Source organism: Pontibacillus chungwhensis BH030062, assembly GCF_000770675.1.
Lineage (GTDB): Bacteria > Bacillota > Bacilli > Bacillales > BH030062 > Pontibacillus > Pontibacillus chungwhensis.
This window is the reverse complement of record NZ_AVBG01000003.1, coordinates 114,846-172,516: the sequence shown is the minus strand read 5'-3', so window position 1 is coordinate 172,516 and position 57,671 is coordinate 114,846. Positions and strand designations below refer to the sequence as shown.

Sequence of the window (57,671 nt, the reverse complement as noted above, 5' to 3'; positions counted from 1 at the left end):
GCATCGCCTAGAGGCGTTGTCGTGCTATTTAATAGGCTACGCACTTCTTGATTCGTAAGAGAACTATCCTCAGCTAAGATGAGTGCTGCAGCTCCGGCTACGTGAGGAGACGCCATAGACGTTCCGTTATAAGAGCCGTATGTGTTACCTGGAAGTGTGCTAAGGATATCAGCACCTGGTGCCATAACTTCTAATTCCTCTCCAACTGATGAGAATGAAGCACGGTTTAGGCTTTCATCTACAGCACCAACAGCAACAACTGATGTATATTTGGCAGGGTAGCCAATTGTGTTCTTTTTGCCTTTAGATCCTTCGTTACCAGCTGCAGCAATTAACAAAACACCTTGCTGGTAAGCGTTATCCATTGCTTGTTGTAATGTAGTCGAGCCGCGGCTTCCGCCTAAACTCATATTGACAACATCGATATTATTGTCAATTGCCCATTCTACACCTTTTGCGATACCGCTGTAAGAACCGCTACCGCTACTGCTTAATACTTTAACAGCGTAAAGATCAGCTGCTGGAGCTACACCTAGTACTCCAAGAGTATTATTAACGCCAGCAATTGTTCCAGCTACATGGGTACCATGACCATTTTCATCATTGAATGGGTCAGGCTCACCATCTACGAAACTCGCACCACCTGCCACCTGTAAATCTTCGTGACTAGCGCTGATTCCGCTGTCTAAAACTGCTACTTTAATACCGTTACCAGAATTGCCGCTTGCTTGAACATCATCAGCGTTAATCGCTGGGATGCCCCATGGAGTTGTTTGGCCGTATGCTTGTACACTTGCATCTTCTTCAATGTATGCAACGTTTGGATTCTTTTGAAGAGCTTCTACAGCTTTTTGAGGAAGCTTGGCTTGCACGACATTCATGTACTTGAATTGGTGCTTAACTTTTCCACCTAATTGTTTGATATCAGATACTTCTTGGTTATCTACTCCTGTCTTAAAACCTATTAAGTAATCTAGAGGTTTCTCTGATGGTTGCGCCGAAGTTGCGATCGGTCCAATAGATAAAGATAAGATGAACGTGAAACTAAGTATAGCGATTAAAAAACGTTTCAATAGAATCCCTCCTTAAGTAGTTGATTCTATTGTAATACGAAGGTGGGGTGAAAATCTTTGAGACATGCGAGTGTGATAGATCAAGAGGATGCGAGGGAAATAAGAAGTGTTCTCGAAAATTAGGTGAAAAGGCACATGGTTATAAGTAGATATAGGGGGTTTTTCGCAAGTAGAAGAGAAAAAGGGGGATAGAACGGATGTTTGTACGATCAGTTTGAGAAAAGTGAATAAGTAATAGCTAAGTGACAAGCTGTCCATTTATTAGTATATCACATTCAAAAAGAAAATATTGGATAAAATGATAGAAGTTTATATATAGATGACTTGAGTCCCAAGATTTATTCACCTATAATAAGAGTAACGAAAAAAGCATAAGTAAGAAGACCACAAGGGGAGCCTTATGGCTGAGATTGAACAATTTGTTCTGACCCTCTGAACCTGTTAGTTAGTGCTAGCGTAGGGATGTGGCTTTATTGATGGCGCAATGCAAATGGACTATCCATCTTAAAGCTCTCCCTTGCATTGCTTTTTTTGTGTGTAAATTTATCTTTAGGAGGAGAGTAAAGATGAAACGTAGTCCAATTCTTTTTTTAGTTGAAGTTGCCATGTTTGCTTCATTAGGTGCGGTGCTTAGTCTACCCTTTTTAACGATACCGTTATGGGTACAAGGGGGATCCGTCGCTTTTGCTATGGTACCGATTTTCTTTATGGCTTATCGTTGGGGGTTAAAAGGAGGCTTAACGACAGGTCTCTTAGTAGGTGTATTTAACTCCCTGATTAATCCATTTATCGTTCATCCTGTGCAGTATGTCATGGACTATCCTCTTGCATATGCTGTAGTCGGAGTGGCCGGGATCTTCTCAAAACCAGCTTTAAAAGCTGTCCGTGAAGGGCATGCAAAGTCTTTTGCGATTTATATCATTTTGGGTACGCTTATTGGTAGTGGCCTTCGCTTCATGAGTCACTTTGTAGGTGGCATTGTATTCTTCTCTTCATTTGCACCAGAAGGTACACCTGTTTGGGTTTATTCATTGACCTATAACATCGGCTATATGCTCCCATCTTTCATTATCAGTGCTGTAATATTGAATATCATCTTATACAAACAGTCAAAGTTACTCCATTTCGGAGGATCTCAATCTATTAAATCAGCCTAAACATTATTAATATAATTGTTAATTAATTGCGTGTCGCAGAGGAGAATTCACCTGCGACACGTTTTTTGTTTAAATATAGAGTTTGAAAGCGGTTTGATTGAGGAAGAACTAGCCTTGAAAGGACTTCAGTTACGAGCATAGGAAATAAGAGGAATCTTATCTATTATTAGGTGAAAATATATTTAAAGAAATATATTTAGAGAAAAGCTTATAAATAATTCATAGAAAAAGGTTCATAAGTCCATAAACAGGGTAAAGATGTATGTGGAATATATCTTAAAGGGGGAAATAAACAAATGAGTCAAAACCAAACACTAACGGCGCAAACATTTCTCTCTAAACTTCTTACTCAGTACGCAACATTACATGAAAAAGCGATAGGTGATCGTGCCGAAGAATATATAAAACAACTAGGAATACGGACTGGAGAATGGATGGAAGGACATTATGTAGATGCTAAATCTACACGGTCTGTCGATCAATATGTCAATGTAATCCTTGCCATTAAGAATGATATCGGAGGGCATTTTGAAATAGAAGAGGTTACGCCTGAACGAATTGTTGTTAAAGGAACTCAATGTCCATTTGGGAATATGGTGAAAGATGCTCCTCACTTGTGTCAGATGACATCTAGTGTGATGGGCGGAATCGCTTCAAGGCATTTTGGGTACTCAAAAGTCAAGCTCGATAAACGGATTGCTGTTGGAGACGATCACTGCCGGGTCGTAATTCACTTGAACCAGAATGAAGAGAGCGAAGGAGAAGAGTACCATAATTTACCCGTCACTCCGGAAAATGGAGATCCATTCCAGTGGGAAGAGGAAACGATCAAAATGTTAGGAGAAGAGTTACGTAAGAGTGACGAGATGATTACAGACCTCGTTTCAGAAATAGAAGATCTTCGTTCGCAAATTCGCATGCAAGAAAGAAAGAGCAAAAGAGACTTCCGATAAGGAGGTCTCTTCTATTGACTAATCTTTAAGCATATTTGTAATGGACTCATAGCACAAGTCTTTGTACATCTTATGCAGACTATGATCTCCGCTCATTACCCATTGTATAATACACCCATCAATTAGGCTCCTGATCGCTTTAGGTCCCTTTTCAGTGTCTACATTAAGAAACTTTCCTTCACTTTTCCCTTTAGAAATAATAGATTGCCCAATAGCAAAACAATTGTTATAAAAACGTTGATTGATTTCTTGGAATCGGGGGGTCTTAGGAACGTAAGAGAGAAAATCCAGATATACTTTGTAAAACCGGTCATTCTCCCTCGGGCCAACGAATACAGCGTTCACATAGGCAGATAACATATCATCAGCTGTGTCAGCAGCTTGTACCGCATTTGCTTCTTTTTGATATATTTTATTGGTAAGCCATTCTAACAGGTGAGCAAAAACATCCTCCTTATTTTTAAAATAGTAATTGGTTACGCCTTTGCTTACGCCGGCATAATTCGAGATGTCCTGAAGTGTAACTGAACTATACCCTTTATCTGCTATTGCTTCAAAAGTTGCTTGAAGTAATTGTTCTTTTCGTTGTTGCTCTCTTTTCTTCATGTCAGCCTCCGAATTGTCTATAGTATCTCTATTGTATAAAAATTATACCGGTGGGACAAATTAATTGACATTTTTAATTTGACCAGTCAGAATAAAAAAAGAACCAAAGTTAAGACTACACCATAAAGAGGAGGAATTAGAATATGACATTCCGCGCTTTATTAGCTACGAAAGAACAAGATCAAGTTACAATGAATGTAATAGAACGACAAGAATCAGAGCTTCCAGAAGGTGATGTGACCATTCAGGTAGCCTATTCGAGTGTAAACTATAAAGATGGATTAGCTACAAATCCTAAAGCGAAAGTGGTACAAGATTATCCAATCGTCCCTGGAATTGACCTTGCAGGTACAGTTACGTCTTCTAATGACGAACGCTATCAAGAAGGGGATGAGGTAATCGTAACAAGTTATGGTCTAGGTGTTTCTCATGATGGTGGTTTTAGTGAATACGCGCGTGTTCCCGGTGCTTGGGTTGTACCTTTACCGGAAGGTCTAACTCTTCGTGAAGCCATGACATTTGGTACAGCCGGGTTCACAGCAGCATTATCTGTTCACCGTTTAGAACAAAATGGATTAACTCCTGCAGATGGTCCTGTACTTGTTAGTGGAGCTACTGGTGGTGTAGGTAGTATGGCTGTGGCTATGCTTTCAAAAAAAGGGTACCATGTGGTTGCCTCTACAGGTAAAGAATCTGAGCATGACTATTTACGTTCAATTGGAGCTACAGATATTATATCTCGTGAAGAGGTAACACCTGAAAAAGTGCGCCCTCTCCAATCGCAAAAATGGGCAGCAGCCATAGACCCAGTTGGAGGCAAACCATTAGCAAGTGTGTTAGCTTCCATTCAATACGGTGGTTCTGTAGCAGTAAGTGGATTAACAGCAGGTGTGGAGGTTCCTACAACCGTTATGCCATTCATTCTGCGAGGCGTTGATCTATTAGGAATTGATTCTGTTTATTGTCCGATGGATATGCGTAAACAAGTGTGGGATCGTCTTGCAACAGACTTAAAACCAGATCAGATGAACGAAATAGAGAATGAAATTACTTTAGATGAACTTCCTCAAACGCTAACTGATATATTACAGAGTAAAATAAAAGGTCGTACAATTGTGAAAATGTAACGTTAAAAGAAGCCCTTCTGTAACAGAAGGGCTTCTTTTGTGTCTTTACATAGTATAATGTAGTGGGAAGTACTGTTTTTTGCTTGAAAAGTCAATAATTGTTCCTGTAGCTATAAAAAGTATGGTTGAATGGTAGGAAGAAAAGTCGTCCGCGAGGTAAAAAGGCCTTAGAATAGGAAAAGACTGTATAACATAAAAAATTACATTATAGTAGTTTATTCATTGAGTTACATAAATGGAATAAGGAGTTTGAGGTGATGAAGTTTAAGCAACATAAGACTTATCCTTTGACAAGGTGGGTCTGGCAAAACTTTTTGAAAGTAGCTTTGATCCCTTTGCTAGTAGTGGAACTAGCGTTTGTTGGGATCTACTTTGTAGCAAGCGAATGGTCAAAAAGTGAAATGACCGACATGATAAAAAGTGAGGCAGAAGAAGATATGAGAGAAACTGCTTCAAGGGAAGCTGAGATTATCTCTAATCAAGTTCGGCCCATTTCAAATGCAACGAAGTTATTTCAAGAAGAAATTAAAGAAACCTTTCAACAACCCACCACATTGGACGATAACGATCAAATAGATTTTAATAGGCTGAAGGAAACGGAAGAAGGGGTCCTGTATACTGATCATGATCAGCAGGACGGTGGTGCTGCGATTTTTTATAGTACAAGGAAGGGGCAAGAGCGTGAGAAGGTGGCTCAGTTACTTAGGAGCCAAGAGTTAATGGAGAACATTTATAACTCACAGCCATTAGCTTCCTCCATTTACTTTAATACCTCGGATTCTCTTAATATTATTTATCCATTTGTAGATGGAATGGAAGTTGAATTTGAATCAGACCTCGATATTACGAAATTTGGCTTTTATTATAGAGCTGACGCAGACCATAATCAGACTCGAGAACAATTATGGACACCTGCTTACTGGGATCCTGCGGGGAATGGATGGATTTTCTCTTCAATTGCACCTGTGTACAGCGGGAACCAACTTGAGGGAGTCGTAGGAATAGATATATCCATCGGTACAATTGGAGATAAAATCGAAGACCTCGAACTTCCTTGGCAAGGAGTGGGGGTGCTTGTACAAGATGATGCTGAGATTTTAGCCTTATCTGAGGATGGGGAGGAATTATTAGAGTTAGAAGCACTTGAGGATCAGGAACGTGATGGTTCAAATACTGGAGACATCTATAAGCCAAATACATTCAATATGTTAAAACATCCTTATGCAAAGCCTCTTGCAACGGTTTTAGTTGGGCAGGAAAATGGGTTGAAGACTTTAGAATGGGAAGGTGAGAAGAAATTTGCAGCTTGGTCGACCGTCGAAGGGACAGGTTGGCGCTTTTTAATTTTTGTAGATGAGTCTGCTATCTTTAAAGACGTCTACACGATGAATGAAAAGTTAGTGAAAATTGGTGCGCTAATGATTGTAGGTTTAATTTTATTCTATATCTTTTTCTTCATCGTTTTGTATAGGAATTCTCGGAAAGTTAGTCAAACCATCTCCAAGCCTCTTGTAGAGATGAATCAAATGGTTAAGGAAATAGGGGAAGGGAACTATTTCCAGAGGAGGCGAGCCTTTGATATTGACGAGTTAGATGAAACGTCTAAAAGCATAATTGAAATGGGGCAAAATTTAGGCCTTTCTAATAAAGCTTTAAAAGAAGCACAAGATGAGATTCGTTCTAAGGAAGGAGATCTTCGAGCGCTTGTTATGTCTATTGATGATGTCATTATGCAGTTGGACCGAAAGGGTACCTATCTCAACGTATGGACAAACGATGAAGGAAAGCTCTCTAAGCCAAAAAACGAACTTCTGCAAACAACGATCGATAAAGTTTTCTCTGAAGAAGAAGCTAATCTATTCATGGAAACAATCGAGTACGTAAACGAAACAGGAACAGCAGAGAATATTGAATATGTTATTGAGACATTAACAGGAACTAGGTGGTTCCAGGGCAGGATTGCTCCGATTATTGACTCGTCTGGCGAATTTCAACATTTTGTGTTAACAGCTCGAGATATAACCTCATTAAAGGAAATGGAGAAATCTCTCCGGGATGCAAAAGAAGAAGCCGAGCGTGCAAGTCAAGCTAAATCGGACTTCTTATCAAGTATGAGTCATGAATTGAGAACGCCAATGAATGCGATATTAGGATTTGCTCAGCTTTTACAATATGACAGTGATCATCAGTTGAGCCCTACTCAAGATGAGAGTGTTGACGAAATTATAAAAGCAGGCAATCATTTGTTAACCATTATCAATGATATCTTAGATTTAGCTCGAGTAGAGTCAGGAAAGATGTCGATCTCCATTGAGCCAGTCGAGGTTTCACCTGTGATTAATGAAGTTGTTAGCATCACGCAGCCACTTGCTAAAAAGCGTGATATTAAACTCATCGTAGAAGATCGTGCTTGTCATAACCAATTTGTGTTTGCTGATCGAACAAGACTAAAACAGGTTCTTCTAAATTTAATGTCTAACGCAGTAAAGTATAATCGTGAAGGTGGAGAAATTACATTCACTTGTCATGTTCAAAATGATAAGGTTTCGTTCTCCGTTAAAGATACAGGCATTGGGATTGTTGAGGAAGAAATGGACAGTATTTTCGAGCCGTTCACTCGCGTTCCAAGTAATGATATCGTAGAAGGGACTGGGATCGGATTAACGTTATCGAAGCAGCTAGTGTCCTTAATGAATGGTTCAATATCTTTAACAAGTGAATCAGGTAAAGGTAGTACCTTTTGGATTGAACTTCCGCTTGTGGATACACCTGATAGCTTATCAGGTCAATGGTACGATAAGCGAGATAGCGCTCCTATACAGTTTGCAGAGAAGAAAAAAGTGCTGTATATAGAAGACAACCCGGCAAACTTACATTTAGTCAGGCGCATATTGGAAACATACGAGCAAATTGAGTTAATTTCATCTACCACAGGTGAGATGGGAATTGATCTCGCCCAGGCTCATGAGCCTAACCTTATATTAATTGATCTTAATTTACCAGGCATAGATGGGTTCACCGTTCTCTCGCGTTTAGAGGACATGGTTGAAACTCGTGAAATTCCTGTAATAGCCATTAGTGCAAACGCTATGCCTCGAGACATTGAGAAGGGATTAGCAGCTGGGTTTGACGATTATTTAACAAAGCCGATTCAAGTAGGAAAGTTCATGAAAATGGTTGAAACTAATTTATTTAAACAATCTGATTAAAGGATAAGCAGCTGAGAAGACTTACTCAGCTGCTTTTTACATTAAAATATTTTGTAGACGTTCATATATCTTCATTAAATTTTTGTATTTACCTAAACAAAATGGTAGCTTTATCGTATACTAATTATTAGGAAACTAGTCTTATTAGGATGATGTGAAGAATGAAGTATCGAGTATTAATAGCCGATGATCAAGATGCCTCACGTAAGTTGCTTAGGCAAATGGTGGAGAAGATTGCTGGTGACGCCTTTGAAATCATTGATGAAGCAACAGACGGGGAGCAGCTTGTTGAAAAAGTGATTGTCTCTGAACCTGACCTTGTGCTATGTGATATTGAAATGCCAAAACAAAAGGGAAATGAAGCAATACGGGCTTGTAAAGAAGTAAATTCAGACCTTCAGTTTATTTTTACTACAGCGTATGACACGTTTGCGGTAGAGGCTTTTAATTTAAACGCGGTTGATTATGTTATGAAGCCTATTCAAATTAATCGTTTACTATTATCTTTGGAAAGGGCAAAGAAAGTATTACACCAGCTTAATACTGAAAAACAAGAAATGAAATCAAAGGAATATCAACGAATCCCTGTCCGCTTTAATCGTTCACTTTACTATGTACAGGTGGATGACATTTTATTTATAGAGAAAAGTGACAGAAAAGCAGTTATACATACGTCTTATGAACAGTATTCCTCGCCCGAAACGTTAGAATATTTTATGGAATATTTGGATGATAAATTTGTCCAGTCCCACCGGTCCTTCATAATCAATTTAGAGCGAATTTCTAGGATTCAAACGTCTGGTAAAAGTTATTTAGTTTTTTTTCATGGATATGAAGAGCCAGCTCAGATATCAAAGCAAAACATTCAACGCATTCAAAATATGATGAATGACTTTTTGTAATGGTTTAAAGCTCGTCGTGATCAGACGGGCTTTTTGTTTCTTTCATATAAGCTCCCTTTTATGGGAGACTTGAATTCAAGATGATGACGTTTTGCTGTGAAAAGAGATACGCTCCAGTCAACTTTTATAGAGCGTAAGCTGGTCCTGGAAATCATTCGCTTTCCGCGGGCGAGCTGTCGAGCCTCCTCGTTCGCTACGCTCTCTGCGGGATCTCGTCTAGCTCTCTCTCCCGCAGGAGTCTCGTAATTTCCAGGACCACCTTTTCCAAATGGGAAGAGACGGTAGCGAGCCACATCTAGTAAGTGGGGCTTTACTGCAACCATGATGAGGGGCCGTTCATCTAATAAACTTTAGGGCAGGCTTGGGATTGCGAGCCCCCCTCGGGGTAATAAGCTTATCCAGTTCCGGAGTGGAGGACCTAGCGAGATAAGCCACCTTTTTTTACAAAGGGCTAATCGCCTTTTCCAAAAAAGCTGACTTATCCGTACGGTCCTAGGCACCACTCCGGCACTTTAAATCTAGGGGAGCCCCCGGAAAGCGCGTAGCCATTGAGGAGGCTTCCCAGCTTCTCGAAGGAAAGCGAGTTGTCCCCAAGCCTGCCCTAGCACTTATAAATGCAACGGCCCCATACACAATGAAGTGTCGCAGCTTCGAGTCTTCAAGATTTCTGTCTTATTTAAGAAGAAGCGTGTTCTAAAAAGTAACAACATTAAACTTAACAGATCCTTTTGTATAGAAATCTACTCCTTATACTTAAAAATTTTGAATGCGTCTAGGACATATGTCAATTTTTTATTAAAAATTGCTTTAAATGGTCTTTTTTTTTGTTTGAAATGCTCTTCTAAATGTCTTAAAGGGGGTAGGAATTGGTCTAAAGTACCATTTTTACTTTGAATTAAAAGGAATAAACTGATACATTATAAACAAGATCAATGAGAGGTAAATAGAGAGTTACTTATTTAATGATATCAATTACCTGATTTGATTTGAGTATAGGGTTCTTTCGAAAACCACCATCAACGATTCGTAAGGACCGATCGGGGAAACATACTCAATTAAATGCTTGATCTTACCCACATAGGCCGTTTAGGTGGGTCATCACTTTTGGTAAGAGTGAGCTCACCTTCCAAGAAAAAGAGATAATTAGAGAAAACACGTTTGGATTGGCTAAAAAGAGACGACGATATATAGAGACAAAGTAGGAAAAGGCTGTGCATTTGCACAGCCTTTTTCTAATGCTTTTATAGCTTCACACACACCACTCTGGGCATTCTTGCATAGTGTATTAGCACACACAGAATGTGTAGAAGAAAAGGGTGGTGATCCTGAATTGGAATTAACCGTTGCGCATTGGATGTACGGGATCATAACGATCGTTATCATTGCTACGATGATGTTAAGAAAAGGGGTTGTGTTACCAACACTCCTTGGTACGTTTTTAATTGCCTGGGTCTACAAAGGGAGTATAATAGGTGGCTTTACATCTGTCTTTAATGCAAATCTTGTAGCAGCGAAAGAGTTATTTAACATCTTCTTAATTATTACGTTTATGGTTGCTTTACTTCAGGCATTAAGTGATTTAGGGGCAGATCGAAGGATGATTACCCCGATTCAAAAAGTCATGACAAATGGACACATTGCTTACTTCGTGTTAGCAGCTGTTACTTATGTTATATCTTTATTCTTCTGGCCAACGCCAGCAGTTCCTTTAATCTGTGCCCTTCTAGTACCTGCTGCCGTTCGAGCTGGATTACCTGCTATGTTGGCAGCCATGGCTGTTGCTCTTGCAGGCCAGGGGATGGCGCTGTCATCTGATTACATTATGCAAGTTGCACCTGGACTTTCTGCAACTTCAGCAGGTATAGAAACAAGCGAAGTCGTAGACAAAGCATTTGTTTTATCTATTATTACAGGTGTGATTGCTCTAGGGATGACATATTTATTCTATCGTTCTAGTATAAGGTCGCCACTTGATCAGCAAAATGAAGTGGAATTGCGATCTTTGCAAGGTTTAGGAGCAGGGAAGGAATCTAAAAGGGAACCGAAAAGTAATGAAATAGGTATGTGGAGCAAACTATTTGCTGTACTGGTTCCTTTATCTATGCTAGGCGTGATGGTCTTTATGGTTACAACGAAATTGGATTCAGGGCGAATGGGAGGGTTAGAAGGAGGAGACGGCGCAGCATTTATTGGGGGCGTAGCTGTTATCCTGCTTTTACTAGCGACTGTCGCCTTTGGGCGTCACCATTCACTTGACTATATTACTGAGCATATAACAGATGGATTTGTATTTGCATTTAAGGCTATGGGGCCTGTTATCCCGATTGCTGGATTTTTCTTTTTAGGAAGCTCAGACTTCTCAGGTAGTATATTGTCTCTTGGTGATGCTGCGCCTCCTGCATTTTTGTTTGACCTTGTACAATCGAGTCAGGGGATTTTGCCCCAAAGCTCAATTCTAGTAGCCTTTAGTATCCTGCTCATCGGAATTATAACGGGGCTTGATGGATCAGGCTTCTCCGGGTTACCTCTAACGGGGGCTTTAGCAGGAGCGATGGCTTCTTCAGGGTTGGACGCAGGAACACTCGCGGCCATCGGTCAAATGGGATCGATCTGGACTGGTGGAGGAACGATTATAGCTTGGTCGTCCGTCATTGCGATCGCTGGTTTTTGCGGTGTCTCAGTAATGGAGCTTGTAAGGAGAAACTTCCTTCCAGTGATAATTGGCCTAATAGCTGCAACAATGTTTGGCATACTATTCTGGTAATCATTCATGCAGGTGGACATATGTTCACCTGTTTTTTCGTGCTCTTATATCTCTGAAAATGTTAAAATATAATTATCTTTATAATGGATGAAACGTATTGAAATAATGGAACGTATAAAAGGTATGACGCAATAAAGAAGAAAGGGATGATAACGATGTTTAAAAAGATTATGGCAAGCATTGGTGTAGGGGCTGCAAAAGTTGATACACAGTTAGAGAAAGAGCGCTTTTCAGCTGGTGAAGAGGTACGAGGCAAGGTTGTGATGAAAGGCGGAAATGCAGAACAACAAATTGACCGCATCAACTTGTTTTTAATGACAGAAGTTGTGAAAGAAAAGGATGATCGAAAAGTACGTGAAGAAGAAATCATTCATAGCTTCAACATCACAGAATCCTTTACATTGAAGGAAGGGGAGGACAAAGAAATTGATTTCTCCTTTAAGCTTCCTTTAAATACTCCTGCAAGTTTTGGGCGCCTTCCGATTTGGTTCCAAACAGGACTTGATATCCCAATGGCTCTAGATCCTCAAGATCGTGATTTTATTCATGTAGATCCATCTGAATCTGTCCAAACCATTTTAACAGCTCTTCAACATGAGCTTGGATTCTCTTTACGGAAAGTGGAAATGGAAGAGGCACGCCACCGTCAAATTGTTCAAGAATTTGAGTTCTTGCCAGGAGGCCGTTTCCGAGGTGATCTTGATGAGTTAGAAGTCGTATTCTTCCCACAAGAAGACGGAGTAGAACTTCTTCTAGAAGTAGACCGCCGGGCTAAAGGTTTAGGAGGTTTATTAGCAGAAGCGCTTGATGCTGACGAGAGTCATGTTCGTACACGGTTAACCAATGCTGATATTGCAAAAGGAGAACGTGCGGTTGCGAGTCAGTTAGAACAAGTGATAGCAAGGTTTGCTAATTAAGAAGGATTATTAGGGGAAATAGCAGAGGGAAGCCAATAATGGCTTTCCTTTTTTTATGTCATTTTACTCCTTGTCGGGATTTCAAAGACGCTAAAAACCGATTTAATTATTTACAAAAGTTGGTTCTTAGTTTAACATCTAATTAGATGATCATCTAAATTGGGGGTTAGTAGATGCAATTAGATAAAGTGGTTAACTTTCATAAAGTAGTAGGGGATCCAACGAGAATACGTATTATTTCACTTCTTAAACTAGGGCCTCTCCATGGGCAGGCAATTGCTAATAAGTTAGGGTTAAAGCCTCCTACTATTACTCATCATGTAGCAAAGCTGAAACAAATAGGGATTGTTTATCAGAGAAGAGATAAGAATACAATTTATTTTTATTTAGATCAAAAGAAGCTCAAAGCTAGCGCCAACGCTATTTTACAAATTGGGGAGGTGACGAACGTGCGTCCTGAAATGAATATAGAAGATAAAGATAAGTTATCAGTTGTGAAAAACTTCTTTGACACAGATGGATCACTTAAGCAGATTCCGAGTCAGAGGAAGAAAAAGCTTGTGGTACTTGCCTATTTGGTTCGTGGTATAGAGACGGGTAAGGTGTATGAAGAAAAGGAAATAAATGAGTATATTAAGCAGTTTCATGAAGACTATGCAACCATTCGACGTGAATGGGTAATGAATCATTTTATGTACCGGGAAAACAACAAGTATGAGCTTAACCCTAAGGAAATGTGGCCTTTAGAATTTTAAGAGTGTCAACTAGACACTCTTTCTTTCAGATAGCTAATTAGATGATCATCTAATTAAGTTAGGGGGGATTTTATGACTTTTAATTCCCGTTCTCCTTATCGTAAATTATTTTTAGCTGGTATTATTAACGGAATTGGCGATCGGTTTAATCAAGTGGCTGTTTTAGCCATGATTCTGACCATTACCGGGTCAGGGGTCGCTGTGGGCGGGGCGCTTGCGATACGTATTGTACCTTATTTATTTTTTTCACCGGTTGGGGGATGGCTTGCTACAGTGGTTTCGTTAAGGAAGATTATGGTGGGGACAGACCTGGTGCGGGTTTTCTTTGCGCTCTCTCTTTTATTGGTCGAAAATCGTCAAGATCTTTGGATTGTATATGCCATTTTATTTGTTCTAGCTGCATCAGAAGCAGTTTACCAGCCTGTTCGACGTACATATCTATCACGCCATATTAAACGGGAAGACATGTTCACTGTAAATAAATTAGAACAAGTGTTGTTAGGGTTTGTTCTTATTTTAGGTTCTGCAGGGGGAGGGGTTGTTTCTTATCTGTTCAGTCCCCAACTTGTGTTCATAGTAAATGCTTTTACATTCCTTGTTGCTGCTTTGATCCTGCTGCAAGTTTACGAAGAGAAGTCGAAGTTTACCTCATCAAAACAAGCGGTTTATACGGTTATTCAAAAAGGCTTTGGAATTACTTTGAGATCTCCACTACTACGTAGAATATTTTTCATAGACGTTTTCATATCAATGGCAGATGGAATCTTTAATGTGCTCATAAGTGTGTATGCTTATCAAAGATTCCAAACAGGAGATGTAGGTATTGGTATATTTTATGGAGCCTTAGGTGTTGGACTTGTAGCAAGCATGTGGGTATCTGTAACACGATTTAAATATCTAATGCCTGTTGCGGTGGGAGCAATTTTGACTGAGGGGGTTTTTCAAGTTTTCCTAAGCCAGGCTAACGGGTTTTATTATGCTATCTTACTCTTTATGCTTATTTCTTTAAGTGGAGGGGTGGGAAAAGGTGCGATGGATACAATGGTTATGAAACGATTATCTAATGAAGAGGAAAGTGCTGTTTATTCTTTATTTGACATGGTAAGCAATGTCGTTATGGGTCTGTCTATGTTTGGGACCGGATTACTACTGACTTATTATTCCCCTACTACACTAGGTTTATTAGCGGGGATTCTATTCATAGGAGTGGCGACAATAGGTGGGTACGCAGTATATAGGGAGCAAGAGTTGCAGAAAGGCAGTCTAAACGAAATGAATGACCTCAGGTGAAGGTTTGGTCAAAAACGGCTTTGTCGAAGTATGTCTTATTTTATTAAGTTTTTAAGAATAATAATATACGTATTGAATTTTCAGAAATTTTGGCGGATAATAGATGAAAAGGTAGAAAACTTTCACCTTTGAGGAGGCGACTTCCCATGAGATTCAAAGTTATTGCATACTATAACCAAATGACGAAGATTACTTTTCAGAGTACTGACAACCAGGATCTCGTTTTTAATGATTTTGGAGCCGCCAAACGCTTTGTGAATGCACTCAAAGAATTAGGAAGCTACGAACGTTATTCATTTCAAATTGTATCTATGGATCAAGAATTGATGCTGCCCTCCTCAACTTCCTCTCCACATGAGAAGAAGTACCTTTATTCATATTAACGAGAGCTGTCTCTAAAGTTGTGCCTACTTTAGAGACAGCTTTTTTGTTTGGTAAGGCAAGCGTTTAGTCACCCGGTAAATAGGATAAATAGGTAGGTAAATGAAAGAGGAGGAGAATGATGGCCATTTTCGCAGAAGACGCTTTACTAGGGAAGCATATTATGATTACAGGAGCTACAGGTGGCATCGGATATGAGGCAGCAAAAGCAGCGGTGCAAGCTGGTGCTGCAATTACAATTACAGGTCGGGATTCTGAAAAGCTCTATCAACTGAAAGATGAATGCATCGCGCTTGATGGTCGTGCTCATGTGCTTAGTGTCCCTGCTGATTTAAATAAGGAAGACCACAGAAAACACGTTATTCAAGAAGCTATAAAAGAAATTGGCCCTGTATATGGGCTTGTGAATTCAGCTTGGAAAACAGGTGGTGGAACGGTAGAAGACCTTTCAGAAGAGGAGCTTCGTTCAACGATGGAACTAAACTTTTTCTCAACTGTTTTATTTACACAAGAGGTTTATCGGGAAATGAAACAATATCAAAAAGGGGCGATTGTGAACCTTTCTTCTTTATCGGGTTTGAGAGGTACATACGGGAATACAGCTTATAGCGGATCGAAATTTGCCATAACAGCTTTCACTCAATCTTTTGCTCATGAGGCGATTCAACATAAGATACGAGTGAACGCAGTGTGTCCTGGATTCGTTGATACAGAGATGGGGAGGAACTCTATTGCTTCTATAGGTGAACGAGAAGGAAGAGATTTTGAGGAACAGTTAAAGATCGCAGAACAAGGGTTACCTTCGGGACGTATCACGCAGCCAAAGGAAGTAGCGAATTCAATTCTTTTTTTACTTACTGATGCGGCTGAGAATATTGTAGGGGAATCATTAAAAATATCAGGTGGAGGTGTGATGAGGTAAAGAAAGCCTTGGAAGACTACTTCCAAGGCTTCTGTCATTGTTCTAAATTACTGTAATCAATTTCTTCGTAAACATAGGTTTGCTTAGGCTTATTGATCTCGTGGATTGAGGAGAGTTCTATAATAGGCATATTCCAGTCATTGAACATAGCCGTTTGAACGGTTCCATGCACTTCAATCCATGTATCTTCATTGTAATTAAGGACTTGTTTTCCTTCTGCCATAATGCCATAGATGCCCGCATCGGCTACACAACAACTTACCCCAAAACGGCCAACCACAATTCTTGAAGCAGGGAAGTTTGGTTCTCTATATACAAACCCCCGAATCACAATCGATTTACCTGCAAATGTTTCAGGTTCTTCCTCTAAAAGGTTAATCGTACTGATATAATTATCGTCATTTAACACGATTTTCTCTTTTGTACTCATTTCTGTGTATCGTTCTGGATACATGTCTTTAGGCGTAATCACACTATCTTCTAGAGATGTTTCATCTGGGTCTGGTGTAACTTCTGATTGTTTAACGCCTTCCTGCTGATTACTCTCGCTTAGAATTCCATTTGTAGATTCTGTTGACTCGTCTATTTGAGCAAACTGATACCCTTTTTTCTTAGCTACAGAAGCCCCTAGTGTATGTTCTGAAAATAAAAACCCACTTATTACTGGTATAATAAATAACAGGTAGATACTGAAGGATTTAATTGTAGACGAGGAATAACTATGTTCATGATTGCATCCGCATGCTGCTTCTTGTGCCCGGTCTCCTCTTAAAAATTGCCTACCACCAAGGATCATAAAAACGATTAATGCGAAATAAAAGTAAGGAAGCATTTTAGGTGCGATGTAATTATAAATATTACCTGTAACCATAAGCTTAAAAAGTAATAACGTAAATCCTAGTAAGATGACGCTTCTAATAAAAATGTGATGATGACGTTTCATATAGATTAGCCTCCTTAAAAGAAGTTTTGGTAGATCATGATTATGCTAAAGGTAGTTAACGTTATTACAAATACGAGTGAAGCCACAAATCTTGCTCGGAAATAGGCGAAGAGAAGAATTGTATTCTTTAAGTCAATCATAGGACCATATACAAGAAAGGCTAGCAATGAGGCCGGAGTTGTAAAAGCCTGAAAGGACGAGGCGACAAATGCATCTGCTTCAGAACATAGCGACAAAACATAGGCCATCCCCATCATGGCAACTGGTCCTGTAAATACTCCGTTACCAATGGCAGCTAGTGTATCTCGATCCATAAAGGTTTGCACAAGAGCAGCTAAGAATGCCCCGATTATTAAGAACTTCCCCATATCAAAAAATTCATCACTAGCATGATCAAACATTTCTTTGAATCGGTTCTTTGACTTTGAATGGTGGTGATGTTCAACTTGAACCTGCTTTTGTTTTAATGGATTGGCACGCTCATATAAAAGGTACATTAACAAACCAACAAGCAATGCGATTACAAAGGCTAGTCCCATCCTCGCGTAAGCAATAGAAGGGGTGGACTGAAAAGCATGATAGGTAGACAAATAAACAATTGGGTTTAAGACTGGTGCCGAAACAAGAACGACCATTCCTACATGCATGGGCATTCCTTTAGCTATTAGTCTCCTAACAATAGGTACGATTGCGCATTCGCAAACAGGGAAAATAGCACCTATTGCGACAGCTGGTGCAAGAGCGAGTATTGGATTACGCGGAATAAATCGGTTTAGATGTTCTTCTTTCACAAAAAGTTGAATCAGGGACGATACAAATACCCCCAACAAGATAAATGGAATAGCTTCTAAAACAATACTCAAGAAGATGGTATTTACATTTAATATATTTTCAGATGGTGAGAACCTGTCAGGGATCGGAATTAAATCCCCGAACAAAAAGAGAGTGAAAAATAAAAGTAACAATATGTATCCTATCAATGTTGAGAATTTTTGAGAGATCATGTAGATCAAGCACCTCCTAGATCGTAATCATTATCATTTAACACTATACTATTAAATATAATAGATGTGTATACCTATTTTTTTAAAGAGTCTGATATATATACAGACTGAAAAGGTGTGATTAATAGAATGAGGTGAAGGAGGATACGGTAACCCTTGTTCGACTGCAACGTAAATATTGCAAAATGTACAGAAAGCGTTAGATTTACTATAATGTAAGAAGAAGACAGATAAAGGAATGGTAGAATGAATTCCACTAGAGCATTAGAAGTTTTAAAAGAGCATGGTTATAAGCATACGAAACAAAGAGAGAAATTATTAACTTTGCTAGATCAACACGATGATATTTATGTTTCTGTGAAGCAATTATGGGAAGAATTCAGTGAGGATTTTCCAGGTGCGAGTTATGATACAGTCTACCGAAATCTATATACACTAGCTGATATTGGCATTTTGGAAACGACGTCACTTGACGGTGAAAAACAATTTCGATTCCATTGTGATACAAGTGATCACCACCATCATTTTATTTGTACAGCGTGTGGGAAAACTAGCGCCATTCACTTGTGCCCTGTTGAAGATGTAGCATTATCTTTACCAGGTCACCAAATTGATAATCATAAGTTTGAAGTGTATGGTAAGTGCCCAGCTTGTCATTAAACAGGGTCTTTTGGATAAAGACCCTGTCTTTTTTTGGTGAATAAAACGTAACGATTACTATTTACAAAGCGTAATCGTTACGATAAAATGTGTTTTGTACTTATACATAACTCATTTGGAGGGGACAATGATGAAAATGCGAATTCTAATGTTGGGTTCGATTTTACTGTTACTCGGGCTTGTGGCTTGTGGGAATGCAGAAGATCAGAGCGCATCTAGTCATACATCAGAAGAAACTAATAAACTGACAATCTATACGACACTATTCCCATTGCAAGATTTTGCTGAACGGATTGGTGGAGACCATGTTGAAGTAGAGTCAATTTTACAGGCAGGGGCTAATCCCCATACATTCGAGCCGACGACCAAAATGATGGTTGAACTTGCTGAAGCCGACGCATTTATTTATAACGGGGCAGACCTAGAAGCCTATGCTACTAAAATCTCTGAAGCGATCGAAGGTGAAGACGTAGAAATTCTAGAAGCTTCAGAAGGGATTGAGCTATTAACTCATGTCCATGATCACTCGGACGAGGGGGAAGAAGAATCCCAAGAGGACCAAGCTCATGAAGAAGGAGAAGAATCCGACGAGGGCCACTCTCATGAAGAAGGAGAAGAATCCCACGAGGAGCACTCTCATGAAGAAGGAGAAGAATCCCACGATGGCCACGCTCATGAAGAGGGAGAAGAAGCTAACGAGAGCGGAGATCACAACGAACAAACAGATGCACATGAAGGTCATGACCATGGTGATCAGGATCCGCATGTTTGGCTAGATCCTGTTCGAGCCATTACGTTAGCAGAGAATATTAAAGACCAACTGGTAGAATTAAATCCAGAGGCTAAAGAAGATTTTGAAAAGAACTTCGATGAATTAAAGCAAGATTTAATGGAGTTAGATCAAACATTCCATGAAAAACTAGAAACAGCCGAAACTAACAAAATTCTTGTATCCCATGCTGCTTATGGCTACTGGGAAAAAGCGTATGGACTCGAGCAGATTGCTATCTCTGGCTTATCTCCTACAAACGAGCCATCTCAAAAGCAATTAGAGAGTATCATAAAAAAATCTAAAAAGAATGAAATTAGTACCATTCTTTTCGAACAGAATGTAACACCAAAAGTGGCGTCTGTAATTCAAAAAGAAATCGACGCTGACATAAAACGAATCCACAATTTATCGGTTCTTACTGAAGAGGATCTTAATGCAGGTGAGGATTACTTTAGCTTAATGAATCATAATTTAGAAGTGTTATTGGGAGTATTAAATAAATAAAATATTTGAGTTTAATAGAACCAAGTTAAAAGTCACCCTATTAGGTGGCTTTTTTCGTTTGAAAGTGATCTGAAAAGGGAGATGGAACGATTTCTTAATAACTCTCATCTTGTCGTGTTCTCATCAATCCCACTTAGTATGCTATGATATGGGTATTAATGGTCGTAAAAGGAGAATGGTATGAAGGAGCGGGACTATGATCTTTATCAGAAGATCTTAACAGGCGATAAACATGCCCTCGAAAAGATCTATGATAAATACGAAAAATTGCTATACTCCTTTGCCTATAAGACATGTGGGCATAGGGAAATGTCAGAGGAAGTAATGCAAGAAGTTTTTATGAAAATATGGACACAAAAGGCTACCTACGATGAAACAAAAGGGAAATTTTCATCATGGATCATTACGATAGCTAGGTATACAGCTATTGATGTACTACGTAAAAAGGAAAATCAAAACTATGCTTTAGATGAAGAGTGGGATGCACCAAATGAGAAAGAACCTTCTGTTGAGGATCTGGTTGAATGGAAGGAAAGAGGGAGTATGATTAGGGAAGCCATGAAGCAACTTCCCAAAGAACAGAAGAAAATTATTATGCTATTTTATTTTAAAGGATTGACACAACAGCGGATCGCTGAGAATTTGGATATATCTTTAGGGACCGTAAAGAGCCGCATTAGGTTAGCTTTAAAACGACTGAAAAAAGAACTGGCCATCATCGAAGAGAAGGGGGGTGTGAGTGATGCCTGAACATTGTGATCGTTTGATTGATTATATAAGTGGAGAACTGAATGAAGAAGAGAAACGTGCATTTGAAGATCATTTAAAAGAGTGCTCTGAATGTCGCGAAGAAGTAGAAGAAATGGAAAGCATCATGAAAGACCTGCCATTTGCTGCAGAGCCAGTAGACCCACCTGAAGGCATGAAGAACCGAGTACTTGGTAGTGTGTTCGAGGAAGAACAAACTGAACCGGGTACCGTATCTGAAGATGTAGAACAACCTTATGAAGATGATAAAATAGCATCACTCACGACTCACAAACAGGGGAAGCGTGTTAGAAAACCTTGGACAGCGTTATTAGCAGCGGGATTACTATTATCTGTGTCGGGAAATGTTTATACTTTATTAAATGAAGAGAATGAAGGGACCGACCCTGTGGTGGAAAGCATAGACGAGGTGATGAAGAAAGTCACTTTATCTGGCCAGCAAAATGGTACGGCCTCTGCCTCCATCATTAAACAACAAGAAGATAGGACGCTCGTTGTAGAAGCGGAACAGCTGAACCAGTTACAAGGAGAAGAAGTTTATCAAGTATGGCTCATTAATGGAGAGACCCCACACAGAGCTGGAAGTTTTGTGACCAATCAAAATGGTGAAGGAGCAGTAGCTTTTTCACTAGAAAAGTTAAAAGATCAAGGGGATTTTGACACAATCGCCATTACGAAAGAGCCTGACGCCACAAGTGAAACTCCTCGAGGCGACATCGTTTTGTCCTCGAAACTTTAAAGGAAAGAAGACCTGAACCATTATTGGCCCAGGTCTTCTTTTTTATTGTAATAAATTGTAAAGTGATATTAAGTTAAAAGCGGAAAAGGAGAGGTGTTCTTGTTGGATATAGTGAAAGGGTACTTGATTACGTTAGGTGAACTATTGACCTTTATTGCGTTTGGCTTTTTTATTAGTGAATATGGTCTTAGTAATCTTTATGAACAAGCAGGGATTTCTTATATGGGTAACATAGGGAAGCTTTGGTTTGGAATCTCTTTATCTTTGTTTTGTGTTTATTCGATTATCTCTCATCGAAGTAAAGGGAAGAGCCAAGAACTACTAAAGGGAAGGATAGGATCAAAGTCCTTTTACGTGGTCTTCGTTTTCTCCATCTATACAGTCCTTTCTCCACTCATGGAAGGGACTTTCTAAATTGGTTTTGGTGATATAGTTCATTTCTTCATATTCCTTCTCTATACTTGAAAAAGTTCGGTGAATAAATTTTTTTAAAAAAAGGTGATCCAAATATAGATCCGCCTCGATAGCTTAGTGAATAAACAAAAACAAAGAGGAGTGGATCTGTCTATGAACATGAAAAAAGCACTTGTAACTGTACCTTTAAGTTTCTCATTATTACTACCAACAACAGCAAGTATTGTGAGCGCGGATGATCACAGCCCAGCAAAACCTACTGTAATGACAGAAGCTGTTGAATTAAGAGCTTCCCTGGATCGCCTTTTAAGTGAGCACGCATACCTAGCTGTTGAAACGATGAGAAAAGGAGCTGAAGGAGCTGAGGACTTTGAGGCTTCGGCAAATGCACTAAGCAGTAACACAGAGGGTCTATCAAAAGCGATCGCTTCTGTATATGGGGAAGAAGCAGGTAAACAGTTTAAACAAATCTGGTCTGATCATATAGGTTACTTCGTAGATTATGTGAAAGCGACAGGGAATGAAGATGCTGAAGCTAAAGAAGCTGCTCTTCAGGAATTAAATGAATATCGTAAAGATTTCTCGCAGTTTTTAGAAAAAGCAACAGGGGAACGCTTAAAAGCAGGTAAACTTGCAGATGGACTTCAAATGCACGTTAACCAACTTATCGGAGCTTTTGATAGTTATGTAGCTGGAGATTATGAAAAAGCTTATGAATATGAACGTAAAGCAATTGAGCATATGTACGGCGTAAGTAAAGGCCTTTCAAGCGCCATTGTCGATCAATTCCCAGATCAATTTAATGGGACAAAAGCAGTAACGCCGGCAGCTGACTTGCGCTCTAACCTTGATCACTTAATGTCAGAACACGCAGGTTTAGCTATGATGGCCATGCAAAATGGTATTGATGGTTCAGAAGACTTTAAAGCATCTACACAAGCTCTAAGCAATAACACGGATGATCTTGCAGCAGCCATTAGTTCCATTTATGGCGAGGATGCAGGCCAGCAATTTAAGAAAATGTGGACGAACCATATCGGCCACTTTGTAGACTATGTAAAAGCTACTGGTGCTGATGATGAGGAAATGAAACAAAAAGCATTAGATGCTCTTGATCAGTATCGTCAGGATTTCTCCATGTTCTTAGAGAAAGCCACAGAAGGAGAGCTGAAATCTGAAACTCTAGCGAAGAATCTGCAGAGTCACGTTGACTACTTGATTACTACGTTTGATCAGTATGCACAAGAAGATTATGATATGGCCTATGAAACACTTCGTGAATCTTATGGCCACATGTTCGGAGCAGCAAAAGCCCTATCCTCAGGGTTTGTAAATCAATATCCAGAGAAATTTAGTTCTGACATGCCTACAGAAATGCCAGATACGGGAATGGGTGGAGCAGAGCAGTCAAACAACTTCACTTGGATTATCTTATCCGTTTTAGCAATGCTGGCTGGTACAGCAGTCTTTGCTCGTAAACAATCTCAGAATCAGTAAGGTGAAGGGCTTCTAACTATAGTTAATTGGTATTAAAAAAGAGAGTAAAATCTTAAGCCAAGATTTCACTCTCTTTTTCTTTTGTTTTAATAAGCTTCATTAGGATTTGCATTGTTTATGGGTGGGGGTATCAATCCACTCATCCGCCCATGCTTTGATGTCTTTCATTAATGGTTTAAGAGAATGTCCTTTATCTGTTAGAGAATATTCAATTCTTACAGGCGTTTCAGCGTATACTTCTCTGTGAATGATGTCTTCAGCTTCTAAATCTTTCAACCGTTCAGATAATAAACGGCCGCTGATCCCGATTGCGTCTTTAATCTCATGGTTTCTCTGAGGGCCAGATAATAATTGGTATATAATAAGTGCATTCCAACGCTGGCTAATAATCCCTACAGCTTTTTCAAATCTCGGACATAAACTAGAGTCTTCCACAGTCGATCTCTCCTTCGTTTATAGTGTAACATAACTTCTACCTTTCCGTAACCTAATTGCATACCATAAACAAATTACTTGTCGTATCGAGGTTACATGATTATAATTAGTTACATAAAGTAACTTGTTGAGTGAAAAACGTTCCTATAGAAAGGATGAGAAGAATGAGTCATAAGCGACATCAAATTGGCATTTTTTTATTACGCCTCTTTTTAGGATTTACAGTCTTTATACATGGACTTACAAAATTTAAAATCGGTATGGGTAACACATCAATTTCTCTTGAATCGATCACAATCCCTATGTCCTTGTTATATTCAATAGGTATTATTGAAGTAATAGGAGGGCTATTCTTAATGATTGGATTTAAAGTTCAAATAACGTCATCGATCATTGCGGTGGTCATGTTACTTTCTATTACACAACTAAACCTACCGATTGGGTTTTTAGGCACCAACTTAAGAGCGGGGTTTGAACTTGATTTGGCTCTATTATCTATTGCGGGATTCCTTGCACTAGATGGGAAAACACCCTTCGCTATTGAAAATATTACATTTCAGTCAGATGAGTGTTATAAATGTCCGGAAGTATAAGTAATTGTAGAAAACAAAGAAAAATAATAAAAAGCTAGCCCGATCCTTACATGTGTTTACGATTTAGGACCGGGCTATTTTTATGCTGAAAACGTAGAATTGGCGGAAGATTTTCTGTGCCTCTTATGGTAAAGAACATTTATTTCAGCTCCAATCATAAGGATAAGTCCTGTTAGGAAGAACCATAATAATAAAATAATAATCCCACCTAAACTACCGTACGTAGCTGAATAATTCCCAAAGTTACTAACATAGAAGGAGAAAGCAAGGGAAATGAGTTGCCATAAGATCGCAGTGATCATAGCCCCTGGAAGTATGTGTTTAAATGGATAGTTTTTGTTCGGTGCAAAATGATATAAAGCCATTAAAATTCCTGTCATTACAACAATCCCAATCGCCCATCTTAAAAACTGGAAGATAATGACGGATTGTTCAGGGAGATTTAAAGCTTGGTTGATTCCTTGAATGATGAGATCACCAAACACAGGCAGTACTAGTGCTACAGCAATGGCTACAATCATACCTAATGTAAGGACGATCGATAATAACCGGACCTTAATGAAAGATCTTGTTTCCTCAACTTCATAGGCCAGATTCGCTGAATTAATGAATGCCATTACTCCTGAGGATGCAGACCAAAGCGTACCAATTATACCAACGGTTAATAACCCTCCTTTAGGGGAATCGACTAGACTGATGATCTGCTCCTTAAAGATACTCATCGTCTCATCTGGTATTATACTTCCCATAAATTCAATAGCAAGTTGTGAGTCTATCTGTAAGTATGGAAGAATAGAGAGCATTAGTATAAGTAGCGGAACGATTGCTAATAAATAGTAATAGGCTTGGGCTGCAGCAAGTATGGGGATATTATTTTCTTGAAACTTGTTCTTTAACTCTTTTACATAACTAATGATTGATTTCAACGAAAACCCTCCGTTTTATTTGTTTATGTACATTCCTTCCCCTTTTGGAAAACTTTTTAATCGTCAAGATGTAAAGAATGTGTTTTGATTAGATAGTGTTGTGGTAAAACGTAGAGAAGGGAGGACAGCGAAGATGATTTATCTTTATATTGGAATACTGATCGTTTCCATTTCATTTGCTGTACTGTCGATCTACATTGCGAAACTATTATCGTCAGTATCAAGGTCAATGAATGATTTAGGGAACACATTATCTGAAGTGGAGCAACAGCTTCATGGGATTACACAAGAAACAGAAGAGATGGTTCAAGAAACGCATCACATTGTTGATGATGTAAAGGAAAAAACGGATGCCCTTCAACCGGTTTTTCAATCTTTACATGGTTTAGGTTCTTCCCTTATTCAATTAAATCGGTCTATTGATGGGGTCCCAAGTACGCTTAGGTCATACACAGCCGATCACTCCGGTAAAATGACGGAAGCTTATCACTGGGGGACGACAGCTCTGTCTCTCTATCAAAAGTGGAAGATGACCAAGCAAGAGACACACTAAATTTGGAAAGAAGGTGAGTAAGTTTGACGTTAGTAGGAATTGGAGTACTCATTATTGGGATCGCTTTTGCTATTATTTCGATCTTTGTAGCCCGTACCCTAAATAACTTAGCTCATGTACTGAATGGGGTAGACGAAACGGTAAAGAAATTGCCTGAGCAATTAGACGGAGTAATGAACCAAACAGCAGAAGTGTTAGGTCAAAGTAAAGATACATTAGCAGATGTAAATGAAAAGATTCGCACGCTAAGCCCCTTGTTTTACATAATCGGCGATGTTGGAGAGTCTTCTAGAAAGTTAACCTCTTCTTTAGTCGATATGACTTCTTCGTTAAAGAAGAATACTAAAGACGGTAGAACCGTTGTGAATGAAGAAAATCTACGAGGATTATATGGAGCGATTGCGTTTAGTTATTTCTTGACCAAGCGTAAAAGAGCAATGAAAGACGCATTAGAGCACACGAACCAAAAATAAATGATCAAACAAAGGAGAATGGATATGGCTAATCAAAAAAGTGGATTAGGAAAAGTTACATTTTATATGGCAATCGGAGCTTTAGTAGGTGGAGCGGTTACACTTATGAACCGTGACACGCGCAACTCACTTAAAGAGAAGTCTTCTTCTACGAAAGATTCTGTAAGCAGTTATGTATCAACGGTTAAAGAAGACCCGCAAGGTACAAAAGATGACCTTGTAGACCGCATTCAACGTACTGCTTCAGCAACAAAAGAAGCAGTCAATCAAATCCAGAACATTATTAATGACCAAGGCAAGGACTTAGCGAAACAAATGCAAGATGTAAAAGAAGAATCAGAAGAAATTGTCTCTACGGTGAAAGAGACAGGAGAAGAGTTAAAGGATGTAGGTGAAAAAGCAGCGGAAGCAAAAGAAGAGTTAACAAACTCCTACGAAGAAGAGGATGAGCAAACAACTCCTACTACATCAACTATTCAAACTCCACAGTCAACTGATAACAGAGCACTATAAGCTAAAATAAATCGCGAGAACATTTATAAATGTTCTCGCGATTTTCTGTTTTCATAAGCTTCTAATCTGCCAATCTCTTTATTTAAAAGTTGTTGCATCTCTTCGCGGTCTTTCATTGTAACCATAGGATCTTCCTGGCTCCAGTCTAAGGAGTATACACTATAATATCGTTTAATTCTTCTGAAATAGATCGTAGAATTTGGGAACTTGTCGAAATATCCTCGAATTCTATTCTTACGGTCGAAACTCCAACGTAATAATTTCATGATGCTCACCTATTCCATATAATTATTTGAAATTTCTGGGGCATTATTGTAACATAAATTACTAGCGAAAGGGCGAAATGAGTCGAAAAAAGAGATATTTTATCATTTCTTCCTGAATAAGGCGGTGGAACGTGTTCTAGTAAGGTAAAGGTTTGAAAAGGTATATAAAAGGGATTAGTTAGTAGAAGGTTTCTATGGGAGAGGAAAAAGAGTTTCTGAGTTACATAAACTCTCCTGCGCCCGGAGAATAATGGGGCGTCCATTAAAAAGAGGAGGAAAATACGTGAAGAGTTTCACGAAGATGTTTTGGATTTCATTAACAATCGGGGTGGCATTCGTACTGTGGGGAGCTATCCTTCCTGAGCAAATGTTTAATGTAATGAGTGCGGGTAAAAGTTTTGTGCTTGATCAGTTTGGTTGGTTCTATCAGTTCGCTACTACATTCTTCTTTGTCATTGCTCTTGTTATTGCATTTAGTAAGTACGGTAAGATTAAATTAGGTAAAGAAGGAGAAACACCTGAATATAGTACATCAACTTGGTTTGCTATGCTCTTTAGTGCAGGAATGGGAATAGGACTCCTGTTTTATGGAGTATCAGAACCAGTGTCCCACTATTCGACACCTCCATTTGGAGAAGCAAATTCAATCGAGTCAGCAAAAGTAGGTTTACGCTATACGTACCTGCACTGGGGATTCCATGCTTGGGCAATCTACGCCATTGTAGCTCTGGCGCTTGCCTACTATAAATTCAAAAAAGACATGCCAGGGTTAATGAGTGTCACATTAAGGCCGGTTATTGGTGATCGCGCTAACGGTCCAATAGGAACGGTAGTAGACATCATAGCTGTATTCGCAACATTATTTGGGGTAGCCATATCACTTGGTATTGGTGCATCGCAAATCAATGGGGGGTTAAACTTCTTATTCGATGTTCCAAATAACTTCGGCGTACAGCTAATTATTATGGCCATAACGACAGTTTTATTTATCACTTCAGCAGCAAGTGGCTTATCAAAGGGTATACGATATTTAAGTAATGCGAACTTAATTTTAGCGGTAACCCTATTCTTCGCCTTTTTATTCCTTGGACCAACGCAGTTTATGTTGGAAACGTTCTCTGCTACGTTTGGGTCTTATATACAGAACCTCCCTAGTATGGGTCTGAGGTTCTCCCCATTCCAAGAAGAGAATAACCAATGGGTAAAAGACTGGACAATCTTCTACTGGGCATGGTGGATTTCTTGGACACCGTTTGTTAGTACATTTATTGCCCGCGTATCTAGAGGACGGTCCGTTCGCGAATTCCTTGTAGCGGTCATTATAGCGCCATCAATTGTTTGTGCTATATGGTTTGGCATCTTCGGGAGTGCAGGTATATACTATGATCACATTATGGGAATTGATGTGGCTGGACAAAGTTTAGAGACAGCTCTATTCTATGTATTTGAACAGATGAACTTTAGTTTTATTCTCTCTGGGGTATCTGTTTTGCTTATTCTTACATTCTTCGTTACCTCAGCAGACTCTGCTACGTTCGTACTTGGAATGCAGACACACAATGGTAGTTTAAATCCGCCATTCTTCGTGAAGTTCGCATGGGGTATTGTAATGGTAGCTATTGCAGCCATCCTTATGTGGTCAGGTGGAATAGATGGTCTTCAAGCCGCAACAATCATAACAGGGCTACCGCTCACAGTGATATTACTCGTTATGGTTTGGGGACTTCTCAAATCATTTTCAGCCGATTTAAAAGAAGGAAAGAAATAGTTTAACTAAAAAATTGAGGACCAGGTTGCATAAACTGCAACCTGGTCCTCTTTGTTATTATTGAATAAATAAATGTTGGAAGTGAGGGATCCAGGTGTTCCCCCATACAAGGGTAACACCTGCTGCTATAATCATGGAAAGACTTGAGAACGTTCCTTCCTGATCGCCAAATTCAAATGCTTTCGAGGTGCCTGCTCCGTGTGCAGCCACTCCGAAAGAAACACCGCGAGCAACTGGGGATGTCAAGGAGAATAATCTTATGACATGGGGGCCTACAATTGATCCAATTATTCCAGTTGCTACAACAAAAGCAGCTGTTAATGCTGGTACGCCTCCGATTGTTTTAGAAACTTCCATTGCAATGGGTGTCGTGATCGATCTAGGTATAATGCTTGTCATAAAGCTTCCACTTAAATGAATGATATACCCTAAGAAAAATGACGATAACACAGCTACGACAGAGCCAGCTACGATGCTTGATAAGATCTCCACCATAAACTTCTTGATTAGCTCAAAGTGTTTATAAATAGGTATTGCAAACGCGACAGTCGCTGGTCCTAAAAAGTAACTGATGACACTTGTTCCTTTTTCGTAGTTCTGAAAAGGAATATCGAGTACAATTAGTGCTGTCACCAATACAACTGGAACAACAAGTAATGGTGTTAAATATGCTTTTGGATATTGTTTATATATACGTTTACTCATAATATAAATGAGTATCGTTGCAATTAGGTAAATCATTTTGAATCTTCCTTTCTTCGTTTAGAAAGAAAATCGGCTACAATGCCGGTAACTCCCATCACTAGAATAGTGCTGATCATGATGATAATGAGTATCTGGAATCCATTCCACCCAGCCATTTCAGGATATTGGACAATCCCAACTGCTGCAGGAATGAAGAATAATAGAAGTTCGGCCAAAAGCCATTTACCAGCTGCCTCGACCCATTCTAATTTTACCCAACCAAAATATAGGGCTATGAAAAGAAATAGTAATCCAAAGATACTTCCAGGTATCGGAAACTGTGTAAGCTGCTGGACGCCTATTCCTAAAAAGAAAAAAACATTGATGAGTAAAAATTGTAAGACTAGCTTTAGAAACGTTTTGTAAATGCTTACACCCCCTGAACATACGAAAAGAGCCTTGGGAAGGGCTCTTTTCATAAACGATCTTTTGAATTTTGAAGCTTTTTGGGAGTCAAAGGTTTGGGAGAACCTTTCATGAAAAAGACAGGTTGGGAGCTGTTTTTTCCATGATGTTGACGTGTATTCATTATATGACGTATATATTCATAATGAAAATACATATTTCTTATTTGAATTATAAATAAAAGTTATAGTTTGGATTCATGGATAAATTGTATGAACTCCCTTGCTGCATAAGGTAAGTAGCGGTCTTGTTTGACAATTATGGATAATGTCCAAGGAACGCATGGATTCACTACTGGAATATTCTTTACTTCAGTAGAATTAATCTTTTCACATATGGATTTAGGCATAATCGCAATCCCTATGTGAGCTTTCACCATTTCTACAATAAAGTCCCATTGAGAACTCTCTAGCTCAATTTCAGGTGTAAACCCTACAGATTGGCAATAGGTTTGTATGATATCGTGCATTGCGAAATCTTCTTGAAAAAGGATGAACTTTTCATGAGCTAATTCTGCTAGATCAACCGAATCTTTATGAGCTAATTTATGGTTAGTTGGTAACACGACGTCCATTGTTTCTTCATTGAAGGGATAAGCTTTAAATACGGTTTCATCTATAGGCGCAACAGCTACAGCCACATCGACATGTCCTTCTTCAAGAATTTTTTCAATTTTTTTAGCACCATATTCTGTGATCTTTATAGAAATACCAGGGAATTTCTGGCGAAACCCGGCAATAAGTTCAGGGAAGAAAAGCGTTCCAATTAATGGTGGCAGGCCAAGTTCAATCGTACCTTTTTTCAAGTGTACCATATCATAAAGGGAACTCGTTAAATCATCCATCATACCAAGAACACGCTGAGCTTGGGTGTAAACTAGTTCCCCGGAATCTGTCAATGTAATTTGTTTCTTTGAACGGTCAATTAGTGTAACGTCTAATTCTTCTTCAAGGTTTCGAATCATTTTACTCAATGCTGGCTGTGATAGTTTAAGTGAATGAGACGCTTTCGTGAAACTCTTAACACGGGCCACTTCTACGAAATACCTTAAATGACGACTATCCATACGATTCCCCCTAATCTAAACATGAACCCATTATAGTTATTCACTGCACCGAAGTAAAGCAACAACGCGTGCCAGACACCCTTTACTCCAGTAAAGGGTGTCTGGCACGCGTTCTCACTCTAAAGTAATGAAGGGTGTCTGACACCATTTGATATGGTAAACTATTACAATGAGGAGGGGGATGTATGAAGCGAGTGATGGTAGTGGGGTGCCCTGGAGCTGGAAAGTCTACCTTTTCGAAGCATCTAGGGAGTGTTTTAAATGAAGAGGTGTACCATTTAGATCAATTATTTTGGCTACCTGGTTGGGTTATGAGAGAGCGTGAAGAGTTTATATCAATGCAGCAGGAAGTTATGAACCAGGAGTCATGGGTGATTGATGGAAACTTTGGGGCCACCCTTCCTGTTCGCTTAGAGAAGGCTGATACGGTTATTTGGCTAGACCCACCAAGGGAAGTGTGTTTATATCGCATTTTGAAGCGGTACGCTTTGAATCGTAACAGAACGAGGCCTGATATGGGAGAAGGTTGTGAAGAAAAGCTAGACTGGGAGTTTATGAAATACGTTTGGAACTTTAATCGGGATAAACGACCAAAGTTGAAAGAGCGACTTCATAAGGCATCCTTGCATAAGACAGTACATATCATTAAGACCACGAAAGATGCAGAGCGTTTTTTGGAGAATGTGAAGATTATAAAACAAGGGTCAACACCTTAACAGTGGTGACCCTTTTTTAATTAGAAGGATTTTAGCGTAATAGGTTTCAGGAAATATTCCTCCTCTACTATCAAAGATCTAGTGAAAGAACTCAAACGTTTAAGAATCTTGTTTCTAGTGAATGACATGATATGTAAGGGGATAAGAAGCTCTAAATACACGCACTATGTATATCAATAATTGTGTCGAAAGTCGAATAAGTTGATCTTTGATACAGTATTTTGCTATTTTGAATATTCAAGGTGCTAAATGGAAGGAGCATTTTTACTATGACAAAAGAGAATCAACAAATCGTTCTAGCTAAGCGTCCTGAAGGGATGCCAACACATGAAAATTTCACTTATGAAGATGTAGAAATCAAGTCTCCCCAAAAAGGAGAAGTAGTCGTTCGAAGCTTATACATTTCTGTTGACCCTTATATGCGAGGTCGTATGAGTGACCAGAAATCCTACACTCAACCTTTCCCTTTAAATGAAACCATTAATGGTACGGTTGTAGGTGAAGTCGTTGAATCAGAAGACGATCAATTATCGGTGGGAGATAAAGTAACAGGCTTCCTTGGTTGGCGTTACTATAATACAACACCTGCTAGTCAAGTTCGCAAAATAGACGGTGAGCAAGCGCCGTTATCTGCATACCTTGGTGTATTAGGTATGACAGGCTTAACAGCTTATTTTGGTTTACTTGATATTGGTGAACCAAAAGAAGGGGAAACAGTTGTTGTATCAGGTGCTGCCGGAGCGGTTGGTATGATCGTTGGTCAAATCGCAAAGCTAAAAGGAGCCCACGTAGTTGGTATTGCCGGTTCTGATGAAAAGGTAAACTATATCACAGAAGAACTAGGCTTTGATGCAGGAATTAATTATAAAACAGTAGACGATATTCAAGAAGCGCTCTCAGGGCTGTGCCCAAATGGTGTAGACGTGTACTTTGATAACGTAGGTGGAGAGATTTCTGATGCTGTTCTTAATCTCTTAAACTCTTTCGCCAGAATTCCTCTTTGCGGAGCGATATCATCGTATAACCGCACAGATGGCGACTTAGGCCCACGCGTTCAAACCAAGCTACTCAAATCCCGTGCCAAGCTTCAGGCATTTATCGTTGGAGACTACGCAGACCGCTTTGGCGAAGGTGTTCAAGACCTTGCCAAATGGCTCTCTGAAGGTAAGCTTAAATATGAAGAAACAATCACAGATGGCTTTGAAAACATTCCAGATGCATTCTTTGGATTATTCCAAGGGAAAAACTTAGGAAAACAACTAGTAAAAATCGCTGACCCGAAATACTAAAACACTCTTAACCCTGCTCATAATGAGCAGGGTTTTTATAGGGTTCATCAAGACAAAATTATGCAAATAGCTATACCACATTGGGTTTATGGGAATGGTAATAGAGGAACATACTAGTATACATGATATAAAGAGAGGTGTTACGATGAAATACATTATTATCGGGGGAGATGCGGCTGGAATGAGTGCCGCCATGCAAATTGTACGAAACAGTGAAGGAAATGAAATCGTAACCTATGAGAAAGGTGAAACTTATTCGTATGGCCAATGCGGATTGCCTTATACAATTAACGGCATCGTTGATTCAACTGATGACCTTATTGCAAGGACACCAGAAACGTTTCAAGAGAAATATGGAATTAAAACTCACACGCTACATGAAGTAACAAAAGTTGATTGTGAGAAAAAAATGGTATATGGAACCAATCATCACACAGGGGAAGGTTTCGAAGATCATTATGATCGACTTCTTGTAGCTACAGGGGCTAGTCCAAATTGCCCTCCATGGGAAGGAATCGAGTCTGAAGGGATCTTCACATTAAAAACGATTCCTGATGTAGAGCAAATAATGAATTACATAAATGAGGATGTGAAAAATGTAACCATTATCGGAGGAGGTTACATTGGTCTTGAGATGGCAGAGACGCTCTGCGATATAGGGAAAAATGTACAAATTATCGAACGTGGTGAGCGTCTTGCTAAGATTTTCGATGAAGACATGAGTGAGCTGATCCATGAGCAAGCAGAACAACAAAATGTGAAGCTTACATTTAAAGAATCGGTTGAAGGTTTTAAGACAAATGATAATGGTCGTGTCAGATGTGTTGTGACCGACCAAGGAGAACATCCGTCAGATCTCGTTTTAGTAGCTGTCGGTGTTACGCCAAATACATCTTTCTTGCAAGGAACGGGAATCTTCACAAGCGTCGATGGAGCCATTGAAGTGAATGCTTATATGGAAAGTACGATTAAGGACATTTATGCTGCTGGTGACTGTGCCACCCAGTATCACCGAGTGAAACAGCGTCCAGACTACATTCCTCTTGGAACACATGCTAATAAGCAAGGAAGAGTGGCTGGATTAAACATGATTAATACCCCTACACCATTTAAGGGGATTGTAGGTTCCTCAATCATCAAGTTCTTTGATGCTGCTCTTGGTAAAACTGGGTTATCTGAACATGAAGCTGAAGCGATTCATTTTCCTTATACCTCCGTCACGATTGATTCTACTCATGCTGCTGGGTATTATTCAAAAGATGATCCAATGAAAGTTAAGCTAGTCTACAATGATAAAACACGTGCCTTATTAGGCGCTCAAATAATTGGAGGAGAAGGTGTTGATAAACGGATTGATGTAATAGCAACCGCCTTATATCACTCCATGACAGTAGATGAACTCGTAGATTTAGATCTGTCCTATGCCCCTCCTTTTAATAGTGTGTGGGATCCTATCCAGCAAGCTGCTAGAAGAGCGTAACCAGAAAGGAGCGATTCATAATTAACTTATGAATCGCTTTTTCTGTAAGCTGAGTATTTCATGAGGAGAACACTTGTATTTATTACCGCTTTTGAGCTTAGCTCGGTCCTATATTCTTCTGTTGCTAATTTTCTGTTTATTTCGCTACTAGAATTAATGTAAACTAGAACAAGAAGGAGAGGGATTTATTATGCATGTAATTAAAAATGTAACAGGATATAACGGAAGAGGAGAAACGTTTGAAGACACAACCATACTAATAAAAAACGGAAAAATTGAAGCTATTGGGACGAATGTCTCCATTCCCGAGGCTGCTCAGGTCATTGATGCAAAGGGGAAAGTGATAACACCTGGATTGATCGATGTTCATACTCATTTAGGGGTCTTCGAGCAAGGTATTGGTTCTGAGGGGCATGATTTCAATGAAACAAGTAGTGCGACTACAGCAGAAATCCGAGCACTCGACGGTATCAATCCATTCGATCAAGGATTTGAAGATGCACGTCAAGGAGGCGTCACAACCGTTCAGGTTTTACCTGGTAGCGCGAACGTTATTGGTGGGGAAATGCTCATCGTCAAAACAGCAGGGACAGTCGTTGATGAAATGGTCGTACGTGAACCTTCTGGGCTAAAAGCTGCAACAGGTGAGAACCCAAAGCGTGTCCACGGAGGAAAAGGAAGAAAACCAAATACTCGAATGGGCGTTGCTGCTATATTAAGGCAAAAGCTCGTTGAAGCTCAAAATTACATAGAAGCTCAAGAAAAAGAGGACAAAGCTCGCGATTTGGAAATGGAACAGATCTCTAAAGTATTAAAGAAGGAAATGCCCCTTCGGGTCCATGCCCACAGAGCTGAGGACATCGCAACGGTACTTCGTATTAAGAAAGAGTTCAATATAGACTTAACGATTGAACACGGAACAGAAGGACATCTTATTACAGATTATATTGCTAAACATGATGATGTGAGTATAGCTGTTGGACCAACAATGACATCAAGGTCTAAAGTAGAACTTGCTAACAGAGGGTGGCATACGCTAACAGCATTTGCTGATGCGGGCATTCCATTTGCGATTACAACCGATCACCCAGTCGTAACAATCGAACATCTTATTACAAGCGCGATTATGGGAGTGAAAAACGGTTTAGACGAATCCGTTGCTATGCAAGCTCTAACGTATAACGCAGCTAAGCATCTTGGGGTTGAAGACAGCGTAGGATCATTAGAAGAAGGAAAAGACGCAGACCTGGTCCTATGGGATGGTGATCCATTTGATCTCAGGAACAGTCCTGTTCAAACTATGATTAATGGGGAATGGGTCTTTACTCAACAGTAAGCTATTGATAAGAAAAGCAGCGTTCCACTTAAAATGGAACGCTGCTTTTATGTGTGATACATCCCTCACCATATCTGCTATATTCAACAGTATGGGAGTAAACTTGAAGACTCGAAACTGAGAGGATGTTTTCGTTCATTTTAATTGAGCGTAAGGTGGGCCTGGAAACCACTCGCTTTCCAGCTCCTCGCAGGAAAGCGAGTAGTCCCCGAGCAAGCCCAAGCACTCATCTAACGCAACGGTCCATTCCTGTAAAACACCTCAACTACAAGTCTTCCATAAACGTGCTTATATGGAATAATTACTAAAATAATTAATACTCCTGAAACTTTTCGTGCATCATGTGACTCTAACTAATGAGAACACAGAAAGGGGTAAGCCTTGTGAATATAAGTAAAGAGGTGAAACGAGCTCGGAAAGGGAACAAAGCTTCTTTTGAGACGTTAATAAGAGAATATAAAATGACGATGTACCGTGTTTCTAAAACAATTCTGAAGCGAGACGAAGATTGTGCTGATGCTATACAAGAAGCCATTTTGAAAGCATACCATTCAATCGGAACGCTTAAAGAACCGCATTATTTTAAAACATGGTTGCTTCGTATTGTGATGAATGAGTGCTATGCCATTATAAGAAAACAGAAAAAAGTCATTCAATTAGAAGAGTTACCTGAAGAGAGTCGCTTCGAAAATGGCTATGCCAATATTGAAGTGAGAGAGTTGCTTTCTAATTTATCTCATGAAGATGCAATGGTTCTACAATTATTTTACATAAGGGACTTTACGATAAAAGAGATGGCAGAAGTAATGGATATGCCTGAGAATACGGTCAAAACAAAGCTGCGCCGCGCCAAGAAACGGGCACAATTACAAGTTAAGGAGGATCTGCAATGGAAAAGTGGGAACAACAGCTAGATGAAGAGATAAATAGGGAATTACCTCAGTTAGTAGATAAACGAATCGAAGAAACGTTCCACTCTTTACCGACTAAGAAAACGGGTAGAAAGAAGTTGTTGTATTCTGTTTCAGCTGCCGTATTGGCTTCAGGCATAGTCATTAGTAGTTCATCAATGTCGACAACCATCGCAGATTCGCTAAAAACTATGCCTGTTATTGGCTCTGTCATGGAGAAGGTAGGCGGATTAGGTGAGAAGAACGGACAAAAAGAAGGCTTAGTTGTTTCAACAGGTGAGGAAGTTGAAATTGGAGGCCAAACGATCCTTTTTACTGAAACCCTTTACGATGGCAATAGTATTTACATTAGCTATCTTAATACATCCAATGACCTAAACAAACGTATTCTATCAGGATTCCCAACGGTATTAGTTGATGGGGAGCCATTAGGTGATTATGGAATTGGGGCTGGTGGCCAGAAAGTGAAAGAAGGAATATACGGCAAAACGATGTCGATTAGAACCCCGGAAGAACTCCCTGATGAGTTTTTACTGACGCTCAGTGGCGAAACAAACGGATCGCAGTGGCAAGTAGACCTGCCTGTAGTAAAAAAGGGCACTGAAAAGGTGATTCCACTTAACCAAAGCCTTTCAAGTGGAGAGAATCATTTGCATTACAGTACACTTAGCTTTACATCAACTTCTACGAGAATTCAGTTTCAATTACTTACAACAGAAGATTCTAAGCTCATTCAAAATGGACAGCATTTTGATATTCAAATAGAGGACGAGAATGGAAGAGTATTAAGAGGTATAGGTGCTAGCAGTAGTTCTGCTAGGTTACATGATGGTACGGTTCAGGGGCAGTATACATTTGATATGGAACCTTATGGAGACGAGATTCCTGAAAGAATCACAATCAAGCCATACCTTATGAACATACCATTGGAGGATGAAGAAGTTGAGCCGGTAATTTTTACAACGAAGAAATGGACTGGTGAACCTATAACCCTCTCGCAAGGTGAAATGGGTAATCTGACTGTACAGAGTGTTGAAAGGAAAGAGGGAGATGTCACTATTATCTATACAGTAGACGGGGAAGACGAATCCATGCAGGCGAGCACGTTTTGGATAGAGGACAGTGAAAACAATAGATATACAGAGAATCGCGTTGAAGCACGTGTGGATGACAACACATTTAAGCAAACGTTTTACGATTTCCCTGCTGAGAGAGACATTTATCTTCACACAACAGAAATGGATTCTCATCGCTACTTAAGTGATTTTGAAGTTACTTTTGATATACAATGAAGAAAGATTTCTAGGAATATTGTACACATAAAGATCCCCCGTCTGCCAGGAGACGGGGGATTTAATTATTCGATATCTCTTCTAGTAGGAGGAGCCATAAACTCAGGACCTACAGGATCTTTAATGTTTTTAACAAGTATTTCGTCAATGTCTTTTTGTGTTTCTTCATCGATCTTAAAGTCCATTACATCATCAATAGGGTCCATTTGTTCTGGCTTTCGTCCACCCCATAAGGCTGTCCCAGTGCCAGGCTGATCTAAAATAAATCGAAGGGCCAGGTGAATAATACGTTTGTCGTACCGATCTTGAGCTAATTGGTCGAGCTCCGTCACCGCATTTAGGTATTGTTCATATCGAGGCTGCTGGAATTTAGGGTCATTATTACGAAGGTCATCACCACTAAATTGGGAATCCTTTGTCATCTTTCCTGTTAATAAACCTCGGCATAAGCTTCCGTATAGTAACGTATGAAGACCGTGTTCTTGTACATACGGCAGAATATTTTCTTCAATACCTCGCTCAAACATATTATATGGGGGTTGTACCGTATGGATTGGGGCGGCTTCACGGAATGTATCCATTTGTTCTGGAGTGAAGTTACTTACCCCAATGGCACGAATTTTACCTTGTTTATATAAGTAGTAAAGTGCCTCAGCTGTTTCTTCAATTGGCACAGTAGGATCTGGCCAATGAACTTGATAAATGTCGATATAGTCTGTCTGAAGTCGACGTAAGGAGTCGTCAATCTCTTTATGGATGCGTTGTTTAGACGCATCCCGAAAGACTTGTTCATCTTTCCAGTTTAATGCTACTTTCGTTGCTAGTGTAATATTATCACGGCCACCATATTGTTGAACGGCTTTACCGACAATTTCTTCAGAACGACCGAAACCATAGACTGGAGCGGTGTCAATGAGTTTAATGCCTTTATCTAAAGCAGCGTGGATCGTTTTAATAGATTGGTTTTCATCAGTTCCACCCCACATCCAACCACCAATGGCCCATGTACCTAGACCAATGCGTGAAGTTTCAATTCCTGTATTGCTGACTTGCATATGTTCCATTGTTTCACCTCCATAGGTTAGTAGCTTTAACTACTCTCATGCGAAGTTTACCCGCTTCCTATATGGGCTAATCATTTAAATAGGTTTTTCAAATGCATGAAAAAAGACCTCTCTTTTGGTCAAAAGAGAGGTCTTTTGCTAACTTAAGCTTTCGTCCAGTTTGTAATCATATCAACATCTGCGTTGTATAAAGTTTGGAATACAGGACAACGGTCATCTGTTTTATCTTTTAATTCTTGAATACGATCTTCAGACTCGCTTGTTTTAATCTGAGCATTAACAGTCACAGTTTGGAAGTGGCGACGTACGCCTTCTGTTCCCATCATACCTCGAGGGTCTAATTCTCCGCGAATTTCGAATTCTATTGCCTGCAAGTCAAAGTCCATTTCCTTTGCCACCATGTTTGCTACAGCATTTTCACAACCGGCTAATGCAGCTAATAACGTTTCAAGTGGATTAGCCCCTTCGTCCGTTCCACCTTGCTGTTTAGGCTCATCAATAATAATAGTATGTTTTTTAGCTTTTGCTTCTACTTTTGTACCTTCTGCCGTTGCTTTAACTCTCATTTGAACATTACTCATGTGAAATACTCCTTTGATGTAATAGTGTATTTTTTAAAATCGAAACAGTGTTTTCAATCGGTTTAGACGTTTGCTTTACCTTCGCTATGAGGATCGCGCCTTCAATAGAGCTAATGATATGCTCTGCATAATCATAGGCACGGTCTTCGGGGATAAGGTTTGCATCTTTTAATGTTTCACTAAGGGCCATAGCCCATTCATGGAAAAAGGAAGCGATTCGTTCCCGAAAAGAAGCGTCATGTTCACTCATTTCGATTGCTAAATTTCCAAACGGACAACCTTTTTTTACATTTGAATTTTGGAAAGACCCAAGGGTTTCTTCAAGCATATGAAGAATTCTTGTCTTAGCAGGGAAATCTCCTTGAAGAATCTCTTCGATCATTCTCGTTTTCCATGTGTCAATATAGCGATCGACAACGGCGATACCGAGGTCATGTTTCGTTTTAAAATGGTGAAAGAACTTTCCTTTCCCAATTCCAGAACTGACCAAAATATCATTTATGGAAGTGGATTGGTATCCTTTCGATCGGATTACATCGGCAGCAACCGATACAATTTCTTCTTTTGCCAAGGCACCTTTATTCATTTAGAAAACCCTTCCTTTCAAAACCAACCAGTTGGTATGCTTATACATTACATGATTATGGGGGCGTTCACAATAATTGTGCTTATACAAACTTTTTCATAAATTCAATTATTATTGAATAGAGTAGTACTAGCTTTATGAGGAGGTTTCTACAATGGTTAAAGTGTCTCAAGGATCCGTTCTTATTTTGTGTTTACTTTTCTTTATTATACTAAGTTGGGTTGGTCTTATGCGTGCTGAAGATGTGATTGTGCCAGACGGATCATTTTCTCAGGAGACCGTTGCTTTTCCTGAAGCCATCACGTACGTAGATACAGTTAAACAACTTGAGGAGCAAGTTGGTACATCCGTCTCTACATTTAATGTACTACCAGACTCCTTCGAACGAATCAGTATGGGTTACAAAAAAATAGGTGAGGAATCTTTTCTGACAAGGCAGACTTTCATACGTTATCCCGATGGTAAAATGACGTTTGAACAAGGACCGAAATTTGCGAGTAATGAAGTCATCTCATCACAATCAACGGATATGACAGAACTCATGGTAAATGGACAAGTGTTCCATATGAATATTGAAAATGAAAAAGCAGACTATGTGATTTGGGAAAAGGGTGCGAATGTATATGCTGTATCAACTAACGAAACGTTTTCTGTACAAGAGTGGGAGATATTGCTGAGCTCATTACAATAGAGGAAAAACGCCTTAACGATCTGTTCGTTAAGGCTTTCTATATGCCATTGTACAATTATCTGAAAATTCATATTATAATATAGATATGGGAGGGGAAAGCATGGAAACCGTAACACAACATGAAAATAAAAGGCAGTTTAAAAGGTGGCATAAAATAAGTTTGATGCTAATCGCATTCCTTATTACAGCAGGAATTGGTGTGCTTATTTTTGTAAACGGTTACATAGACAGGAGTATCCCTCAAACGAATGGGAGTATCAAAATTATGGGATTAAAAGCACCTGTCAACGTAACACGAGACGAAAGCGGAGTACCTCATATTGAGGCGAGTAACAGTAAAGACTTATTTATGGCTCAAGGATATATTCAAGCACAAGAACGCTTGTTTCAAATGGACATGGCCAGGAGACAAGCTTCTGGTACGTTAAGTGAAGTCGCAGGTATAAAAGCTTTAGATCAAGATAAATACTTCCGCACACTAGGACTTAGGAAAGCGGCTGCAACGTCTTATAATGAATACTCAGATGAAGCTAAACAAGTAATGGAATGGTACGCAGATGGGGTGAATGCTTATATTAAACAGGCAAAGAACAATCGCGCACTTCCTATTGAATTTACCTTAATGGGGGCAGCTCCAGATGTATGGACTCCTATTGATTCATTAACGATTGGAAAGTACATGGCGTTTGACCTTGGTGGTCATTGGGAGAGACAGGCTTTTCACTATTATTTGCTTCAGAACTATTCACAAGAGAAAGCCTATGAATTGTTTTCTAGCTATCCAGAAGAAGCACCAACCATTATTAAAGACGAGGAACTCAATATCGACTTAAGCTTTAAGAGTGCGGTTATTCCACATGCGTTCAATGGCAGTAACAACTGGGTGGTGAGCGGAAGTAAAACAAAATCAGGAGAACCTTTGTTAGCAGATGATCCACATTTAGGCTTAGCAACTCCATCGGTGTGGTTGCAGATGAAGTTACATTCTCCTGACTATCAAGTGAGTGGTGTCATTTTTGCAGGCATTCCAGGTATTATTTTAGGACATAACAAAGATATAGCATGGGGGGTAACCAATACAGGGCCAGATGTACAACAGCTCTATTTGGAAAAGAGGAACCCAGACAATAAGGATGAGTTTTTGTATGAGGGAAGGTATGAAAAAGCGAGAATTTTTAAAGAAACGATTGAAGTAAAAGATGAAGACCCTATTGAATATGAAGTAGTTGAGACGAGACATGGTCCCGTTCTATCTGAATTTGCGGAAAGTAGTGGTGAGGATACGGTTCTATCTTTAAGATGGACAGCTCTCGATGCAACAACTGAGCTTGAGGCAATTCTTGAGATCAATCAAGCTTCCAATTGGAATGAATTCGAGAAAGGATTAGAAAAATTTCTCGTCCCTGCCCAAAACTTTGTGTTTGCTAGTAAGGATGGAACCATTGCTTATAAAGCAAATGGTAAAATTCCGATTTATGAGAGCGGATCAGACGCCTTGTTGCCTCTTGAGGGTTGGAAGGAAGAAAATGAATGGAAGGGATTTATTCCTTTTGAGGAATTACCAACAGTTATAAATCCTGATAAAGGTTTCATAGAAACGGCAAACAATAAAGTTGTTGGTGAACAATATCCTTACCACCTATCTAATAATTGGGCTCAACCTTATCGTTATATGCGTATTGAGGAGGTACTTCAAGCAAGAAATGATTTTACAAAAGGAGACATGAAAGATCTGCAAATGGACCAGGTGAATCTCCAAGCTCGTGAGTTCGCCCCAATGTTTCTCGAGTATGTAGGGTCTAAAAGGTTGTCAGAGAGGGAAACAGAAGCGGTCAACTTGTTAAAAGACTGGGACTATGTTGACGAAGTAGGCGCACCTCAGCCTCTTGTGTTTCATACTTGGATGAACATGATCATGGACCAACTGTATTCTGACATCCCAGAATCAATGGATCGTTTATTTAAAGGGAAGGGTCAAACGACAGATGAACTGCTTAGGAAGGCTAATGCAGGTAAAGAAGCAATATGGATAGAAGAGCAAGGAGGATTACAAGATCTAATACAAGAGACATTTACACAAACAATCACAGTCTTAACGGAGGAATATGGAGAACCTCTGAAGAAATGGGCGTGGGGAGATTACCACAAGGTATCTTTTGAACATCCCCTTTCTTCTATATCATTTCTAGAGCGATTCTTTAATAGTGAAGCTCCAATACCTGTGGGGGGAAGTCAGGTAACGGTTATGGCAGCAAGTTATAAGGAAGAAGAAAGTGGTCTAGTAAATCACGGTGCGTCGTGGCGGTTTGTCTTAGATGGAACTGATTTCACTTCAGCTTCACATATTGTGGGGCCTGGTCAGACTGGTCACTTTAGAAGCCCTTGGTATCATGACCAACGTGAGGATTGGGTAAACGGAAACTATCATGATACAAGTCTAACAAAGCCTGAGGGAGAAACATTGATCCTTACTCCTTGAGTAACAAGCTGACTCTAACTAGGGTCAGCTTGTTTTTTTATTTCATATAGTTAAGCTTTGTTATTTGCGTGCATATTTATCTCGAGGAAAGTTATGGAATTTGATTAGGAGGGTATTCTTTTAATGAGTGTGCATCAGATTTTTTAGTAAGGTAAAGCTAAATACAACAAAGACATCAATTTTAGAAGTGGATGGAGGCTAGGTCAATGCACGGGTTTCATGAAGTATTTATACAGATATTAGTATTATTGGCGATCTCAATCACAGTGATAGGGGTTGCTAAGCTCATCAAAGAGCCTTATTCAATTGCACTTGTACTTGTTGGAGTTTTATTAGGGATGACTGAGATTCCCTTCATTGAAGAAGCAGAATCCTACATAACTCAGTCCTCAGTTTTTCAGGCGATTATAATTTCGCTTTTCTTACCTATCTTATTAGGTGATGCTACACTCAAGATGCCATTTCACCATTTATATGGGATGAAGAAATTGGTTCTATCGCTTGCCTTTTTAGGTACCTTTATATCCTTTGTAGTGATTGGATTTAGTGTGTATTTTCTACTAGGCTTGCCGATTGTAGTAGCCTTTACATTTGCAGCTCTTATGAGTGCGACTGATCCAATTAGTGTAATCTCAATATTTAAAGATCTTGGAGTACCGGAGAAAATGTCCACCATTATGGAAGGTGAATCGTTATTTAATGACGGGATTGCAGTTGTTCTGTTTAAAATTTCCTCTATTTATTTGTTAACATATATGGATATGGGCTTAGCTGGCCTTGGTAATGGGGTATTTTTATTCTTGAAATTTGCCATTGGAGGAGCGCTTGTTGGCATAGTAATCGGGTTTATCTTTTCGCAGGTCATTCGTATTTTTGATGATTATCCGCTTGAAATTGCCCTCTCTATGCTCCTGTTCTTCGGAAGTTACTTTATTGCTGAACACTTCAAAGTTTCAGGTGTTATTGCGGTAGTAATTGGTGGACTTCTGTTTGGTAGTTATGGGAAGAAAATTGGGATGTCGGAAGAGACTAAGATTAATATTAATACTTTTTGGGACACGATTACCTTGCTGGCTAATTCCATTATCTTTTTGATGGTGGGAATTGAAATCAGGGAGATTGATTTTACAGGGAAGTGGGGCATTATTGCGCTGGCAATTGTTATTGTTTTAGTTGGCCGAGCGATAGCGATTTATACAGCAACTAGTTATATTTCACACCTGACTAAGAAAGAGCGATTCCTCGTGAACTGGGCTGGTCTTCGAGGTAGCTTATCCATTGCATTAGCTCTTAGTCTTCCATCTGATTTTTCAGGGCGTGAAGACATATTGCTTCTTACATTCTCAGTCGTTCTCTTCTCTTTAGTGGTGCAAGGCCTATCGATTAAGCCTCTTATTAAGAAATTTAATATGGCTAAAGAAGCTTCTTAATAAACAAGTCGCTTGCCCACGCAAGCGACTTGTTTTATTGGGTTCAGTAAAAGTCAGTGTGCCCAAGCACTTTTACCATAACGGACCTTTCAATTTGATCTCAGTTTCAATGCGTCCATATTATCTAGCTAATTGACTCTCGATGTGTTGTAAACTGCTAATCAAATCATTGTGAATGACATAGTGAAATAAGCGGTCTTTTGGAGTTGCTTCTCGATTAATAAGTGCCGTCGGGATCTTTCTGGAGTATGCGTACTCAGGCAAGAAATTAAATGGCATTACCAAAAGAGAAGTTCCTAGAACAAGTACAAGATCGGTCTGATCAATAATCGCTTCAGCTCGGTCGTGTTCAGTAATGGCATCTCCAAATAAAACAATATCAGGTTTCAATATAGCTCCGCACGTCTCTCGTTCGCAACGGGGAATCAAAGTATTGTTGATATAATCCATATCATAAGAATCTCCACAAACAGGGCAAGTTGAAGTGGTTAAAGAACCATGATACTCAATAACGTTAGAGGACCCTGCTTGTTGATGTAATCCATCTACATTCTGGGTGATAACAGCAACTTCTTTCCCTTTTTCCTCTAGACTATGGATGAAACCGTGTACTTCATTTGGTGAATAGTTACGAAGAAGTTTAAGTTGAAAGATATCTTTATACTTCTTCCAAAAGTCACCCGGGTCCAAGTGAAAATAGTGATTAGACATAAAGTATTCTCGTGATTCGTCTTCTGTCCAAATGCCACTTGTAGAGCGAAAATCAGGGATGCCACTTGCTGTACTTACACCTGCTCCTGTTAGTACGGTAATATGATTAGCTCGGTTTATTTCTTGTATAAGTTGATTCATCCTATCCTATCCTTTAATGCTTTTGTACTATTGTAGCAAACACACTAAGACGAACTGAAGAGCAAATTAGCGCTTGTTAAATCCTTTGGATTGCACGAAATCACTAACATCCATTCTCATAGGATGACTGAAACGTCGAATCATTTGATCTGTCCATGAGTCCAATCGCGCATTTTGCTTACGGCTCTTATAATAATCTTGTATCGTATGATCAAAGGAGCGTAGGTCACCTGACTGTTCTTTATTATAAGAATTTACATGATAAACAGCTTGCTTTGGTAGGCGAGGTTTTTGCTCGGTTTGCTTATTTGGATAACCCACAACCATACCAAATAATGGGATGACGTGTTCTGGTAATTGTAATAGTTGGTCTACTCGCTCAATGTTATTTCTAATACTTCCGATGTAGCACATCCCAAGCCCCATTGATTCTGCTGCAATGGCTCCGTTTTGAGCAGCAAGTGAAGCATCAATAGAAGAAACAAGAAAATGTTCTGTATTCTCAATATTTTGAATCATGTCTTGTTTTTGCAAATCAGAGGCTAGAATCTGGTGTCTGTATAAGTCAGCGCAAAAGATAAAGAGATGTCCGTTGTCTTTAACGTATGACTGTCCCGTTATATCTGCTAGTTCTTTCTTTTTCTCTAGATCTGTAACACCGATAATCGAATAGGCTTGCATATAACTAGAAGTTGAAGCCATTTGAGCAGCTTCCACAATTATATTAATTTGTTCTTCTGTTAACACTGTGTCTGTAAATGACCGAATTGAGCGATGTTGCAATAGAGTTTCTAGTGTTTGATTCATAGATTAGATCTCCTTCACTATTCGTTTGATACTTGTTATGGTACCTCTTTTTGAAGCAATTCTTCAAAAAATATGATTGCTTTTTATTTTTGTGAGGGAACAATAAGTGTAATAATATCAATTCAGGCGAAAAATAAAATCTATATTAAGAAAACACTAATATTATTGTGAGACGGGTTACATAATAGAGGAAACAAATGGTATAGTGGTTAAAAGTGTCCTGCTTTGTGTTAGGATATAATGTAGAGAATCAATTACCTCCTTATATCACGTGTTTCCTCTTAACCTCTTGGAAACAAATCATCTGCAGATTCTTCACTCAGTACCCTCTTCTAAATGCTAAGTTTCAGTATCGTTATAGCTTTATTGGAATAACATTAGTAGTCATATTATATTGCAAGATTCGTAGAATAATTGTCTAATCATTGTATAGGAGTTGTTATCGTTCTGACGCTAGTCACTAAAACTGTACACTTTTGCTTAGTTCTTAAAAAAGGTGTGGATAACTCATGGGGGAATTGATCGATTTTCAAACTAGACGAGCGAGAAAAGATTTAAAGAAATCTGCAGGGGATAAAGGGGTTATTTACGAGATCTACCTAACAGTAGTAAAGTACGTAAATGAAAACTTACAGAAACAGTATGAGAAGCCGGTTGAGAATATTAATACTAAAACTCCACTCTCTTATGTTTTCCAAGGGGAAAGTGACCGATTTCGATCTTCGTTTGGTGAATTAATGAACTATTGGGATTTACCAGGCAGTGGCCTGGATGAAGTTCCTGATGGAGAAGAATTTCAATACTTTAAAACCGTAGAGGACCTTTGTTGGTTTATTGAGAAGCGTGTAAGAAAGTCAAATAATTAAGGGGGGTGGGTGTCCAAAGAGGAGGGCACCCTTTTTTTATTCTACTGTTTTTCGAGATTGCGTGTGAATAATACCGTAAAAAACTTGAGTCGTGCCAATCGCAAACACGAGAGGTCCAAACGTCCAAGATAAAGGTATGCTTAAGAGGATATGAGTGAAACCGGTAGCGAGCACAAATTGGTGCTGGCTTTTTTTATAGCTAACTAATCCGATAAAACCGTTAATCATTACAGCTATGTATATAAAGAGTTGTAATAAACTTTCCATGTTCGTTCAAATCCTTTCATTACTTTAGCTATCTTATTGAATGTACCCCTACTAAATAACACTTAAACATCATCCTGAATTAAAATTAAAAGCTTATTCAAGCTTGATCTATTTTAAATAAGGAGGAATGAAGAGAGTAAGATGGAATATAGTACGTAAGTCATGAAAGGAGCTAATGGATATGGTAAAAGGAACAATTTACGTTGAACATTTATCAAAAATCTTTAAAAAAGGAAATGTTCAAGCGGTAAAAGATGTAAGTTTTGCGGTTGAAGAAGGAGAGTTTTTTGCCTTCTTAGGACCTAACGGTGCCGGGAAATCAACAACGGTGCAAATCGTTACAACACTCATTAGCCCTTCTGCAGGAAAGGTGTATGTCGCAGAGCAGGACGTACTAACAAATCCTAAGGGAGTACGGGAGCATATTGGTGTGGCCCTTCAAGAAACAGGAATTGATCCAAGTTTAACTGGTAGAGAGATGCTGCATCTTCAATGCAGAATATTTGGATTCACCAACAAACAAGCTAAGTTGAGAACCAGTGAATTACTGGAAGTTGTTCAGCTTAGAGAAGCAGCTGACCGAATTTGTGGAAATTACTCAGGAGGAATGAGAAGGAGGTTGGACCTTGCTTTGACGTTGGTGAATAAGCCTAAAATTCTTTTTCTGGATGAACCAACTACAGGGCTTGATCCATCTAACCGTAAGAGTATATGGAACTACTTACACAGGTTAAACAAAGAAGAGGGGACAACAATCTTTCTCACCACGCAATACTTAGAAGAAGCAGATACGTTAGCAGACCGTATCTCTATTATTGATGATGGTGAAATCGTAGCAACTGGTACACCTCAGGAGTTAAAAGCTCAAATCGGTAATGATATTATTGCAATGAATTTTGAAAATGAGGGAGAGGCTGAAAAAGCAGAAGCTGCCATTACACAAAATATGCCTGGTACGGATTTTGTGAAAAGATCTACAGAATTGAATTTGTATGTTCAAAATGGTACAAAACGGCTAATGGAGATCGTCCGGTTATTAGATCAGGAAAATTTGGCCCCTCAAACCATTAATGTCAATACACCTACTCTTGATGATATTTTCCTAAAGATTACGGCAGAAAGCGAACAGAAGAGAGGAGGGGTTGAACATGGGTAATGGATTAGTAAAAGATATATGGGTATTGTCCAAGCGAAGTGTTTTAACCACCCTTCGGAGCCCATTTTCCTTTATTCCTAATTTACTAATTTCGACCTTCTTCCTTCTCGTCTACGATAGTGGATTGAGTGGTATATCACAACTTCCTGCGTTTGATGGAGCGAACTATTTAGCTTTTATATTGCCAGTTTCTGTAGTTTCAGCAGCGATTGGCGGTGCCGGAGGAGCGGGTCAAGGAATTGTGAAGGATATTGAGAATGGATTCTTTTCAAGGCTCCTGCTTACACCTGCCTCAAGACTCTCTATCGTTCTTGGTCCTATTATTGCAGGAATGTTGCAGTTATTCGTTCAGACTATATTAATACTCATTGTTGCTTTTTTGATGGGGTTGGAAGTAGCTACTGGCTTTTTAGGGGTGCTCGTTGTTTTGTTATTAGCTGTTGGTTGGGGGCTTGCTTTTGCTGGGTATTCAGCAGGAATAGCTCTCAAGACAAAAAATGCTCAAGCTGCTCAAGCAGGTACACTAATCTTCTTTCCTTTAATATTTTTAAGTACAACGTTTGTTCCTTATGAGCTCATTGAATCTTCTTGGTTAAAAGTAGCGGCAACCATTAACCCTACTACGTATATTTTTGAAAGTATGCGTACGGTTTTAATAGACGGTTGGAAGTTCTGGGGTATTGCTAAAGGAATTATAGCCATCATGATTGCATGCGCCATTACAATAACATTTGCTGCTTTGTCAGCAAAAAAAGCAGTCAGTAGAGGGTGAAGGTAAGGGTGAGATTTTTTGATGTGAACCGCGGTCCGTCCATCTTTATAATGCCAGAGCTTGCTCGGGATTGCGCAAATTCAGCGGGAATAGGAGTCTGCCTATTTCGGGTGTGAAGGACCTAGCGAGACATGACACCTTTTTCACACATTCCAACCCCTTTACTTCAACAACCAATGTAAGGGTATATGTTTAGCTTTTCTCCAAAATTGGTAAAATTACAGTAGTAAACGAAAAAACCATTTAACTTAGATAAAAGGAGTGCTTCAGCATGGCAGGAGAGGTATTTGATCCAAAAAAAGCAGAAAAGCTAGTCGACCCAAGTCGTCAAGAAACGGTACCTGTTGAAAAGGTCTTAGAATTACTTCAATTATCAGGTGAGGAGAAAGTAGCCGATTTAGGTGCTGGTAATGGGTATTTAACGTTACCTATTGCGAAAGAAACAAAAGATCGCGTTACGGCAGTGGATCTTCAATTTGAAATGTTGGAACTGCTGGCTTCAAGGGCTGAAGGGGAAGGCATTACAAATATAGAGCGTATGAAGAGCAGTTTAGACGCTTTAAATCTCCCGGATGCATCATTCCACAGAGCAGTAGCGGCATTTGTATTGCATGAAGTTCCTGATCTTCACCAAACATTATCGGAAGTTCATCGAATTTTAATGGAAAACAGTCGTCTTCTCATTTTAGACTGGGAAAAGGTTGACGGGGAACAGGGACCACCTAAAGCACATCGAATTGCATCTAATGAACTGGCTGAAAAAGTAGCAGAAGAAGGTTATGACGTTGAAGTTGGTCATCTAAACAACGAAGTGTACTATATCGTTGCAACAAAATAAGATGGGGATTGACGTATACCTCCCCACCTATTAAAATATACCCATAGGGGTTAAAAGAGAGGTTAAGGGGAGGATTCTTTGGAAACAATTATAACAGTTCTGCTCGTTGGAATAGCGATCTATTTCATTGTTAAAACAATGATTCCACCAAAGGGTGTGCAACAGATTACTCCAAAAGAAGCACAGGAAAAATTACGAAGCAAAAAGAAGTCAGATCAATTTGTTGATGTTCGTACCCCTGGGGAGTATAATAGAAATCAGATTAGAGGGTTCACAAATATCCCTCTTCAATCCTTGAAATCAGCTTCAAACGAGTTGGATTCGTCTAAAGAAGTCGTGTTACTATGTCAAAGTGGGACACGCAGTATGGCGGCAGCTCGATTGTTAAAAAAACAAGGGTTTACAAACATTACAAATATTCGTGGCGGTTTAAACGCCTGGAACTAATACTAAGGAGGAATTAATGATGAAAAACATTACACCAGAAGAAGTTCGTAAAAAAGTAGAAGGTAACGAAACAATTAACATTGTTGACGTACGTGAGCCTGAAGAGGTTGAAGAAGGGAAAATTCCAGGAGCAAAGCACATTCCTCTAGGTTCTCTTGATGAACGTAAAGATGAGTTAGATAAAGACACAGAATATGTAATGGTTTGTCGCTCTGGAGGACGTAGTGGTAAAGCTACAGCGTTCTTAGAAGAAAACGGCTACAATGTCATCAACATGGATGGCGGCATGCTTGCATGGGAAGGCAGCGTTGACAAATAAGTAAGTCCCTTTTCCCAAAAAAGGTATCTTATGCTTTATTAAAGAAGCTCAAGCTAGAAGCGAAACCCTATAGGGTTTCGCTTTTTTAGTGTCTATTTTAGCAAGCCTGGAAATTACTCGCTTTCTGCGGGATCTCGTCTAGCTCTTTCTCCCGCAGAAGTCTCGCAATTTCCGGGCGCACCTTTACAAATTAACGGAGACTCTAGGAGTGGCCCAATTCTAGTGGTATAGAAATGATTACCACTGCCAAAATAAGAAGACCAAAACAGAATAAGGAGGGGTACTATGGCTCAATCATTAACGCCGCGTCAATTGTATAGGCGATGTCGGGAAGAAAGGCAATTTGCAATGATCGACGTTCGAAACAAATCGTACTTAAAAGAGTTATCTTTTCCGGTGGAAATGCTAAGAATTGAGGAAGGTCTTAACAATGAACGATTTAAGAGTGAAGAGCTGGATTTTATTCTTTTAGGGGAAGATGAAGAGTCGTCACTTGATAAAGTTACTACACTTGAACAACAGCTAGGCATAGAAATGTATTATGTTAAAGGCGGCATGAAGGAATGGGCAATGTATATCGAATCGGTTCAAGTCGGTGAGCTTACAGACGGAGGAGAGATCTACCAATTTATACGACCAAGCACAGGACATCTTTCTTATATGATTATAAGTGAAGCTGAGATCCTTCTACTTAATCCGGACGTTTGGATCCAGCCATACTTAGATTTTGTTGAAGATAAAGCCTTTACCTTTAGGCATATTGTAGACACATGCCTGCACGATACACATGTTTCTGGTGGGCCAACTTTAGCAGAAGAGGTGGAAGAAACGTATTGGTTACCCGAAGTAGAGGAAAGAATCTTTTTGTCTTATGAACCAATCACTAAAAGTCATGTACCGAAGATAGGGAATACCAATATCCCTATAAAGGTTTCGCATAGCGATCGCTTTGCTACTTTTATTGTAGATCAGCACTATATTTTCACTTCAAATGAGGAAGCAAATTTGTATGAGGGCAAGGGAACTATTCTAATTGATCGTATGTTGTCCTATAAGCAATTAAACGAAAAAGGATGGGTCTCAGCCGAAGGGAAGCAAACAGAGACTCCCAATTCAGTTCATAGTGAAAGAATTCAAGCTGTGAATAAAGGTGAAATAAACGTGACAAGTGAAGAAATTCTCATGTTAGAGTATGGGTGCTAAAAGTATATAGACATCATTAAAAAAACAGCAGCCAGGAAAAGACTGGCTGCTTATTCTTCGGGGCGATGAGTATCTTCTTCTTGCGCCTCTTTACGTTGCGCTTCATATGGAAATAATTCTTCAGAAGCTTCTACTCGTAATTTCTTTGGCACGAGTAATTGGCGGCGTTTATCATAGACATGTGGTCCCAGGTGTAAAACGCGATTTTCCATGTAGATATGGAAAAACGTTTCAAATGCAACAATGAATCCAGCCCCTGCTATAGCAGGTAGTACGGTTTGTGTAGTGATTCCATTGATTGCATTTCCAAATAGATATAGGATACTAAACGTTAAAACAAGATCTACGATTGAGGTAATAATAAGCCCAAACCGCTTTAATATGAATAAATCTCCAATTACATAAGTTACTCCAAGTAATACAAATGTGATAAGAAATACATTTATTAAGGAAGCCCCAGCAATTACTCCATAGACTGGAAAGACAGCAGCAATTAAAATAACCCACTTGATCCCAAGCGCTTTAATATGTTCCAGTTTGAACACCTCCACCTATAGTTTTTTCGAAAGACATGCGTAATATACGATTCATTTCCATTACTGTTTTCTTTTATCTTGTAAAGATGTATAATTGTTATAAAATTCAGTCAAATTTAAATTGAAGTTGAATCGGTTTATCGAGTTAAAAAGAGGGTAAGAAAAATGGAGAGGTGAAATAGTATGGCAATAAAACAACTGAACTCAATACGGATACCGTGTAGGAATCTTCAAGAAACGAAAGAATGGTACAAAGATCATTTGCAGTTAGAGGCTAAAGGGAATCAAGAAGAAGTAACCATTTCATTTGCAGAGGGAGCCGATTTAGTTTTTTATAAAAGTAACGTGACACAAGAATATCCATTTAGTCCGTTTAATATTAATGTGAATGAACCGCAATATTTACATAGAGATTTATTCTTAAAAGGGGCAAAATTAACAGACATTGATGACTTCTTTGACATGCTTTGTTACGAGGTGACCGATCCGAATAATATACAAATTGGAATTGTTGGATGGGAAGAAGAAGCAAAAGCAAAAAATCCTGTTACAAAATTAGGCGGATATTTCCTACCCGTAAAAAGTTTAGAGGATGCTTCTTTTTGGTATAAGACCCATTTGAATGTGGAGCAGTTATATGACTTTTCCTTCAATACTCCAATGTATGGAGAAATGCGAGCCTTAACGCTGGATCATTTGGGTATTACGCTAGTTGAGATTCCAAGTGATCTTCATAACGTAATAGAGCACCCATTCACATTGGGTTCCACAAACCTTGAAGAAGATTTAAAATCCCTTCAGCAGTCTGGGGTAGAAATAGAAGAAAGCACCCCTGGGGAATCGTTCTATTTTAAGGACCAGGAAGGACATAAGATTCAGGTGCAATTAATCTCATAACAAAAAGGGAGCTAATTCGATTAGCTCTTTTTTGTGTCTTGAAAAAGAATGGATCTGAAGAATAACCGATTCCCCAGAGAATAGAATCTTACCTGAGGATATTCACAGTGACAATCTGAAGTTTATTTAGGGTCTTCTTTTTTTATTTGCTGTGATAAGATGAACAAAAGGCAGGTGACCAATTGATGTGGATACGAAACGCAGAAGCAAAGGATTTACCCTTTATAAATGAAATTGAAAACGATGCAATCACTCATACAACAGCGATATTTGATCTTGAGGAAAAGTCTCTGGCTGATAAAGAAAAGTGGTTTGCAAACTTACATGGCATCTACCCAATTATTGTCGCAGAATGGGAAGATAAAGTGGCGGGGTATGGTTATTTATCTCCTTATAATGACAAGCTTGCCTATCAAACGACGGCAGAACTTTCTTTATATGTGAACCGAAATTTTAGAGGTTATGGAGTTGGGCACGGATTAATGAAGGCTCTGTTGGAGAAAGCGAGAGATTATCAATTTCATTCCATTATTTCACTTATTACAGAAGGAAACGAAGTAAGTGAACGATTACATGATAAATATCAATTTTCTCATGTAGGTACTTTAAAAGAGGTCGGAAATAAGTTTGATGAATGGCAAAATGTGAAATTATATCAGTGGATAGGAATAGATTAGGAGAGGAAAGGTCAATATGATCAGAACTATAGCGATCACAAAAGACCAGCAATTACATAAGGATTTGCCCTTGGAGCAGCTCAAAGAGGATGGGATCATGTGGTTCTGGGTGGACTTCTCTGAACCAACACCTAGTGAAACGCAAAAATTGGATACAGTGTTCCAATTTCACCCTTTGGCGATTGAAGATTGTATACATAATTTACAGCGTCCAAAACTGGATTATTATGATGACCATACTTTTTTTGTCATGCATGCTCTTAACGCTAAGACCTTGGAGAAAGAAGAAGTGGATTTGTTCAATGGAGATGGATACATTGTTACCTATCATAAGCATGTCTGTCCTGAGCTTGAACAAGTCTGGAATCGACTTTTGAGAGAACGGTCGTTCAACGTTTGGGATGAGTTTCACGTGCTCCACCAGATCTTTGACAAGGTAGTCGATAATTATTTTCCAATCGTTTATGCCATTGAGGATCATATTAACGATATAGAAGATAATACAAAAGAATTATCTATGGAAACGTTGCTTGAGCAATTATTTGATACAAGGGCAGATTTATTAACAATGCGTCAAACCGTTCACCCGATGAGAGACTTAATGTATAGAATTTTAAGTTCTCACAGGCTCGATGGGGTGCGTGAGAGGAAAGAGTATTTTTCAGATATTTACGATCATTTATTGAAGGTATCTGAGCTGATTGAATCCAATCGGGAAATGACTCAGGATATCCGAGACAGTTATATGTCTTTAAATTCACATGAAACGAATCGAACCATGCAAATACTAACTGTAATATCTACAATCTTTATGCCTTTAACGTTTATTGTTGGGGTGTATGGAATGAACTTTTCCTATATGCCAGAACTAGATGAAAGGTACGCTTATTTCGTTGTGTTATTGATTATGTTTGTTATAGCGATTTTAATGTTTCTGTGGTTTAAGCGTAAAGGTTGGTTTGATTAGCCAAAGGGAAAAGCATGTGCTTCCATCATGGAAGTACATGCTTTTTGTTGATGTTTTGAACTTTTTGAATTCTATGCTTTCGTCTGAAGAAGTAGATACATTTCAGTCTGTAGCATGAAAACAATTCATGCCTTGTGCCGTTAAAAAGAATGCCCCACCTCCTTATAATTAGAATTACCATCAAAGCTAAAGATGGAAATTTCTTAATAAGGAAGTGGTCTTCGTGATCTTAACTGAAATGGAAATTCGTGATCTTATAGACAAGAGAAAGCCTGAAAAAGTAGCTATCCATTCTGATCCGATGAAATATAAATTAAAATCAACATGGATACAACGCTGTTTAGCAAGTGCACTGAATGTTTTGAAAGGGTAAAGGTAAGCTAGATGCTCTTGTTCTTCGTAGAAAAATAATAGACTTTAGGGATTCTTGAGTAGTACCAATGTTCGCTAACGGTGGTACCAAGTATGAAAGCGTATAATTTCCAATCCATAAGGATCCCTTCTTTCTGTCTTTCTTTAAAGTATTATACGCCAAAAGAAGTTCGTCCTATGATACAGATGGCCATGGACATGTTTCTTGTTGTTCTCTCATATAGTAATGAGGGGGGAGGGACATGAATGAAAGTGGCTATTGGAATTATTTGGACAATGATGATCCTAGGTATAGGTGTTTTATCCTTTTTACATCGGATTAGCAAGAATGAACATAAAGAGCGAACTGTACATGCTGTTGTTATGTTTGCGAGTATCTATTTTGGAATGACTATATATTTTGTAACTCAAAATTTATTAATGTCCATGGGAATAGCATCGGGAATCGGGTTACTTCTTCCGTTCTTTTTTCGGTATCCAAATTCTGAACGAATCATACATAGTAGCATGCACGCGGTTATGGGAGGAATGATGGGAGGAATGCTAAGCGGGATGCTTCCTGTTGCAGAGTGGAATACGCTCTTTAAAGTAATGACCCTATGTACCTTCACATTTGGAATGTTAGTAATATATGATCTGCACGTTTCGCATCCTCTAATCAGATGGGTGTACAACCCTTTTAGTATAGCAATACTCATGTTAGTTTTAGGAGTATTCATTCAATTTTTACCTATATCTTCTGTCGGAATAGAACATTCTCATAATCATTAGAATAAAAGGGACAGGATCTGCTTTATCTTTAAAAATAAAGCAGATCCTGTCCCTTTTTAATTTTTATTGATTTCATTTTCCATAGATGTTTTCTAAAATTCTTTTTAAAGTAACCATTTAGCGTTGCATTTATCAGATGGTTGTAACCCACCTTTTGTTAGACCAAAATAGTCTGGTCACGGTTTGCTTCATGAAATCGACGTACCACACAATTTTCAATAGGTTCCTCACAAATGTTCATGATTCTTTGATAGGCATACTGTACATCTTTCCCATCGATAATCATAACCAAAGGACGGTCAGTATTATAATAGAAAAAGAAAGACAATAACTTAGGAAGATTACTAACGTCTGCAATCAAATGGTCTTGGTATAAGTATAAATCATAAGAGCTATCTACTATAAAATGATGAATCTTCATAACTTCTTCCATATCAATTTGTTGTTTAAATTGGACTTGGTACGATGTAAGCTGCTCCAAGGTTTTCACCTCTACTTGTTTTTTTCTTTTCTTACATATCGAATACCCTCCTCCTCAATATTGAAACGTAAAAAAGGTCTTAAAGAGATAAAAGGGGCCGTTATGTTTATGAGTAAAGCTAACGGAAACAGTATTAAACAGTAATAAAGCCAAACTAAAAACAGAACCCGGAATATCCGGGTTCCGTTAGTGTTCATAAATCATTTTTCTCGTCATCCCGCCATCAACGACAAGGTTTTCACCTGTTACGAATGTATTGTCTTTATCTGTAAGGTAAAAACATGCTTTTGAGATATCATTTGGGTGACCAACTCGTTTAGATGGGTGTTGATTATGGTCAATATCTCTAAGTTCATCATAATGTGTCGTTTGAATCCAGCCTGGACTAATCGCATTCACTCTAATTTGGTAATCGCCAAGGGACATCGCCATGGTATAGGTTAATGCCAATATTCCTCCCTTTGAAGCCCCGTATGCTTCTGAATGTGG

General features: G+C 39.1%; 62 protein-coding genes and 1 riboswitch (2 of these 63 cut by a window edge). Of the genes, 43 read left to right on the top strand and 19 right to left on the bottom strand.

Annotated features, from left to right (window positions below):
• Positions 1–1,073, bottom strand: partial view of a S8 family peptidase gene (locus N780_RS05575; RefSeq protein WP_084599366.1) — the 5' portion only. It extends 79 nt beyond the left edge of the window; only the first 1,073 of its 1,152 coding nucleotides appear in the window; it begins with the start codon at positions 1,071–1,073; its stop codon lies beyond the left edge, outside the window.
• Positions 1,074–1,452: 379 nt separating this feature from the next.
• Positions 1,453–1,553: riboswitch (TPP riboswitch) on the top strand.
• 86 nt (positions 1,554–1,639) lie between these two features.
• Between N780_RS05575 and thiT the strand changes: the two genes are divergently transcribed.
• Together thiT and N780_RS05565 are read left to right on the top strand one after the other, a co-directional pair.
• Positions 1,640–2,230 (top strand): energy-coupled thiamine transporter ThiT, encoded by a 591-nt coding sequence (gene thiT, locus N780_RS05570; protein WP_052114904.1) that lies wholly within the window; start codon positions 1,640–1,642, stop codon positions 2,228–2,230.
• 296 nt (positions 2,231–2,526) lie between these two features.
• Positions 2,527–3,183: a methanogen output domain 1-containing protein gene (locus N780_RS05565; RefSeq protein WP_036781197.1), complete on the top strand. Its 657-nt coding sequence runs from the start codon at positions 2,527–2,529 to the stop codon at positions 3,181–3,183.
• Positions 3,184–3,201: 18 nt separating this feature from the next.
• Here the strand turns inward: N780_RS05565 and N780_RS05560 are convergent, their stop codons facing one another.
• Positions 3,202–3,789: a TetR/AcrR family transcriptional regulator gene (locus tag N780_RS05560; RefSeq protein ID WP_036781194.1), complete on the bottom strand. Its 588-nt coding sequence runs from the start codon at positions 3,787–3,789 to the stop codon at positions 3,202–3,204.
• 143 nt (positions 3,790–3,932) lie between these two features.
• Here N780_RS05560 and N780_RS05555 point away from each other — a divergent pair, with 143 nt between their 5' ends.
• The 9 genes from N780_RS05555 to N780_RS05510 all read left to right on the top strand — a co-directional run bounded on the left by N780_RS05555 (position 3,933) and on the right by N780_RS05510 (position 16,056).
• The gene (locus N780_RS05555; RefSeq protein ID WP_036781192.1) at positions 3,933–4,916 is read left to right on the top strand and encodes an NADPH:quinone oxidoreductase family protein; all 984 of its coding nucleotides are present in this window, start codon (positions 3,933–3,935) and stop codon (positions 4,914–4,916) included.
• Positions 4,917–5,173: 257 nt separating this feature from the next.
• Complete coding sequence (locus tag N780_RS05550) at positions 5,174–8,125, top strand: ATP-binding protein (protein WP_036781190.1); 2,952 nt, start codon at positions 5,174–5,176, stop codon at positions 8,123–8,125.
• A gap of 161 nt (positions 8,126–8,286) precedes the next feature.
• A complete protein-coding gene (locus N780_RS05545) occupies positions 8,287–9,027 on the top strand; it encodes a LytR/AlgR family response regulator transcription factor (protein WP_036781188.1) in 741 nt (246 codons plus the stop codon).
• Positions 9,028–10,357: 1,330 nt separating this feature from the next.
• Positions 10,358–11,791: a hypothetical protein gene (locus N780_RS05535; protein WP_036781183.1), complete on the top strand. Its 1,434-nt coding sequence runs from the start codon at positions 10,358–10,360 to the stop codon at positions 11,789–11,791.
• Positions 11,792–11,946: 155 nt separating this feature from the next.
• Positions 11,947–12,708: a sporulation protein gene (locus tag N780_RS05530; protein WP_052114903.1), complete on the top strand. Its 762-nt coding sequence runs from the start codon at positions 11,947–11,949 to the stop codon at positions 12,706–12,708.
• A gap of 173 nt (positions 12,709–12,881) precedes the next feature.
• On the top strand, positions 12,882–13,463 hold the full coding sequence (locus N780_RS05525) for a DUF2087 domain-containing protein (protein WP_036781181.1): 582 nt from the start codon (positions 12,882–12,884) through the stop codon (positions 13,461–13,463).
• Between the two features lie 72 nt (positions 13,464–13,535).
• Positions 13,536–14,753 (top strand): MFS transporter, encoded by a 1,218-nt coding sequence (locus tag N780_RS05520; RefSeq protein WP_036781178.1) that lies wholly within the window; start codon positions 13,536–13,538, stop codon positions 14,751–14,753.
• A 146-nt stretch (positions 14,754–14,899) separates the two neighbouring features.
• The gene (locus tag N780_RS05515; RefSeq protein ID WP_036781175.1) at positions 14,900–15,136 is read left to right on the top strand and encodes a hypothetical protein; all 237 of its coding nucleotides are present in this window, start codon (positions 14,900–14,902) and stop codon (positions 15,134–15,136) included.
• A 119-nt stretch (positions 15,137–15,255) separates the two neighbouring features.
• Positions 15,256–16,056, top strand: coding sequence for an SDR family NAD(P)-dependent oxidoreductase (locus tag N780_RS05510; RefSeq protein ID WP_036781173.1), 801 nt, complete (start codon positions 15,256–15,258; stop codon positions 16,054–16,056).
• A 34-nt stretch (positions 16,057–16,090) separates the two neighbouring features.
• Here the strand turns inward: N780_RS05510 and N780_RS05505 are convergent, their stop codons facing one another.
• Both N780_RS05505 and N780_RS05500 read right to left on the bottom strand, forming a co-directional pair.
• Positions 16,091–16,999 carry a TIGR03943 family putative permease subunit gene (locus N780_RS05505; protein ID WP_036781170.1) on the bottom strand — a complete coding sequence of 303 codons (909 nt, stop codon included), beginning with the start codon at positions 16,997–16,999 and terminating at the stop codon, positions 16,091–16,093.
• A 14-nt stretch (positions 17,000–17,013) separates the two neighbouring features.
• The gene (locus N780_RS05500) at positions 17,014–18,003 is read right to left on the bottom strand and encodes a permease (RefSeq protein WP_036781167.1); all 990 of its coding nucleotides are present in this window, start codon (positions 18,001–18,003) and stop codon (positions 17,014–17,016) included.
• 246 nt (positions 18,004–18,249) lie between these two features.
• On the opposite strand from N780_RS05500, the gene N780_RS05495 reads away from it, so the two are divergent.
• From N780_RS05495 to N780_RS05470, 6 genes are all read left to right on the top strand, one after another.
• Positions 18,250–18,663, top strand: coding sequence for a Fur family transcriptional regulator (locus N780_RS05495; protein WP_036781165.1), 414 nt, complete (start codon positions 18,250–18,252; stop codon positions 18,661–18,663).
• A gap of 127 nt (positions 18,664–18,790) precedes the next feature.
• Positions 18,791–19,939 carry a metal ABC transporter solute-binding protein, Zn/Mn family gene (locus N780_RS05490; protein ID WP_332307803.1) on the top strand — a complete coding sequence of 383 codons (1,149 nt, stop codon included), beginning with the start codon at positions 18,791–18,793 and terminating at the stop codon, positions 19,937–19,939.
• Positions 19,940–20,119: 180 nt separating this feature from the next.
• Positions 20,120–20,689 (top strand): RNA polymerase sigma factor, encoded by a 570-nt coding sequence (locus N780_RS05485; RefSeq protein WP_036781160.1) that lies wholly within the window; start codon positions 20,120–20,122, stop codon positions 20,687–20,689.
• A complete protein-coding gene (locus tag N780_RS05480) occupies positions 20,682–21,446 on the top strand; it encodes an anti-sigma factor (RefSeq protein ID WP_036781158.1) in 765 nt (254 codons plus the stop codon). Before N780_RS05485 ends, N780_RS05480 begins: the two co-directional genes overlap by 8 nt.
• A 99-nt stretch (positions 21,447–21,545) precedes the next feature.
• On the top strand, positions 21,546–21,860 hold the full coding sequence (locus tag N780_RS05475; protein WP_052114902.1) for a hypothetical protein: 315 nt from the start codon (positions 21,546–21,548) through the stop codon (positions 21,858–21,860).
• Positions 21,861–22,013: 153 nt separating this feature from the next.
• Positions 22,014–23,357, top strand: coding sequence for a hypothetical protein (locus tag N780_RS05470; protein WP_036781156.1), 1,344 nt, complete (start codon positions 22,014–22,016; stop codon positions 23,355–23,357).
• A gap of 99 nt (positions 23,358–23,456) precedes the next feature.
• Here N780_RS05470 and N780_RS05465 read toward each other — a convergent pair whose 3' ends face one another.
• Complete coding sequence (locus tag N780_RS05465) at positions 23,457–23,792, bottom strand: winged helix-turn-helix transcriptional regulator (RefSeq protein WP_036781153.1); 336 nt, start codon at positions 23,790–23,792, stop codon at positions 23,457–23,459.
• A 164-nt stretch (positions 23,793–23,956) separates the two neighbouring features.
• On the opposite strand from N780_RS05465, the gene N780_RS05460 reads away from it, so the two are divergent.
• Positions 23,957–24,385, top strand: a complete 429-nt coding sequence (locus N780_RS05460) for a DoxX family protein (protein ID WP_036781149.1) — start codon at positions 23,957–23,959, stop codon at positions 24,383–24,385.
• Between the two features lie 80 nt (positions 24,386–24,465).
• Here the strand turns inward: N780_RS05460 and N780_RS05455 are convergent, their stop codons facing one another.
• Complete coding sequence (locus N780_RS05455) at positions 24,466–25,311, bottom strand: YihY/virulence factor BrkB family protein (RefSeq protein WP_036781147.1); 846 nt, start codon at positions 25,309–25,311, stop codon at positions 24,466–24,468.
• A gap of 133 nt (positions 25,312–25,444) precedes the next feature.
• On the opposite strand from N780_RS05455, the gene N780_RS05450 reads away from it, so the two are divergent.
• From N780_RS05450 to N780_RS05440, 3 genes are read left to right on the top strand one after another with little or no spacing between them, the layout of a single operon-like run.
• Positions 25,445–25,864, top strand: a complete 420-nt coding sequence (locus N780_RS05450; protein ID WP_036781145.1) for a DUF948 domain-containing protein — start codon at positions 25,445–25,447, stop codon at positions 25,862–25,864.
• 23 nt (positions 25,865–25,887) lie between these two features.
• A complete protein-coding gene (locus N780_RS05445; RefSeq protein ID WP_036781142.1) occupies positions 25,888–26,337 on the top strand; it encodes a DUF948 domain-containing protein in 450 nt (149 codons plus the stop codon).
• Positions 26,338–26,361: 24 nt separating this feature from the next.
• On the top strand, positions 26,362–26,850 hold the full coding sequence (locus tag N780_RS05440) for a YtxH domain-containing protein (protein ID WP_052114901.1): 489 nt from the start codon (positions 26,362–26,364) through the stop codon (positions 26,848–26,850).
• 23 nt (positions 26,851–26,873) lie between these two features.
• On the opposite strand, the gene N780_RS05435 is transcribed toward N780_RS05440, so the two are convergent.
• Complete coding sequence (locus N780_RS05435) at positions 26,874–27,116, bottom strand: protein YuzH (protein WP_036781140.1); 243 nt, start codon at positions 27,114–27,116, stop codon at positions 26,874–26,876.
• A 283-nt stretch (positions 27,117–27,399) separates the two neighbouring features.
• Here N780_RS05435 and N780_RS05430 point away from each other — a divergent pair, with 283 nt between their 5' ends.
• Positions 27,400–28,884, top strand: coding sequence for a BCCT family transporter (locus tag N780_RS05430; protein ID WP_036781137.1), 1,485 nt, complete (start codon positions 27,400–27,402; stop codon positions 28,882–28,884).
• Between the two features lie 57 nt (positions 28,885–28,941).
• On the opposite strand, the gene N780_RS05425 is transcribed toward N780_RS05430, so the two are convergent.
• The 3 genes from N780_RS05425 to N780_RS05415 all read right to left on the bottom strand — a co-directional run bounded on the left by N780_RS05425 (position 28,942) and on the right by N780_RS05415 (position 31,099).
• Positions 28,942–29,625, bottom strand: coding sequence for an LrgB family protein (locus N780_RS05425; RefSeq protein ID WP_036781134.1), 684 nt, complete (start codon positions 29,623–29,625; stop codon positions 28,942–28,944).
• Entirely contained in the window at positions 29,622–30,047 is a 426-nt protein-coding gene (locus tag N780_RS05420; protein ID WP_084599362.1) for a CidA/LrgA family protein, read from the bottom strand. Before N780_RS05420 ends, N780_RS05425 begins: the two co-directional genes overlap by 4 nt.
• 170 nt (positions 30,048–30,217) lie before the next feature.
• Positions 30,218–31,099 carry a LysR family transcriptional regulator gene (locus tag N780_RS05415; RefSeq protein WP_036781133.1) on the bottom strand — a complete coding sequence of 294 codons (882 nt, stop codon included), beginning with the start codon at positions 31,097–31,099 and terminating at the stop codon, positions 30,218–30,220.
• A 185-nt stretch (positions 31,100–31,284) separates the two neighbouring features.
• Between N780_RS05415 and N780_RS05410 the strand changes: the two genes are divergently transcribed.
• The 6 genes from N780_RS05410 to N780_RS05385 all read left to right on the top strand — a co-directional run bounded on the left by N780_RS05410 (position 31,285) and on the right by N780_RS05385 (position 38,123).
• A complete protein-coding gene (locus N780_RS05410; protein WP_036781132.1) occupies positions 31,285–31,815 on the top strand; it encodes a DNA topology modulation protein in 531 nt (176 codons plus the stop codon).
• Positions 31,816–32,084: 269 nt separating this feature from the next.
• Entirely contained in the window at positions 32,085–33,104 is a 1,020-nt protein-coding gene (locus tag N780_RS05405; RefSeq protein ID WP_036781130.1) for an NADP-dependent oxidoreductase, read from the top strand.
• A 145-nt stretch (positions 33,105–33,249) separates the two neighbouring features.
• A complete protein-coding gene (locus tag N780_RS05400) occupies positions 33,250–34,584 on the top strand; it encodes an FAD-dependent oxidoreductase (RefSeq protein ID WP_036781128.1) in 1,335 nt (444 codons plus the stop codon).
• A gap of 190 nt (positions 34,585–34,774) precedes the next feature.
• Positions 34,775–35,920, top strand: coding sequence for an amidohydrolase (locus tag N780_RS05395; protein WP_036781125.1), 1,146 nt, complete (start codon positions 34,775–34,777; stop codon positions 35,918–35,920).
• Between the two features lie 383 nt (positions 35,921–36,303).
• A complete protein-coding gene (locus N780_RS05390) occupies positions 36,304–36,834 on the top strand; it encodes a sigma-70 family RNA polymerase sigma factor (protein WP_036781123.1) in 531 nt (176 codons plus the stop codon).
• Positions 36,810–38,123, top strand: a complete 1,314-nt coding sequence (locus tag N780_RS05385; RefSeq protein WP_036781120.1) for a DUF4179 domain-containing protein — start codon at positions 36,810–36,812, stop codon at positions 38,121–38,123. The genes N780_RS05390 and N780_RS05385 overlap by 25 nt, the downstream gene beginning before the upstream one ends.
• A 65-nt stretch (positions 38,124–38,188) precedes the next feature.
• On the opposite strand, the gene N780_RS05380 is transcribed toward N780_RS05385, so the two are convergent.
• The 3 genes from N780_RS05380 to N780_RS05370 form a co-directional block, all read right to left on the bottom strand.
• Positions 38,189–39,187, bottom strand: a complete 999-nt coding sequence (locus N780_RS05380; protein WP_036781118.1) for an aldo/keto reductase — start codon at positions 39,185–39,187, stop codon at positions 38,189–38,191.
• Positions 39,188–39,330: 143 nt separating this feature from the next.
• Positions 39,331–39,768 carry an OsmC family protein gene (locus N780_RS05375; RefSeq protein ID WP_036781116.1) on the bottom strand — a complete coding sequence of 146 codons (438 nt, stop codon included), beginning with the start codon at positions 39,766–39,768 and terminating at the stop codon, positions 39,331–39,333.
• Positions 39,761–40,354, bottom strand: a complete 594-nt coding sequence (locus tag N780_RS05370) for a TetR/AcrR family transcriptional regulator (RefSeq protein ID WP_036781113.1) — start codon at positions 40,352–40,354, stop codon at positions 39,761–39,763. The genes N780_RS05375 and N780_RS05370 overlap by 8 nt, the downstream gene beginning before the upstream one ends.
• Before the next feature lie 154 nt (positions 40,355–40,508).
• Between N780_RS05370 and N780_RS05365 the strand changes: the two genes are divergently transcribed.
• The 3 genes from N780_RS05365 to N780_RS05355 all read left to right on the top strand — a co-directional run bounded on the left by N780_RS05365 (position 40,509) and on the right by N780_RS05355 (position 44,954).
• A complete protein-coding gene (locus N780_RS05365) occupies positions 40,509–41,045 on the top strand; it encodes a hypothetical protein (protein ID WP_036781110.1) in 537 nt (178 codons plus the stop codon).
• A 100-nt stretch (positions 41,046–41,145) separates the two neighbouring features.
• Positions 41,146–43,524, top strand: coding sequence for a penicillin acylase family protein (locus tag N780_RS05360; RefSeq protein ID WP_036781107.1), 2,379 nt, complete (start codon positions 41,146–41,148; stop codon positions 43,522–43,524).
• A gap of 206 nt (positions 43,525–43,730) precedes the next feature.
• Positions 43,731–44,954 carry a cation:proton antiporter gene (locus N780_RS05355; RefSeq protein WP_036781105.1) on the top strand — a complete coding sequence of 408 codons (1,224 nt, stop codon included), beginning with the start codon at positions 43,731–43,733 and terminating at the stop codon, positions 44,952–44,954.
• A 120-nt stretch (positions 44,955–45,074) separates the two neighbouring features.
• Here the strand turns inward: N780_RS05355 and N780_RS05350 are convergent, their stop codons facing one another.
• Both N780_RS05350 and nfsA read right to left on the bottom strand, forming a co-directional pair.
• Positions 45,075–45,806 (bottom strand): NAD-dependent protein deacylase, encoded by a 732-nt coding sequence (locus N780_RS05350; protein ID WP_036781103.1) that lies wholly within the window; start codon positions 45,804–45,806, stop codon positions 45,075–45,077.
• A gap of 66 nt (positions 45,807–45,872) precedes the next feature.
• A complete protein-coding gene (nfsA, locus tag N780_RS05345) occupies positions 45,873–46,613 on the bottom strand; it encodes an oxygen-insensitive NADPH nitroreductase (RefSeq protein ID WP_036781100.1) in 741 nt (246 codons plus the stop codon).
• Between the two features lie 509 nt (positions 46,614–47,122).
• Between nfsA and N780_RS05340 the strand changes: the two genes are divergently transcribed.
• Complete coding sequence (locus N780_RS05340) at positions 47,123–47,479, top strand: hypothetical protein (RefSeq protein ID WP_036781097.1); 357 nt, start codon at positions 47,123–47,125, stop codon at positions 47,477–47,479.
• Positions 47,480–47,515: 36 nt separating this feature from the next.
• Here N780_RS05340 and N780_RS05335 read toward each other — a convergent pair whose 3' ends face one another.
• Positions 47,516–47,746, bottom strand: a complete 231-nt coding sequence (locus N780_RS05335) for a hypothetical protein (RefSeq protein WP_036781094.1) — start codon at positions 47,744–47,746, stop codon at positions 47,516–47,518.
• A 181-nt stretch (positions 47,747–47,927) separates the two neighbouring features.
• Between N780_RS05335 and N780_RS05330 the strand changes: the two genes are divergently transcribed.
• The 6 genes from N780_RS05330 to N780_RS05305 all read left to right on the top strand — a co-directional run bounded on the left by N780_RS05330 (position 47,928) and on the right by N780_RS05305 (position 52,481).
• The gene (locus tag N780_RS05330) at positions 47,928–48,902 is read left to right on the top strand and encodes a daunorubicin resistance protein DrrA family ABC transporter ATP-binding protein (protein ID WP_036781092.1); all 975 of its coding nucleotides are present in this window, start codon (positions 47,928–47,930) and stop codon (positions 48,900–48,902) included.
• A complete protein-coding gene (locus tag N780_RS05325; protein WP_036781090.1) occupies positions 48,895–49,674 on the top strand; it encodes an ABC transporter permease in 780 nt (259 codons plus the stop codon). The genes N780_RS05330 and N780_RS05325 overlap by 8 nt, the downstream gene beginning before the upstream one ends.
• A gap of 271 nt (positions 49,675–49,945) precedes the next feature.
• Entirely contained in the window at positions 49,946–50,512 is a 567-nt protein-coding gene (locus N780_RS05320) for a class I SAM-dependent methyltransferase (protein ID WP_036781086.1), read from the top strand.
• A gap of 78 nt (positions 50,513–50,590) precedes the next feature.
• Positions 50,591–50,959 (top strand): rhodanese-like domain-containing protein, encoded by a 369-nt coding sequence (locus N780_RS05315; RefSeq protein WP_036781083.1) that lies wholly within the window; start codon positions 50,591–50,593, stop codon positions 50,957–50,959.
• 19 nt (positions 50,960–50,978) lie between these two features.
• Positions 50,979–51,278, top strand: coding sequence for a rhodanese-like domain-containing protein (locus N780_RS05310; protein WP_036781081.1), 300 nt, complete (start codon positions 50,979–50,981; stop codon positions 51,276–51,278).
• Between the two features lie 285 nt (positions 51,279–51,563).
• Positions 51,564–52,481 (top strand): hypothetical protein, encoded by a 918-nt coding sequence (locus tag N780_RS05305; RefSeq protein ID WP_036781079.1) that lies wholly within the window; start codon positions 51,564–51,566, stop codon positions 52,479–52,481.
• A 50-nt stretch (positions 52,482–52,531) separates the two neighbouring features.
• On the opposite strand, the gene N780_RS05300 is transcribed toward N780_RS05305, so the two are convergent.
• Positions 52,532–53,026: a DUF2512 family protein gene (locus N780_RS05300; protein ID WP_036781077.1), complete on the bottom strand. Its 495-nt coding sequence runs from the start codon at positions 53,024–53,026 to the stop codon at positions 52,532–52,534.
• A gap of 174 nt (positions 53,027–53,200) precedes the next feature.
• On the opposite strand from N780_RS05300, the gene N780_RS05295 reads away from it, so the two are divergent.
• The 5 genes from N780_RS05295 (at position 53,201) to N780_RS05280 (ending at position 56,701) form a co-directional block, all read left to right on the top strand.
• Positions 53,201–53,914, top strand: a complete 714-nt coding sequence (locus N780_RS05295; RefSeq protein WP_036781075.1) for a VOC family protein — start codon at positions 53,201–53,203, stop codon at positions 53,912–53,914.
• 185 nt (positions 53,915–54,099) lie between these two features.
• Positions 54,100–54,591, top strand: coding sequence for a GNAT family N-acetyltransferase (locus tag N780_RS05290; protein WP_036781074.1), 492 nt, complete (start codon positions 54,100–54,102; stop codon positions 54,589–54,591).
• A 16-nt stretch (positions 54,592–54,607) separates the two neighbouring features.
• Positions 54,608–55,558 carry a magnesium/cobalt transporter CorA gene (corA, locus tag N780_RS05285; RefSeq protein WP_036781072.1) on the top strand — a complete coding sequence of 317 codons (951 nt, stop codon included), beginning with the start codon at positions 54,608–54,610 and terminating at the stop codon, positions 55,556–55,558.
• A gap of 223 nt (positions 55,559–55,781) precedes the next feature.
• A complete protein-coding gene (locus N780_RS19700) occupies positions 55,782–55,931 on the top strand; it encodes a hypothetical protein (protein WP_156969082.1) in 150 nt (49 codons plus the stop codon).
• A 245-nt stretch (positions 55,932–56,176) separates the two neighbouring features.
• The gene (locus N780_RS05280) at positions 56,177–56,701 is read left to right on the top strand and encodes a hypothetical protein (protein WP_036781069.1); all 525 of its coding nucleotides are present in this window, start codon (positions 56,177–56,179) and stop codon (positions 56,699–56,701) included.
• 157 nt (positions 56,702–56,858) lie between these two features.
• Here the strand turns inward: N780_RS05280 and N780_RS05275 are convergent, their stop codons facing one another.
• Both N780_RS05275 and N780_RS05270 read right to left on the bottom strand, forming a co-directional pair.
• Entirely contained in the window at positions 56,859–57,182 is a 324-nt protein-coding gene (locus tag N780_RS05275) for a hypothetical protein (protein ID WP_052114900.1), read from the bottom strand.
• A gap of 186 nt (positions 57,183–57,368) precedes the next feature.
• A protein-coding gene (locus N780_RS05270) for an SDR family NAD(P)-dependent oxidoreductase (RefSeq protein ID WP_232299496.1) crosses the window boundary here: on the bottom strand, positions 57,369–57,671 show its end. 453 nt of this gene lie beyond the right edge of the window; the window shows 303 of its 756 coding nt (coding positions 454–756); the start codon falls outside the window, past its right edge — the gene reads right to left on this strand; its stop codon occupies positions 57,369–57,371.

Coding starts and splice junctions, on each gene's coding strand:
- thiT (WP_052114904.1), top strand. CDS start 1,640: ATGAAACGTAGTCCAATTCTTTTTTTAGTTGAAGTTGCCATGTTTGCT.
- N780_RS05565 (WP_036781197.1), top strand. CDS start 2,527: ATGAGTCAAAACCAAACACTAACGGCGCAAACATTTCTCTCTAAACTT.
- N780_RS05560 (WP_036781194.1), bottom strand. CDS start 3,789: ATGAAGAAAAGAGAGCAACAACGAAAAGAACAATTACTTCAAGCAACT.
- N780_RS05555 (WP_036781192.1), top strand. CDS start 3,933: ATGACATTCCGCGCTTTATTAGCTACGAAAGAACAAGATCAAGTTACA.
- N780_RS05550 (WP_036781190.1), top strand. CDS start 5,174: ATGAAGTTTAAGCAACATAAGACTTATCCTTTGACAAGGTGGGTCTGG.
- N780_RS05545 (WP_036781188.1), top strand. CDS start 8,287: ATGAAGTATCGAGTATTAATAGCCGATGATCAAGATGCCTCACGTAAG.
- N780_RS05530 (WP_052114903.1), top strand. CDS start 11,947: ATGTTTAAAAAGATTATGGCAAGCATTGGTGTAGGGGCTGCAAAAGTT.
- N780_RS05525 (WP_036781181.1), top strand. CDS start 12,882: ATGCAATTAGATAAAGTGGTTAACTTTCATAAAGTAGTAGGGGATCCA.
- N780_RS05520 (WP_036781178.1), top strand. CDS start 13,536: ATGACTTTTAATTCCCGTTCTCCTTATCGTAAATTATTTTTAGCTGGT.
- N780_RS05515 (WP_036781175.1), top strand. CDS start 14,900: ATGAGATTCAAAGTTATTGCATACTATAACCAAATGACGAAGATTACT.
- N780_RS05510 (WP_036781173.1), top strand. CDS start 15,256: ATGGCCATTTTCGCAGAAGACGCTTTACTAGGGAAGCATATTATGATT.
- N780_RS05505 (WP_036781170.1), bottom strand. CDS start 16,999: ATGAAACGTCATCATCACATTTTTATTAGAAGCGTCATCTTACTAGGA.
- N780_RS05500 (WP_036781167.1), bottom strand. CDS start 18,003: ATGATCTCTCAAAAATTCTCAACATTGATAGGATACATATTGTTACTT.
- N780_RS05495 (WP_036781165.1), top strand. CDS start 18,250: ATGAATTCCACTAGAGCATTAGAAGTTTTAAAAGAGCATGGTTATAAG.
- N780_RS05490 (WP_332307803.1), top strand. CDS start 18,791: ATGATGAAAATGCGAATTCTAATGTTGGGTTCGATTTTACTGTTACTC.
- N780_RS05485 (WP_036781160.1), top strand. CDS start 20,120: ATGAAGGAGCGGGACTATGATCTTTATCAGAAGATCTTAACAGGCGAT.
- N780_RS05480 (WP_036781158.1), top strand. CDS start 20,682: ATGCCTGAACATTGTGATCGTTTGATTGATTATATAAGTGGAGAACTG.
- N780_RS05470 (WP_036781156.1), top strand. CDS start 22,014: ATGAACATGAAAAAAGCACTTGTAACTGTACCTTTAAGTTTCTCATTA.
- N780_RS05460 (WP_036781149.1), top strand. CDS start 23,957: ATGAGTCATAAGCGACATCAAATTGGCATTTTTTTATTACGCCTCTTT.
- N780_RS05450 (WP_036781145.1), top strand. CDS start 25,445: ATGATTTATCTTTATATTGGAATACTGATCGTTTCCATTTCATTTGCT.
- N780_RS05440 (WP_052114901.1), top strand. CDS start 26,362: ATGGCTAATCAAAAAAGTGGATTAGGAAAAGTTACATTTTATATGGCA.
- N780_RS05435 (WP_036781140.1), bottom strand. CDS start 27,116: ATGAAATTATTACGTTGGAGTTTCGACCGTAAGAATAGAATTCGAGGA.
- N780_RS05425 (WP_036781134.1), bottom strand. CDS start 29,625: ATGATTTACCTAATTGCAACGATACTCATTTATATTATGAGTAAACGT.
- N780_RS05420 (WP_084599362.1), bottom strand. CDS start 30,047: ATGAAAAGAGCCCTTCCCAAGGCTCTTTTCGTATGTTCAGGGGGTGTA.
- N780_RS05415 (WP_036781133.1), bottom strand. CDS start 31,099: ATGGATAGTCGTCATTTAAGGTATTTCGTAGAAGTGGCCCGTGTTAAG.
- N780_RS05410 (WP_036781132.1), top strand. CDS start 31,285: ATGAAGCGAGTGATGGTAGTGGGGTGCCCTGGAGCTGGAAAGTCTACC.
- N780_RS05405 (WP_036781130.1), top strand. CDS start 32,085: ATGACAAAAGAGAATCAACAAATCGTTCTAGCTAAGCGTCCTGAAGGG.
- N780_RS05400 (WP_036781128.1), top strand. CDS start 33,250: ATGAAATACATTATTATCGGGGGAGATGCGGCTGGAATGAGTGCCGCC.
- N780_RS05395 (WP_036781125.1), top strand. CDS start 34,775: ATGCATGTAATTAAAAATGTAACAGGATATAACGGAAGAGGAGAAACG.
- N780_RS05385 (WP_036781120.1), top strand. CDS start 36,810: ATGGAAAAGTGGGAACAACAGCTAGATGAAGAGATAAATAGGGAATTA.
- N780_RS05380 (WP_036781118.1), bottom strand. CDS start 39,187: ATGGAACATATGCAAGTCAGCAATACAGGAATTGAAACTTCACGCATT.
- N780_RS05375 (WP_036781116.1), bottom strand. CDS start 39,768: ATGAGTAATGTTCAAATGAGAGTTAAAGCAACGGCAGAAGGTACAAAA.
- N780_RS05370 (WP_036781113.1), bottom strand. CDS start 40,354: ATGAATAAAGGTGCCTTGGCAAAAGAAGAAATTGTATCGGTTGCTGCC.
- N780_RS05365 (WP_036781110.1), top strand. CDS start 40,509: ATGGTTAAAGTGTCTCAAGGATCCGTTCTTATTTTGTGTTTACTTTTC.
- N780_RS05360 (WP_036781107.1), top strand. CDS start 41,146: ATGGAAACCGTAACACAACATGAAAATAAAAGGCAGTTTAAAAGGTGG.
- N780_RS05355 (WP_036781105.1), top strand. CDS start 43,731: ATGCACGGGTTTCATGAAGTATTTATACAGATATTAGTATTATTGGCG.
- N780_RS05350 (WP_036781103.1), bottom strand. CDS start 45,806: ATGAATCAACTTATACAAGAAATAAACCGAGCTAATCATATTACCGTA.
- nfsA (WP_036781100.1), bottom strand. CDS start 46,613: ATGAATCAAACACTAGAAACTCTATTGCAACATCGCTCAATTCGGTCA.
- N780_RS05340 (WP_036781097.1), top strand. CDS start 47,123: ATGGGGGAATTGATCGATTTTCAAACTAGACGAGCGAGAAAAGATTTA.
- N780_RS05335 (WP_036781094.1), bottom strand. CDS start 47,746: ATGGAAAGTTTATTACAACTCTTTATATACATAGCTGTAATGATTAAC.
- N780_RS05330 (WP_036781092.1), top strand. CDS start 47,928: ATGGTAAAAGGAACAATTTACGTTGAACATTTATCAAAAATCTTTAAA.
- N780_RS05325 (WP_036781090.1), top strand. CDS start 48,895: ATGGGTAATGGATTAGTAAAAGATATATGGGTATTGTCCAAGCGAAGT.
- N780_RS05320 (WP_036781086.1), top strand. CDS start 49,946: ATGGCAGGAGAGGTATTTGATCCAAAAAAAGCAGAAAAGCTAGTCGAC.
- N780_RS05310 (WP_036781081.1), top strand. CDS start 50,979: ATGAAAAACATTACACCAGAAGAAGTTCGTAAAAAAGTAGAAGGTAAC.
- N780_RS05305 (WP_036781079.1), top strand. CDS start 51,564: ATGGCTCAATCATTAACGCCGCGTCAATTGTATAGGCGATGTCGGGAA.
- N780_RS05295 (WP_036781075.1), top strand. CDS start 53,201: ATGGCAATAAAACAACTGAACTCAATACGGATACCGTGTAGGAATCTT.
- N780_RS05290 (WP_036781074.1), top strand. CDS start 54,100: ATGTGGATACGAAACGCAGAAGCAAAGGATTTACCCTTTATAAATGAA.
- corA (WP_036781072.1), top strand. CDS start 54,608: ATGATCAGAACTATAGCGATCACAAAAGACCAGCAATTACATAAGGAT.
- N780_RS05280 (WP_036781069.1), top strand. CDS start 56,177: ATGAAAGTGGCTATTGGAATTATTTGGACAATGATGATCCTAGGTATA.